This window comes from Gordonia jacobaea (assembly GCF_001186365.1).
GTDB lineage: Bacteria > Actinomycetota > Actinomycetes > Mycobacteriales > Mycobacteriaceae > Gordonia > Gordonia jacobaea.
Map to the genome: position 1 here is coordinate 1 of NZ_LDTZ01000013.1, position 57,671 is coordinate 57,671.

Annotated in this window: 54 protein-coding genes and 3 tRNA genes (1 of these 57 running past the window's edge); 39 read left to right on the forward strand and 18 right to left on the reverse strand. The window is 63.9% G+C overall.

All coding sequences use genetic code 11. The annotated features are described in order from the left end of the window. Positions 1–645 precede the first annotated feature (645 nt). On the forward strand, positions 646–1,581 hold the full coding sequence (locus ABW18_RS00065; protein ID WP_152929959.1) for a hypothetical protein: 936 nt from the start codon (positions 646–648) through the stop codon (positions 1,579–1,581). Here ABW18_RS00065 and ABW18_RS00070 read toward each other — a convergent pair. Further along, complete coding sequence (locus ABW18_RS00070; protein WP_053117307.1) at positions 1,569–1,835, reverse strand: hypothetical protein; 267 nt, start codon at positions 1,833–1,835, stop codon at positions 1,569–1,571. The genes ABW18_RS00065 and ABW18_RS00070 overlap by 13 nt on opposite strands. Positions 1,836–2,537: 702 nt before the next feature. Here ABW18_RS00070 and ABW18_RS23445 point away from each other — a divergent pair. The 7 genes from ABW18_RS23445 to ABW18_RS22645 all read left to right on the forward strand — a co-directional run bounded on the left by ABW18_RS23445 (position 2,538) and on the right by ABW18_RS22645 (position 6,952). After that, complete coding sequence (locus tag ABW18_RS23445; protein ID WP_387316181.1) at positions 2,538–2,684, forward strand: helix-turn-helix domain-containing protein; 147 nt, start codon at positions 2,538–2,540, stop codon at positions 2,682–2,684. Positions 2,685–3,584: 900 nt separating this feature from the next. Next, on the forward strand, positions 3,585–3,869 hold the full coding sequence (locus ABW18_RS00080; protein WP_152929960.1) for a hypothetical protein: 285 nt from the start codon (positions 3,585–3,587) through the stop codon (positions 3,867–3,869). Further along, positions 3,866–4,378, forward strand: coding sequence for a hypothetical protein (locus tag ABW18_RS22640; RefSeq protein ID WP_152929961.1), 513 nt, complete (start codon positions 3,866–3,868; stop codon positions 4,376–4,378). Before ABW18_RS00080 ends, ABW18_RS22640 begins: the two co-directional genes overlap by 4 nt. Positions 4,379–4,451: 73 nt before the next feature. Further along, positions 4,452–5,183, forward strand: a complete 732-nt coding sequence (locus ABW18_RS00090) for a hypothetical protein (RefSeq protein WP_152929962.1) — start codon at positions 4,452–4,454, stop codon at positions 5,181–5,183. Beyond that, positions 5,180–5,431, forward strand: coding sequence for a hypothetical protein (locus ABW18_RS00095; protein WP_049697026.1), 252 nt, complete (start codon positions 5,180–5,182; stop codon positions 5,429–5,431). The genes ABW18_RS00090 and ABW18_RS00095 overlap by 4 nt, the downstream gene beginning before the upstream one ends. Next, a complete protein-coding gene (locus ABW18_RS23450; protein ID WP_152929963.1) occupies positions 5,428–5,751 on the forward strand; it encodes an HNH endonuclease in 324 nt (107 codons plus the stop codon). The genes ABW18_RS00095 and ABW18_RS23450 overlap by 4 nt, the downstream gene beginning before the upstream one ends. 754 nt (positions 5,752–6,505) lie before the next feature. Continuing rightward, positions 6,506–6,952: a hypothetical protein gene (locus ABW18_RS22645; protein ID WP_152929964.1), complete on the forward strand. Its 447-nt coding sequence runs from the start codon at positions 6,506–6,508 to the stop codon at positions 6,950–6,952. 92 nt (positions 6,953–7,044) lie between these two features. On the opposite strand, the gene ABW18_RS22650 is transcribed toward ABW18_RS22645, so the two are convergent. The 7 genes from ABW18_RS22650 to ABW18_RS00120 all read right to left on the reverse strand — a co-directional run bounded on the left by ABW18_RS22650 (position 7,045) and on the right by ABW18_RS00120 (position 10,043). After that, positions 7,045–7,821 (reverse strand): hypothetical protein, encoded by a 777-nt coding sequence (locus ABW18_RS22650; protein ID WP_152929965.1) that lies wholly within the window; start codon positions 7,819–7,821, stop codon positions 7,045–7,047. A 7-nt stretch (positions 7,822–7,828) separates the two neighbouring features. Further along, entirely contained in the window at positions 7,829–8,599 is a 771-nt protein-coding gene (locus ABW18_RS00105) for a hypothetical protein (RefSeq protein ID WP_152929966.1), read from the reverse strand. A gap of 595 nt (positions 8,600–9,194) precedes the next feature. Further along, the gene (locus tag ABW18_RS00110) at positions 9,195–9,482 is read right to left on the reverse strand and encodes a hypothetical protein (RefSeq protein WP_049697029.1); all 288 of its coding nucleotides are present in this window, start codon (positions 9,480–9,482) and stop codon (positions 9,195–9,197) included. After that, positions 9,479–9,682 (reverse strand): hypothetical protein, encoded by a 204-nt coding sequence (locus ABW18_RS00115; RefSeq protein ID WP_049697030.1) that lies wholly within the window; start codon positions 9,680–9,682, stop codon positions 9,479–9,481. The genes ABW18_RS00110 and ABW18_RS00115 overlap by 4 nt, the downstream gene beginning before the upstream one ends. Continuing rightward, on the reverse strand, positions 9,679–9,822 hold the full coding sequence (locus ABW18_RS22865) for a hypothetical protein (protein WP_160318034.1): 144 nt from the start codon (positions 9,820–9,822) through the stop codon (positions 9,679–9,681). Before ABW18_RS22865 ends, ABW18_RS00115 begins: the two co-directional genes overlap by 4 nt. Continuing rightward, entirely contained in the window at positions 9,819–9,941 is a 123-nt protein-coding gene (locus tag ABW18_RS23345; protein WP_268760637.1) for a hypothetical protein, read from the reverse strand. Before ABW18_RS23345 ends, ABW18_RS22865 begins: the two co-directional genes overlap by 4 nt. 25 nt (positions 9,942–9,966) lie before the next feature. Then, a tRNA-Arg gene (locus ABW18_RS00120) sits at positions 9,967–10,043 on the reverse strand. Between the two features lie 302 nt (positions 10,044–10,345). Between ABW18_RS00120 and ssb the strand changes: the two genes are divergently transcribed. Continuing rightward, on the forward strand, positions 10,346–10,786 hold the full coding sequence (gene ssb, locus ABW18_RS00125) for a single-stranded DNA-binding protein (protein ID WP_049697031.1): 441 nt from the start codon (positions 10,346–10,348) through the stop codon (positions 10,784–10,786). A gap of 55 nt (positions 10,787–10,841) precedes the next feature. Here the strand turns inward: ssb and ABW18_RS00130 are convergent, their stop codons facing one another. Then, positions 10,842–11,699 carry a formylglycine-generating enzyme family protein gene (locus ABW18_RS00130; protein WP_235434274.1) on the reverse strand — a complete coding sequence of 286 codons (858 nt, stop codon included), beginning with the start codon at positions 11,697–11,699 and terminating at the stop codon, positions 10,842–10,844. 297 nt (positions 11,700–11,996) lie between these two features. On the opposite strand from ABW18_RS00130, the gene ettA reads away from it, so the two are divergent. From ettA to ABW18_RS00150, 4 genes are all read left to right on the forward strand, one after another. After that, positions 11,997–13,673 (forward strand): energy-dependent translational throttle protein EttA, encoded by a 1,677-nt coding sequence (gene ettA / locus ABW18_RS00135; protein WP_268760638.1) that lies wholly within the window; start codon positions 11,997–11,999, stop codon positions 13,671–13,673. Positions 13,674–13,739: 66 nt separating this feature from the next. Next, positions 13,740–18,551, forward strand: coding sequence for an NAD-glutamate dehydrogenase (locus tag ABW18_RS00140; RefSeq protein ID WP_049697442.1), 4,812 nt, complete (start codon positions 13,740–13,742; stop codon positions 18,549–18,551). Between the two features lie 66 nt (positions 18,552–18,617). Beyond that, positions 18,618–19,079, forward strand: coding sequence for an acyl-CoA thioesterase (locus ABW18_RS00145; RefSeq protein ID WP_049697034.1), 462 nt, complete (start codon positions 18,618–18,620; stop codon positions 19,077–19,079). Further along, on the forward strand, positions 19,076–19,777 hold the full coding sequence (locus ABW18_RS00150; protein ID WP_083444260.1) for a DUF8010 domain-containing protein: 702 nt from the start codon (positions 19,076–19,078) through the stop codon (positions 19,775–19,777). The genes ABW18_RS00145 and ABW18_RS00150 overlap by 4 nt, the downstream gene beginning before the upstream one ends. Before the next feature lie 6 nt (positions 19,778–19,783). Here the strand turns inward: ABW18_RS00150 and ABW18_RS23065 are convergent, their stop codons facing one another. Both ABW18_RS23065 and ABW18_RS00160 read right to left on the reverse strand, forming a co-directional pair. After that, positions 19,784–21,790, reverse strand: coding sequence for a glycoside hydrolase family 13 protein (locus tag ABW18_RS23065; RefSeq protein WP_387316185.1), 2,007 nt, complete (start codon positions 21,788–21,790; stop codon positions 19,784–19,786). Between the two features lie 82 nt (positions 21,791–21,872). Beyond that, entirely contained in the window at positions 21,873–22,313 is a 441-nt protein-coding gene (locus ABW18_RS00160) for a globin (RefSeq protein ID WP_049697035.1), read from the reverse strand. Positions 22,314–22,517: 204 nt separating this feature from the next. Between ABW18_RS00160 and ctaJ the strand changes: the two genes are divergently transcribed. Next, on the forward strand, positions 22,518–22,766 hold the full coding sequence (ctaJ, locus tag ABW18_RS00165; RefSeq protein ID WP_049697036.1) for an aa3-type cytochrome oxidase subunit CtaJ: 249 nt from the start codon (positions 22,518–22,520) through the stop codon (positions 22,764–22,766). Beyond that, on the forward strand, positions 22,753–23,253 hold the full coding sequence (locus ABW18_RS00170) for a DUF5130 domain-containing protein (protein WP_049697037.1): 501 nt from the start codon (positions 22,753–22,755) through the stop codon (positions 23,251–23,253). The genes ctaJ and ABW18_RS00170 overlap by 14 nt, the downstream gene beginning before the upstream one ends. Before the next feature lie 113 nt (positions 23,254–23,366). Here ABW18_RS00170 and ABW18_RS00175 read toward each other — a convergent pair whose 3' ends face one another. After that, positions 23,367–24,833: a cation:dicarboxylate symporter family transporter gene (locus ABW18_RS00175; RefSeq protein WP_049697445.1), complete on the reverse strand. Its 1,467-nt coding sequence runs from the start codon at positions 24,831–24,833 to the stop codon at positions 23,367–23,369. A gap of 172 nt (positions 24,834–25,005) precedes the next feature. Here ABW18_RS00175 and ABW18_RS00180 point away from each other — a divergent pair, with 172 nt between their 5' ends. Both ABW18_RS00180 and ABW18_RS00185 read left to right on the forward strand, forming a co-directional pair. Beyond that, positions 25,006–26,562 (forward strand): sensor histidine kinase, encoded by a 1,557-nt coding sequence (locus tag ABW18_RS00180; protein ID WP_387316114.1) that lies wholly within the window; start codon positions 25,006–25,008, stop codon positions 26,560–26,562. A gap of 5 nt (positions 26,563–26,567) precedes the next feature. Then, complete coding sequence (locus ABW18_RS00185; protein ID WP_049697038.1) at positions 26,568–27,260, forward strand: response regulator; 693 nt, start codon at positions 26,568–26,570, stop codon at positions 27,258–27,260. 22 nt (positions 27,261–27,282) lie between these two features. Here ABW18_RS00185 and pepN read toward each other — a convergent pair whose 3' ends face one another. Beyond that, positions 27,283–29,856: an aminopeptidase N gene (gene pepN, locus ABW18_RS00190; protein ID WP_049697039.1), complete on the reverse strand. Its 2,574-nt coding sequence runs from the start codon at positions 29,854–29,856 to the stop codon at positions 27,283–27,285. Positions 29,857–30,010: 154 nt separating this feature from the next. Here pepN and ABW18_RS00195 point away from each other — a divergent pair, with 154 nt between their 5' ends. Next, complete coding sequence (locus ABW18_RS00195; RefSeq protein ID WP_049697040.1) at positions 30,011–30,619, forward strand: mycothiol-dependent nitroreductase Rv2466c family protein; 609 nt, start codon at positions 30,011–30,013, stop codon at positions 30,617–30,619. Positions 30,620–30,659: 40 nt separating this feature from the next. On the opposite strand, the gene ABW18_RS00200 is transcribed toward ABW18_RS00195, so the two are convergent. Continuing rightward, positions 30,660–31,715 (reverse strand): M48 family metallopeptidase, encoded by a 1,056-nt coding sequence (locus ABW18_RS00200; protein ID WP_200903182.1) that lies wholly within the window; start codon positions 31,713–31,715, stop codon positions 30,660–30,662. Between ABW18_RS00200 and ABW18_RS00205 the strand changes: the two genes are divergently transcribed. Beyond that, positions 31,689–32,162: a ribose-5-phosphate isomerase gene (locus ABW18_RS00205; protein WP_049697042.1), complete on the forward strand. Its 474-nt coding sequence runs from the start codon at positions 31,689–31,691 to the stop codon at positions 32,160–32,162. The genes ABW18_RS00200 and ABW18_RS00205 overlap by 27 nt on opposite strands. A gap of 101 nt (positions 32,163–32,263) precedes the next feature. Continuing rightward, the gene (locus ABW18_RS00210; RefSeq protein ID WP_049697043.1) at positions 32,264–33,067 is read left to right on the forward strand and encodes an Fpg/Nei family DNA glycosylase; all 804 of its coding nucleotides are present in this window, start codon (positions 32,264–32,266) and stop codon (positions 33,065–33,067) included. Positions 33,068–33,187: 120 nt separating this feature from the next. On the opposite strand, the gene ABW18_RS22955 is transcribed toward ABW18_RS00210, so the two are convergent. After that, a complete protein-coding gene (locus ABW18_RS22955) occupies positions 33,188–33,331 on the reverse strand; it encodes a hypothetical protein (RefSeq protein ID WP_200903183.1) in 144 nt (47 codons plus the stop codon). A 258-nt stretch (positions 33,332–33,589) separates the two neighbouring features. Here ABW18_RS22955 and ABW18_RS00215 point away from each other — a divergent pair, with 258 nt between their 5' ends. Together ABW18_RS00215 and sthA are read left to right on the forward strand one after the other, a co-directional pair. After that, positions 33,590–34,567: a PE-PPE domain-containing protein gene (locus tag ABW18_RS00215; RefSeq protein ID WP_083444287.1), complete on the forward strand. Its 978-nt coding sequence runs from the start codon at positions 33,590–33,592 to the stop codon at positions 34,565–34,567. 52 nt (positions 34,568–34,619) lie between these two features. Then, positions 34,620–36,080 carry a Si-specific NAD(P)(+) transhydrogenase gene (gene sthA / locus ABW18_RS00220; protein ID WP_049697044.1) on the forward strand — a complete coding sequence of 487 codons (1,461 nt, stop codon included), beginning with the start codon at positions 34,620–34,622 and terminating at the stop codon, positions 36,078–36,080. 78 nt (positions 36,081–36,158) lie between these two features. On the opposite strand, the gene ABW18_RS00225 is transcribed toward sthA, so the two are convergent. The 3 genes from ABW18_RS00225 to ABW18_RS00235 form a co-directional block, all read right to left on the reverse strand. Beyond that, positions 36,159–36,866, reverse strand: coding sequence for a L,D-transpeptidase (locus ABW18_RS00225; RefSeq protein ID WP_049697045.1), 708 nt, complete (start codon positions 36,864–36,866; stop codon positions 36,159–36,161). Between the two features lie 247 nt (positions 36,867–37,113). Beyond that, positions 37,114–37,311, reverse strand: coding sequence for a hypothetical protein (locus tag ABW18_RS00230; protein WP_049697046.1), 198 nt, complete (start codon positions 37,309–37,311; stop codon positions 37,114–37,116). A 144-nt stretch (positions 37,312–37,455) separates the two neighbouring features. Then, positions 37,456–37,526, reverse strand: a tRNA-Gly gene (locus ABW18_RS00235). A 270-nt stretch (positions 37,527–37,796) separates the two neighbouring features. Here ABW18_RS00235 and ABW18_RS00240 point away from each other — a divergent pair. From ABW18_RS00240 to proB, 17 genes are all read left to right on the forward strand, one after another. Beyond that, positions 37,797–37,870 (forward strand) — tRNA-Pro (locus tag ABW18_RS00240). Positions 37,871–37,912: 42 nt separating this feature from the next. Next, positions 37,913–39,307, forward strand: a complete 1,395-nt coding sequence (gene tig, locus ABW18_RS00245) for a trigger factor (protein ID WP_049697047.1) — start codon at positions 37,913–37,915, stop codon at positions 39,305–39,307. 272 nt (positions 39,308–39,579) lie between these two features. Then, positions 39,580–40,185, forward strand: a complete 606-nt coding sequence (locus ABW18_RS00250; protein ID WP_049697448.1) for an ATP-dependent Clp protease proteolytic subunit — start codon at positions 39,580–39,582, stop codon at positions 40,183–40,185. A gap of 60 nt (positions 40,186–40,245) precedes the next feature. Next, positions 40,246–40,935: an ATP-dependent Clp protease proteolytic subunit gene (locus tag ABW18_RS00255; protein ID WP_005207743.1), complete on the forward strand. Its 690-nt coding sequence runs from the start codon at positions 40,246–40,248 to the stop codon at positions 40,933–40,935. A gap of 335 nt (positions 40,936–41,270) precedes the next feature. Beyond that, positions 41,271–42,551, forward strand: a complete 1,281-nt coding sequence (clpX, locus tag ABW18_RS00260; RefSeq protein ID WP_049697048.1) for an ATP-dependent Clp protease ATP-binding subunit ClpX — start codon at positions 41,271–41,273, stop codon at positions 42,549–42,551. A gap of 103 nt (positions 42,552–42,654) precedes the next feature. Then, positions 42,655–43,290: a molybdenum cofactor guanylyltransferase gene (gene mobA / locus ABW18_RS00265; protein WP_049697049.1), complete on the forward strand. Its 636-nt coding sequence runs from the start codon at positions 42,655–42,657 to the stop codon at positions 43,288–43,290. Positions 43,291–43,368: 78 nt separating this feature from the next. Further along, on the forward strand, positions 43,369–46,017 hold the full coding sequence (locus tag ABW18_RS00270) for a valine--tRNA ligase (RefSeq protein WP_049697050.1): 2,649 nt from the start codon (positions 43,369–43,371) through the stop codon (positions 46,015–46,017). 158 nt (positions 46,018–46,175) lie between these two features. Next, on the forward strand, positions 46,176–47,621 hold the full coding sequence (folC, locus tag ABW18_RS00275; protein ID WP_200903197.1) for a bifunctional tetrahydrofolate synthase/dihydrofolate synthase: 1,446 nt from the start codon (positions 46,176–46,178) through the stop codon (positions 47,619–47,621). Then, positions 47,618–48,049, forward strand: a complete 432-nt coding sequence (locus ABW18_RS00280; RefSeq protein WP_049697052.1) for a DUF4233 domain-containing protein — start codon at positions 47,618–47,620, stop codon at positions 48,047–48,049. Before folC ends, ABW18_RS00280 begins: the two co-directional genes overlap by 4 nt. 101 nt (positions 48,050–48,150) lie before the next feature. Continuing rightward, positions 48,151–49,044 carry an undecaprenyl-diphosphate phosphatase gene (locus ABW18_RS00285; protein WP_049697053.1) on the forward strand — a complete coding sequence of 298 codons (894 nt, stop codon included), beginning with the start codon at positions 48,151–48,153 and terminating at the stop codon, positions 49,042–49,044. 242 nt (positions 49,045–49,286) lie between these two features. Further along, entirely contained in the window at positions 49,287–49,838 is a 552-nt protein-coding gene (locus ABW18_RS00290; protein ID WP_053117310.1) for a hypothetical protein, read from the forward strand. A gap of 97 nt (positions 49,839–49,935) precedes the next feature. Continuing rightward, positions 49,936–50,352: a nucleoside-diphosphate kinase gene (ndk, locus tag ABW18_RS00295; RefSeq protein ID WP_049697450.1), complete on the forward strand. Its 417-nt coding sequence runs from the start codon at positions 49,936–49,938 to the stop codon at positions 50,350–50,352. Between the two features lie 451 nt (positions 50,353–50,803). Further along, positions 50,804–54,319 carry a translation initiation factor IF-2 N-terminal domain-containing protein gene (locus ABW18_RS00300; protein ID WP_049697054.1) on the forward strand — a complete coding sequence of 1,172 codons (3,516 nt, stop codon included), beginning with the start codon at positions 50,804–50,806 and terminating at the stop codon, positions 54,317–54,319. A 279-nt stretch (positions 54,320–54,598) separates the two neighbouring features. Then, positions 54,599–54,910, forward strand: coding sequence for a 50S ribosomal protein L21 (gene rplU / locus ABW18_RS00305; RefSeq protein WP_005176586.1), 312 nt, complete (start codon positions 54,599–54,601; stop codon positions 54,908–54,910). Positions 54,911–54,974: 64 nt separating this feature from the next. Then, a complete protein-coding gene (gene rpmA / locus ABW18_RS00310) occupies positions 54,975–55,238 on the forward strand; it encodes a 50S ribosomal protein L27 (protein WP_005205054.1) in 264 nt (87 codons plus the stop codon). A gap of 171 nt (positions 55,239–55,409) precedes the next feature. Further along, on the forward strand, positions 55,410–56,867 hold the full coding sequence (gene obgE, locus ABW18_RS00315; protein WP_049697055.1) for a GTPase ObgE: 1,458 nt from the start codon (positions 55,410–55,412) through the stop codon (positions 56,865–56,867). Then, positions 56,860–57,671, forward strand: partial view of a glutamate 5-kinase gene (gene proB, locus ABW18_RS00320; protein ID WP_049697056.1) — the 5' portion only. The gene runs 304 nt beyond the window's last position; the window shows 812 of its 1,116 coding nt (coding positions 1–812); the start codon lies at positions 56,860–56,862; the stop codon falls past the right edge of the window. Before obgE ends, proB begins: the two co-directional genes overlap by 8 nt.

Sequence of the window (57,671 nt, forward strand, 5' to 3'; positions counted from 1 at the left end):
AAACTTAAGCGTGGTGGCCGAACAACGCGCCGATGGACTTCACGACGTTGTAGCTCGCGTCGTCATTGATAGCGGTTTCGATAGTCAGGCGGTTGCGGAGGACGAAGCCGCCGCATGGCGGATGGAGCTAGATTGTTCCCGCATCACCGTGGAAGGGCTGCTGGTGGAATGAGCAAATTCGCGTGGCACAAACAGATGACTGCCGTCGTTAAACGGGTTCAGGTGCCCGGTAAGGCACGACCAGGACTCGCACTATCCGACCTCGTAGTGCTGTCGTGGATCTTTGACCACACCGACAGCGATGGGGCTGGCGCTATCGCACCGATTGAGCGAGTCGCCGCCGACACGAATCTTAGTCGTAGCACGGTTGAAGACGCCTTGAAGACGCTGCGGGCAACTGGGATGGCATCGCAAACCCGTAAAGGTGGGCGCAGCTGGGATGGTTCAACGTTCGCGTCTGTGTATCGGCTAGGTGATCTTAGCGACGTGGTGCTTGCGGCTCCGTTGGTTGACGACTCGACTAGTTCAAACCCCGGAGATGGGGTGACTCAAACCCCGGAGTCTACTCACTCAAACCCCGGAGATGCGGGGGCAAACATATCCTATATAACAAATCCTACTAAACAAAATACTCTAACTAAATATATGAGCGATGATCATTGTGTGGCAAAAGAACCTTCGCAGGCTCCGGTCCAAACAGATTCTATCCGAGATTACCTATTGGAGAACACGAGTGGCTTGGGCGAATCTGAAGAAACTTCTTCGGGGTCAAATTCGAGTTTTGAGGATGATGCATTGTCTAAGCGCGACGAGGTTGCTTTCGAATCCACTGTGGTCGCGCCGAAGTTGTCTTGTTTAAAAGACAGCGGCAGTGACAAGGAAGGGAAGGGTTTGTCGAATAAGCCCGCTGAATTGTCCCGTGTGAGCTTTGATGCCTGGGCCTTACTGGGAGCCGCAGATGATGTGTTTATCGCGGCAGCGACCGATCTAGGGGTCAATGCGGGCGTCTTGTGTGGAAAGGCTCAAACAGAGTTTGGTGATGGGGAATATCGGACGGTCGTGGACTGGTCGCGTGTCGTGGCACAGTTCCTTACAACTTCCATCGGATCTGACGACGCAGTGCAGGCTGAGTTGCCAACCACCGTCCCGGACATGACCGACGTTCTGCGCAGTGCCGATGACGACACGCTGCTGACGTTGGACGAGTTCTACAAGGGTTGGCGTATCGGCGTCATCGCTGAGTTTCTAGACGCCCGTGACCTTGTAGCCGGTGACGCTACTGAGTATTGGGACTATCAACGAGCAATGCGTGCTGAACTGCTGTACTCGGGAGAGGTGCTGTCTGAGAGGGCGTGGTTCACCCTGTTCGCGTCGCGTGTCTGGGCATCTGACGGTGATCGTGGGGAGTCGGATCGGGCGGAGGGGTTGAGCCGTTTACGGGCCGTCCAATTGGATATGGGCTTGATTCCGAAACATGGGCGTCGACTCCGAGAGTTGCAGACGGCTACGGCGGTGGCGTTGGGCGATGTGCCGGAGGAATCAGACGACTCGTCGGGGCAGAGGGCTGGCTATTCGATGTAGCCGGTGTCGGGGTCGATCATGGCGAGGAAGTCTCGTATCGAGTCCTCGTGCTGTTGGAGCGTCAGAACAAGGGTTGGCGCGTCGGGGTTGCCGACAGTGTGTGTTCGGCTGCTGCTGAACCCGTAGCCCTCGTTTCGTCCTGTGAGCCAGACGTAGTGGTAGCCGCCGTCAGGGCGAGCAGTGATGGTGAATGTTTCGCCGTCAACGGTGAGGGTTGTCGGCAGTGCGGGTGGCTGTTGGTCATCGTTGCCCATGCTTTGAACTGTTGCATCTGTCGGGAGCGGCTGGCAACGGGCTTTAGGTACCTCGTGGTGGTCACGCTGTCACGGGCCGGGGCTGCTGCGCTTGTGTCTGAGCCCTTTTGATGAACATGGATGATCCGGGTGCCCAATTGAGGCGCTAACGTCGCGGATCTGTGAATTCTAGTTTCCCTGCCTTTGGAAGCTAAAGGTTGCTTAGCGTCGATCTGAGCGTCATTAATCGCTAGCGCGTGGGATGCCGACGACGTAAACGAGTCGGGCTTAACGTCGATTGTTAGGCCCGACTCCATAGCTTCACGCCAGATCGTGCGATAGCGAATGATGCTGTTCCGGGATCGGAGACCCACTAGGCCCATCTCCGCGAACTCGCTTACCGTCAAAAGTGTTGACTTCTGAGCACTTTTGCTTGGCCGTCCACCGCCAGTGTCATAGGTAAACGCCCAAATTATTGCGGCCCGCTCCCACTCGCCAGCCGTCACTAACCGACCAATCGACGTCAACTCTGACACGGCCCGCATCAATAGACTTGGGAACAGTTGCTAATCCTTAAGATTTGTGGGGTCGCCCTCTGCTAATCGAGGTCGTCAACAGACGGTTACTAAGATGATAAATGACACCCTAACGAAAGACTTAGAAAGTCTTAGCTGATCCGAAAAAATGTTTGGAGCCAATATCATGCCCGAGAACGACGAATGGATGACCGCCCGCCAAGTCGCCACCGAACTCAATGTCGCCTACAACACGGTGCTGCGTTGGATCAAACGCGGCGACCTCGTAGGCGAAAGGATCGGCCCACGCGTGTATCGAATCCGTCGATCCTCGCTAAACGCATTGGCACGTTAACAGGTCAACGAAACATTCTTAGTCTTCCCGGATCTGCAAATGGGAGTATAAGCGGAATCGGGAGGAAACCCCAGGGTTGAGCGCGCCTAACCACACCGCAGGGCTGCGCTCCTCTGGGGTTTTACACTTCGGTAGGAGGCTTATGAGGGTTTGCAGCGAATCAGGTTGTGAACGGCAAGCCACGAGGCGCTACCTCTGCCAACCGCATTACCGACGCCGTCTGAAATCTAACGACCTCCCGCCCAAGATGCCTAACCGCTTCATCGTTGAGGCTACGCAGCTTTATGACGAGCTAAAGGCGATCCAAGACGCGAAGGTTGAAGAGTTTGCTATCGGGTATGCCAAGGAAAGGCGTCTGTACTTCTCTGAGGTTGAGCCTGCTATTCGACTGGCAGATTGCCTTAAGGCCGTCGCTGACGAGTATCGGCAACGAGCCTTAGCTCTCTAACTGTCTGATTGCCCCGCTAAGCGAGTTTCGCACCTAACCCTATGTAGCTAGACCCTAACGCCCTATTTGGAGCGCACAATGCAAATGAACGACATTAAAGGGAATCCCATTGCAAGCCTACACATCGGTTACATACCTCACCTCCAAGAAGAACGCTTAGCGATTCAGCAAGGCGACTCCGTAATTGGAGTGCCCTTAGATTCCATCTATAAGGTGGCCGACACACTCGTTATGGTTGCCGAACTGTTGGAACGACGCGCAGACCCTACCAGACCACATGCCTAAACTGTTAAGGAACACACCTATGCCCGCAATAGCATTAAGCATAGACTTTGCGGTAAGCGCCAGCAGATCACAAACCCCACCCGTACACGTTAGCGTTCACCAATTCGGCAACGAAACACGCCTCACCCTAAGCCAAGCATCCTCGCTCGTAAGCCTGCCGGTAGAAGATGCCAAACGGCTGGTCGATGCAATCGTTAGGGCCGTTGATCGTGGCTAAATTGCAAGCTAACGCAAAAATTCAAGTTAGGCACAACAGGCTTAATAAGCGATACGTCGCGGAGATCATCGACTATCGCAAATCGTTAACGTTTGGATTTGAACCTTTGGAGGCCATAGAGGTAGCCGAGCAACTTATGGTGATTGCTGCCAACTATGAACAGCGGACTGTCATCGAAGCCGTCGACCGGATCTTTGACCAGATCGACAGTCAAAGCAGCGAGCTTGCCCGGTGACCACCACTACTCCCACGTTGGCTACCGTGGAACGACTTTCCGCCCGACTTGGGGTGTCACTTAATCCTGGAACAACGGATTATGCACGGGCAGAAGAGGCTTTGTGGTCGGCTTCTGCCCGTGCCCGGTCCATTGCGGAACGTGAATCACCTGATGATGCTTGGTCTGATGTAACGAAAGTCCCGGACGCAGTAGTTGACGTGGTGCTCAGTGCAGCATTGCGTATCTACCGCAACCCGGACCGTTACCTCATGAATCAGGCAGGCACCTATCAGGCCGCATTGTCGTCGTCGGACTTCGCGACCGGAAGCATATTCCTAAGCGGAGAAATAGTCGAGCTAAAGAAACATGCACGGCTTAATGTGGCAATCGTTAACACTTACCGCGACGACGACAAGCGTAACCCGCGATTCGATCTGAACGCTTACGTGTCAGACGGGATTGATCACGAGGGCGGCGACCCGTTCTATGTGGGCCTAGAGTTCACAGACCCTTTAACATACGGCTAAGCCCGCTACACAAGCGGCAATTAACGCCCATAAACGAGCATGGCTTGCTCAAACCAACCTAAAGGAAACCCTCATGGCTTTTGACACGACCTACTATCTTGCTGAACGACGAGCTATCGAAGAGATGACACCACACCTAGCGGCACTCGGACTCCTCAGCGACGACGAACAAGCGCAGGTGAAGGAACGGCTTGCGGCAACTCACCTCGCGGAGAAGACCTCCCGCGAACTCGATCACGACGCCCGACGCGTCGCTCAACAGATCGCCGCCGAACTCCCCGACAATCTGACCGCCGAACACATCCGGGACGCTGCGCTACGAGTACCTGACCAGACCGCTGTTGACCGCATCGTCGCGCACGTCTGGGTTAAGGCGCTCGATGAGGCTGCGGCTGTGGCATTCGCTCACAAAGCGGATCTCGCGGCGACGCTGAACCGAGAACTAGAGCAGATCGTGGCGGACTTCGCGAAACTGTCACCCAAGCTAGGTGGAGTTCACACCGCCGACGAGGCGATCAACGCGAACAAGGTTGGAGAGTGGCGTCGCGCTATTGAACTGGACGAACGCTACAGGTGGTTGCGTTCGGTCACCGATTCCGCGCAGATTCGGGGCTTGCTGCCTGAGCCGTCACCCTCCGATTCGGGGCCGTGGTGGCGATTCCGAATCCCCGACACCGACGAGACTGTGGCGTTGGCTGACGGAACGCGGGTCGGCAACCTTGCCGCCGAATTGGCCCGCCAACCCTACGTCCCGGCAACCACGGCAGAGGCACAAGCCACCGCCGACGCCTGGGAGCACGCGTGAGTTACCTGCGCAATGACGATTCGCTAACCGCAGTCATCGAGGCAGTCGATACCGACGCCACCCGTACCGGCGCGTTCATCGACAACGAAGTACACGCGTACGGCGGTGGGAAGCCTGAAATGTTTGGGTTTGGCGCCACCCAAGCCGAACGAGATGCGCAAGCGGCTACGGAGATTGTCGACCGGGTGCTCAGTGGTGGCACGGCACAACGCTGGGAAGGCCACTATCGCGACGGCGCGTGGACATGACCGCGAGCAAACAGCGCCCACGTGGACGCACCCACCAGCTCGCGAAACTGCACGCAATCCTGGAACGCCGACTGCGGGAACAAGGCCACATCATCTGCCACCTGTGCGGGCGACCCGTCAACGTCGCTCTAACAGACAGGGACGAATCATTGGAATGGGACCACCTGGTACCCGTGTCGGTCGACCCAGTACGCGCGGAATCGATCACGAACCTTGCGCCTGCGCACCGTCGCTGCAACCGCGAACGAGGCGATATGCCGCTAAACGAGTGGTGGAAACGCACAGCGACAGGCAGACCTGCGAGCAGGCGATGGCTTTAACGGTCGCGAACGCTGACAGCAAAAGGTGTGTTAACTGCCGTGTCACCAAGCCAGTCACCGAGTTTTCACAGGACCAAAGGCGCCGCGACAACCTCAAAGCTCAGTGCCGGACCTGTGACCGGGCACGCCTCCGCGCCGCATATGAGCAGCAGCACCCACATTGTCGACCCTACAGGCCGCAAAGAGGCGGACTGTGCGACGTGGAAGGCTGCCAAGATCGGCACAAGGCGCGCGGATTCTGCCGCAAACACTATCTACGGGTGCTTAAGCATGGCTCACCCGAGCCAACTACACCCCTTTAACGCAGCACATGCGTTCGAGTTTGGTGGACGTTCAGAGTTTCCGTGACACGACGAGAAACTTTGCGCGAAAAAGTTTACGAAACTGGGGGGGGGGTTAGGCGCTCCTTAAGCCCTTAAGGGGGCTTAGAGAGAGAAATCGCGCTGGGGCGGCAGGTGTCGACCATCTGTTCGAACAGGGGGTACCCCCCACCCTTAGCAACGTTTTAGGCTTGTGACCTGCATGTTTGTCGGGCGAAGTGGTGGTTCGGGTCGGCGGGCTTGGGCTTAGAAGTGTGAGGTGACGGATTTGGGTCGTCTAAACGAATGACAAGGGCTAAGGCTAAGTCGGTTAAGCGGTCGGGTGCAGGTGTTCGGGGGGTGTCCGCTTAGGTGAACGTTAACTAGAGGGGTTGAGTGTGTTAGGTGCTGTGACGCATGTCGGATTAACCGGGCCAGCCGTGAGTGTTCCGAGTATGGGGATGGTGAAGCGTATTCGGCGGGCACGTAAGGCTGCTGGTGGTGCGTATGCTGATGCGCTTGTGCAGGAGTACCTGATTAATCCGTGGCTTAACCGTGTGGGTGTCGGGGTTTCTGCTGTCGATGTGGATGCTTGGGTTCGCGTGTTTGAGGCAGTCGGCTATTCGCACAATGGGGTTGTGGATGAGAAGCAACGTCCTCGCGAAGCGTTAACTTTGTTTCGGGGTGCTCGTGATGAGGATTGTTACGGGTTGTCGTGGACCGATTCGCTTGAGTTTGCTGAATGGTTTGCTGAGCGTGCCGATGATGGTCGGGTGTGGTCGGTCGTGGTTCCGTCAGATCGTTTGTTGGCGTGGATTGGTGGGCAGTTTGGTGACAGTCAGGTTGCGGGTGGCGAGTTTGTTGCTGATGTGCGTGGTTTGTCTGTTGAGGTGGTGCGGTAGGTGTGTGGCGTGTTAGCTGCCCCCTTGGTCTTCGGGCTGAGGGGGCGCTTTCGTCGTATGAGCATGGGTCGGCACAGTTGAAGTGCGCAGTGTCAGTCACTTCCGTCGTTGTGCTGGGAGAACTGCGCTACGTCTTCAGGGAAGGCTGATTTGACATTGTTATCGATGGAGATTGAGACGGTGTCGCGCTGGCCCGGTCGAGATGCCAATGCGGCATGGAACTGCTGAAGCGATGCAGCGTTGAGCGGCGGTGTCGAGATTTGCTCGGGTTCGTAGTTGTTGAATCGACGCCAGCGCCGTCCGTGGCGGTCTGAATACTCGTAGAGCACAGAGACCGGGGGAAGTGAATCAAGGCCTAGGTTCGGCACCGGCACTACCCATCCTGAAGTGACAAAATCCCCAGGTCCGAGAAGCTCGAATCGTGCTTCTGCGGCGTCTTTGAAATAGTCTCGGATCGTTTGCTGGCATCCGTAGGGGCCGTGTGCGACGCCGAGGATTTGAATGTCACTGAAAGCATCGCTAGTGCTTGCGTTCCGGAGGACAATTCGAGTTGTGGCGTAGTTGTCGCCAGGCCCATGCGCGTATGCGCTGCCTCCGCGTCGTGTCACAACCAGTAGACGCGCGGGCGCAATCTCGTCGTCTTCTCTGTTTCGGACAGCCCGCCGATAGGTGAGGACAGCAACGGCAACGCCTCCTACTGCGATAAGGCTGAAGAGTGCGCTTAGCCATGCTGGTGCGCTGCCCATGTCGATGCGGGTGTGGAAGCGGCGGGTGGCGGCGCTTGTGAGGAGCACTACGACGACCAGGAGCACAGCCGCGCTAAGGCTCACTGCGACGGCTTGTGTGCTGGTGGTTGGTCTGTGACGCATGGCGGGATTATGCCTGCTGCGTCTCATCGCGCTCTGGTGGTGGGTACATGCGTGCCCACTTGGCGACCGTCTGGTGTAGCCGGTTCGGGCATTTGGCATTTCGAATGTGGCTGCGCGGGATATTCGCCTGTGCCTCATACAGTGCGATTGCGCACTCGGTCATGTTGACCGCTGCTGCGAGGCAGTCCGCAGTCATTGACATGATGTTGCGTTCGTCGCCCAGATAGTCGCGAATCCACTTCATGCCGTGTCCTGCGCTTGATCCGAGGTTGTAGGCGACCTTCATGCCGTGCGTGAGGTCGCGTTCGCGGATCTCACCGTTGTCGTGTGGTGGCACGTTGGCTCTAATCCAATCGGCTGCGTCGGCAACGATGACTCGATATTGGATTCCTTTTAGCCCCGCAACCCCGTTCAGATATTTCCGCCGTTCCTCGAACTCTTCCTTGTGGCTTATAAAGCCGCTGTAGTCGGCGTTGCTGAGCCGATTGCTGCCTGTGTGGATGGTCGTGTCGAGAAGCCCAACAAAGTAGCTTTGCTGGAGGAGTTCGTACTTTGAGAGTGCGAGGCATCGTGCGCGCCGTTCGTCTCGTTCGGTGGGTGACAGCATCCAGATTGTCTGCGCAGCGGATTCAAGGGCAGAACGGCACAAAGTCAAGGTTGCAACGGTGTGGAGGTTGTGCGAGTCGCGTCGGTTAAGGGTGGTCTCGCTAGCGACTGAGAGCGCATCGGTTGCCGCCATTGCCGGATAGAGCGCGGTGCTGCTGACAAGGTTCTTCATGTTGAGTTCAGGTGCGAATCCGTCGTCATCGGCGTGCAGGCTGCTGCCGACTGCTGCGCGTGACTGCGCTAGGCCCCACGGCTGGAGTTGGAGTCCGCGTTTAGCGCGGGAGTCGATTCGCCTCGATACGTCGGTGATTCCCGCTCGCGATTCTTGCTGGGGTGTGACTGGTGGGCGCTTTGCCTTCATGTGTGCAGATGATGCCGCACGTGACTGACACAACCGTCTTGTTTACTGCGCGGGCCACCCTGCGGGCGGACTGGTGCCGGTGTCGATCCCTCACACCGTCGACCCACGAATCCATAGCCGCATATCGCATCTGCGCAACGCCGAATCGCCACCTGACCCTGAGGGTAGGCGGGACCGCTATTGCACCTGCTCGCGATTCGCGACGTCGTGGGAGGTGGCCCTAGAGCACGGCTAGGGACAGGGCTACGTGCTGACCGCTGGTTTACGTCGGGCTGGTCGATGACGACGGGCACACTCGGTGAATGGTCGATGTGCTCGTGCCCTTAGCGGAGTCGAACCGCTATCAAGACCGTCAGGGCTGCCCTGTTCGGGGCTGAGAACGATGCAGGCGCAGTGGAATTGCGCGCTACCGGGTGACTGTGGGTGTCGGCTCTAGATCGGTCCACACGTCTCGTGCGTTGATCAACGCGACGATCAGGGCATCCAACTGTGAGCGGTCCCGAATCTCGTCAATGTTCGACGGGTTGCTGATGATGACGACGGGGCCGTCGACATGATCGGTGACCGGGTGGACAGCGGTTGACACGGTCACGGTGAGGTCGTAGTCGGGGCCGTTGGCGATGTGCTCGGACCACTCGTGGATCTGGTAGCCGTCGCGTTCAGGTTCGTGCACGTGTAGCGGGGTGAGGGTCATGCGCTGCGCCTCATGTGTGCGAGAGCATCGGCAAGTGCTGTCCGGTAGCCGCCGTCGTAAGCGGGATCGTCATCGGGATCTGGGGTCGATCTGAGCATCCTTGGCACGAGGATTGACAGCATGGGACCGGGGAGGCTGGCGAGGTCGTTGGAGGCTTTTGTGTAGCCGCGAAGCCATAGGTCGGCGCGTGCTGTGGTCATTGCTCGCACCCGTCAGTTCCGGGGGTGTCGGCGTGTCGGCGGGTGCCTACATAGTCGTTGGCATCCCATCCGTCGTAGACGGTTTCGAGGGTGTCGGAGATGTGGCGGTTGAGGTAGCCGTGTTCGGTGCTGTGTTTCACGAGGCGTACCAGCCGATGGCGAGGCAGATGCGCATTGCGGTGAGCGGGACGAGGTAGACGAGGGCTGCACAGACAATCACAGCGGCGTAATAGCGGGGCAACGGAAGACTCCTGTTCACGAAAACTGTTGTCGTGAACGGTCTTTGGTCCCCCCGGCAGGACTCGAACCTGCGACCTCGGAATTAGAAGTTCCTTGCTCTATCCATCTGAGCTACGGAGGGTGGTGCTACACAAAATGCAACACATTTGTGTGTCTTCGCAGTTCAGGCCGGATACTCAAGGGATTAGAAGGCCCTTGCTCTATCCACCTGAGCTACGGAGGCGAAACCGACACGGAGAGTGTACGGCAGGGGGCCGGGTGTCTTGACGGCGCCCGTATCCACAGGCGGAGTCCTGTCCACAGCTTGGTCTCGCGCCCGCTGTCGGGGGCGTGTTCTGCGGAATGCTCACGGGCAGCCATCTCAGCCCGAGTTGCGAACTCGGTGTCTGCACTCCGATGGCACCTCACGGCAGGAGCGGAGCAATGTACGAAACCTATTCGACGATCGTGGGGCGAGTGATCTCCGACCCCCGGCGCAACCGCATGGCAAACGGCGATGAGGTGATCTCGTTCCGCATGGCCAGCAACACGCGTCGACGGGATCGCGCAACGGGGGAGTGGGTCGACGGGAACAGTCTGTTCCTGACCGTCTCATGCTGGCGGCGGCTGGTGGCGGGCGTCGCGTCTGCGATCGAGAAGGGTCGGCCCGTGATCGTGCACGGGGCGATACACACGAACACCTACACGACGAGCGACGGCGAATCCCGCACGGAGTTGGAGATGATCGCCGACTCCGTCGGCCTCGATCTCGCACGCTGCGTCGTCGAGTATCGCGGTCGTGCCGATTCCCCGGCGCCCCGGCCCGCGGATGCACAAGCGGCAGGCGTCGACTCCACAGGCGACGCCACAGGCGCTGCGGCGTGACCGACCTCCCGCCACGGTGAACGCCGGAGGGGTGCGTTCACCGTGGCGGGACCCGTCATGCGGCGATAACGTCTGCGGCGCAACGGAATCCGAGGTGCGACGTGGCCGAGTCGTCGGATTGCGGAGAGCGGGCGGCGGGTCGGTAGCGTCGGCAGTACTGCGGTGAGCACAGGTGCGAACCGCCCTTCGTGACACGCGTGACCTGTGGAGATGTGGTGGGCGCCAAGAGGTCCGGCCGACCGTCGGGGGAGACGGTCGCAAGATCGGGCGGGACGTGGCGCGGAGCGAAGACGTCCGACGTGCGTTCCCACACGTTGCCGATCATGTCGAGAAGTCCGAAACCGTTGGGCGGATAACTCCCGATCCTCGACGTTCCGCTCCAGCCGTCGCTCGCGTAGGGGAAGTCGCCGATCCACGTGTTGGCGAGAATCTCACCCTCGGGATGCAACTCGTCGCCCCACGCGTACTCGTGTCCGTCGAGTCCGCCACGCGCGGCGTACTCCCACTCGGCCTCGGTGGGGAGCCGACGTCCGGCCCACGCGGCGTAGGCCACAGCGTCGGCGTAGGCGATCTGGGTGACGGGGTGGTCGCCGTGCCCGACGAGGTCGGTCGCCGGCCCGAGCGGGTGACGCCACGACGCTCCCGGCTGCCATCGCCACCACGCTCGCCAGTCGGTGAGGTCGACCGGACCCGCTGTCGGGGTGAAGACGAGGGCACCCGGAACGAGCATCGTCGGGTCGGCGCCGGGGAAATCGGCAGGGTCGATCTCGCGTTCGGCAACGGTCACATACCCGGTGGCGCTGACGAACGCCGCGAACTGCGCATTGGTCACCGGATGCCGTTCGATCGCGAAAGCGCGGATGCGTCGCTGATGTGCGGGACGTTCCTCGGGGTAGAAGCGATCCGAACCCATACAGAAGACGCCGCCGGTGAGCTCGACGAGCTCGGTCAGCGGCGCGGAGGCGGTCACACTCTCGATGGTGCCAGTGATCGCGTTCGCACGTCTGCAAGGACCGCGGCGCCAGGTCTGCGGGCGGGCGGCGCCGACTCGATCGCGGCCATGTGGGAGAGTGTCGCGCCACGTCGATAGAGTGGTACGCGACGTTGCGCCGAGAGCCTGCCGTGTCGCCGGAGTGCGACACCCCGCATGCACTCTCCGGTATCGGAGCTCGAGCGCAGGTGACCACAAAACCGCAGGTGAGGACATTACGTGGCTGGCGAGTTTATTTACACGATGAAGAAGGTGCGCAAGGCGCACGGTGACAAGGTCATTCTCGACGACGTCACCATGTCCTTCTACCCGGGCGCCAAGATCGGCGTCGTCGGACCCAACGGTGCCGGTAAGTCGTCGATCCTCAAGATCATGGCGGGGATCGACCAGCCGTCCAACGGCGAGGCTTTCCTCGACCCGGAGGCCACCGTCGGCATTCTGCTGCAGGAGCCGCCCCTCAACGAGGAGAAGACGGTCAAGCAGAACGTCGAGGAGGGGATGGGCGAGATCAAGCAGAAGCTCGACCGCTTCAACGAGATCGCCGAGCTGCTCGCCACCGACTACTCCGACGAACTCATGGAGGAGATGGGCAAGCTCCAAGAGGACCTCGACAACGCCGACGCCTGGGATCTCGACTCGCAGATCGACCAGGCCATGGACGCACTGCGCTGCCCTCCCGGCGATTCACCGGTCACCCACCTGTCCGGTGGTGAGCGCCGCCGCGTCGCGTTGTGCAAGCTGCTGCTGTCCAAGCCCGACCTGCTGCTGCTCGACGAGCCGACCAACCACCTCGACGCCGAGAGCGTGCTGTGGCTCGAGCAGTTCCTGGCGTCGTACCCCGGCGCAGTCCTCGCGGTGACACACGACCGCTACTTCCTCGACCACGTGGCCGAATGGATCTGCGAGGTCGACCGCGGCAAGCTGCACCCGTACGAGGGCAACTACTCCACTTACCTGGAGAAGAAGGCCGAGCGCCTCGAGGTCCAGGGCAAGAAGGACCAGAAGCTGCAGAAGCGCCTCAAGGAAGAGCTCGCCTGGGTCCGTTCGGGTGCCAAGGCCCGTCAGACGAAGAACAAGGCACGCCTCTCGCGGTACGAGGAGATGGCGGCGGAGGCCGAGAAGACGCGCAAGCTCGATTTCGAGGAGATCCAGATCCCGACGCCACCGCGTCTGGGTGATGTGGTGGTCGAGGTCGCCAACCTCGACAAGGGCTTCGACGGTCGCGTGCTGATCAAGGATCTGTCATTCACGTTGCCGCGCAACGGAATCGTCGGTGTCATCGGACCCAACGGTGTCGGTAAGACGACGCTGTTCAAGACCATCGTCGGACTCGAGGAGCCCGACTCGGGTTCGGTCAAGGTCGGCGACACGGTCAAGCTCAGCTACGTCGACCAGAATCGCACCAACATCGACCCCAAGAAGAACGTGTGGGAGGTCGTCTCCGACGGCAACGACTACATCGAGGTCGGCCAGAACGAGATGCCCTCGCGTGCCTACGTCAGCGCATTCGGGTTCAAGGGTCCCGACCAGCAGAAGCGGGCCGAGGTGCTCTCCGGTGGTGAGCGTAACCGTCTCAACCTGGCGCTGACCCTCAAAGAGGGCGGCAACCTGATCCTGCTCGACGAGCCGACCAACGACCTCGACGTCGAAACCCTCGGCTCGCTCGAGAACGCTCTGGAGTCGTTCCCCGGCTGTGCCGTGGTGATCAGCCACGACCGGTGGTTCCTCGACCGGACCTGTACCCACATTCTGGCGTGGGAGGGCAATGTCGAAGAGGGACAATGGTTCTGGTTCGAAGGCAACTTCGAGGCGTATGAGGCGAACAAGGTCGACCGGCTCGGACCCGACGCCGCGCGTCCGCACCGGGTTACTCACCGGAAACTCACTCGCGACTGAATCGCGTCACTACCATCGCGGTAGGGCTCGAATCGGAGATCATCTCCCAATCTCCTTGAAGTGAAGGTGAGTGCGTTGTCTCAAGAGAGTGCTCTGTTGCCTGCGGCGGTCAGCTGCTATCTCAACGCGAGCAACCCTCCGGGCGACGCGCACCACCCGACGACGGGTTCGGGAGGTGGTCTCACCGACGCGACCGACCTCGACGCGATCGACGACGCCGATCTGAACCGCGTTCGTCGACACGTCGGGTTGGCGTCGACGCGATCAGCCGGGCAGTGCCTGGTCGACGTGAGCTCGGGACCGTCGGGAACCGAGATCGTCGTCGTCAACGACGACATGCCACTGCTGGTCGAAGCGGTGCTGACGGTTGTCGAGGCGCACGGACTGACCGTGAGCCGCATCGACCACCCGGTGATGGCGGTGGCGCGCGACGAGGCAGGCACGCTCAGCGACATCGGCGCCGGACCAGACCGCACAACCGAGTCGTGGATCTACGTGGTCGCGATGTCGGCGAAGGGTGAAGTCGACACCGAGGCCTTGCGTACCGAACTCGTCGACGTCATCGCCCGTGTGGCCGACGTCGACCGCGACGCGGTGGATATGCGCGGCCGCCTGTCGACATGCGGTGCCGATTGCGCCGTCGCCCCGACCACCGCGGAGTCGGGTATCGCCGCGGTCGACCGCTACGAGTATTCGCGCCTACTCGACTGGTTCGCGGGTAACCACTTCGTGCCACTCGGTTACCGCAGGGTGGGCGTCGACGGCGCGGTCTCCGACGGGCGGGGTCTGTGGCGAGGCGACTCACTCCTCGACCTCACCGGGGCGCGCGACTTCGGAGTGCTCACGCAGCGGCCGCTGCTGCCGCGGGTCTCGCGGGTTTATCTCGAAACGGGCGTGCAGCGTTCGAACTATCCGATCCTGATCCAGATTCCCGAATTCGACGCCGCCGGAACGCATGTGGGCGAACATCGCTTCCTCGGCACCTTCACGTCCTCGGGCCTGCACCAGACGATCCTCGACGTGCCCGTACTGCGTGGCAAAGTGCACGAGGTGATCCGCCGGGCAGGCGTCGACGAGGATTCGTTCGCCGGTCAGTCGATGATCGAACTGCTGCAGAACTATCCGCTCGTGGAGATGTTCGCGTCGTCGGATGCCGAGTTGAGCCGACGGATCGCCGAGATGCTCGACGCCGTCGCCACGCGAACCCTGCGCGCGTTCGTCCGCGTGAATCCGCAGGGCAGTACCGCGACCGCGCTCATCTATCTACCTCGCGACAGATACAACACGCAGAACCGGTTGGCGCTGCAGAACGTCGTCTCAGAGCAACTGCAAGGCACGGCGCTCGAGTACTCGGCTCGGGTCAGCGAGATGCCCCTCGCGCAACTACAGGTGATGGTCCGCGTCGACGAATCGGATGCTGCACGACGCGGGTCCTTCGACATCGGAACTCCCGAACAGAGCGCCATCCAGCACGAACTCGCACGGGCCATTCGGACGTGGGACGAGCGGTTTCGGGAGGCGGCAGGCGGACTCGACGCGTCGTCGGCCCGACTTCCCATCGGCGGCGTGGACGCCGTGCTGCGACTACTTCCTGCGCTGCCCGACGACTACAAGGACCAGCGCGAACCGTCGGACGCCGTCGCCGACCTCATCCGAGTCGCCGATCTCGACGTCGGGGGAATCGCCGTCACGCTGGGGCAGACCGCCACCGAGCCCGGGGCACCGTGGAAGTTCACGTTGTATCTGTGCGGCGTCGCAGCCACATTGACCGACGTGCTGCCGGTGCTTCACAGCCTCGGCCTCGATGTCGTCGACGAGCATCCGTACCGTCTGGTGCGGCCGGACGGGCAGGTCTGCCACGTCTACGAATTCAGTGTCGCGTTGGCCGATGGGATGTCGTTGGATCTCGACTCGGCCGACGACCTCGACGACCGGTTCACCGACGCGTTCGTCCAGATCTGGCGGCAGCGTGCGGAGGTCGACGCCTACAACGAACTCATCATCAGGTGTGGTCTCGAGTGGCGCTCCGCGGCGATGCTCCGCGCGTATGGCCGGTACCTACGCCAGTGTGGCTTCTCCTACAGCAACACTCTGGTTGCGCACACGCTCGGCGAGTATCGCGATGTCACGCGGGGACTGGTGGCGTTGTTCGAGGCGTCGTTCGACCCCGATCACGCCGACGAACAGCGCCGTGACCGCGCGGCAGCCGCGCTCAGCGACGACATCGGCAAGGTTCTCGGACTCGAAGCCGACCGCATCGTTTCGGCGTTCTCGGCCGTCATCGGAGCGACGTCGCGCACGAATTTCTACGTCCGCGACGACGACGGCGACCGACCGGTGATGTCGTTCAAGTTGCGACCCAGAGAGATTCCGCAAACTCCCGAACCGCGGCCACTGCACGAGATCTTCGTGTACTCGCCGCGTGTCGAAGGGGTCCACCTGCGTTTCGGTGCCGTTGCCCGCGGCGGGCTGCGGTGGTCGGATCGACGCGAGGACTTCCGCACCGAGATCCTGGGTCTGGTCAAGGCTCAGGCCGTCAAGAACGCGGTGATCGTTCCCGTCGGCGCCAAGGGCGGTTTCGTGGTGAAGCGGCCGCCGGCGCCGACAGGCGACACCGCAGCAGACCGAGATGCCACGCGCGCGGAAGGCATTGCGCGGTACCGCGACTTCATCTCCGGCCTGCTCGACGTCACAGACAATCTCGACCGACACACCGGTGCTGTCATCCCCGCGAAGTCGGTGGTCCGCAGAGACGGCGACGACACCTACCTCGTCGTCGCTGCCGACAAGGGCACGGCCACCTTCTCCGATATCGCCAATGATGTTGCAGCCCAGTACGATTTCTGGCTCGGGGATGCGTTCGCCTCGGGTGGCTCGGCCGGCTACGACCACAAGGCGATGGGCATCACCGCGCGAGGCGCGTGGGAATCGGTCAAGCGTCATTTCCGGGAGATGGGCGTCGACACACAGTCGCAGGACTTCACCGTCGCGGGTATCGGCGACATGAGCGGCGACGTGTTCGGCAACGGCATGCTGTTGTCGCAGCACATTCGTCTCGTCGCGGCGTTCGATCACCGGCACGTGTTCGTCGATCCGAATCCGGACGCCGCGTCGTCGTATACCGAACGCGCACGGCTCTTCTCGTTGCCGCGCTCGTCTTGGGCCGACTACGACACCGCGCTGATCAGTGAGGGTGGCGGCGTCTGGTCGAGGGAGACCAAGTCGATCCCGATCAGCGAACAGATGCGCACGGCACTCGGACTCGAGGTGGGCGTCGATGCGTTGTCGCCACCGGAACTGATACACGCGATCCTGCTCGCACCGGTCGACCTGCTGTGGAACGGCGGCATCGGCACGTACATCAAGTCGTCCTCCGAATCCGACGCGCAGGTGGGGGACAAGGCAAACGACGCGATCCGCGTCGACGGAGATCAGTTGCGCGCCAAGGTCGTCGGCGAAGGCGGCAACCTCGGCGTGACCGAACGCGGTCGGATCGAGTTCGACCTCGCAGGTGGACGCATCAACACCGACGCGATGGACAACTCGGCGGGCGTCGATTGTTCCGACCACGAGGTCAACATCAAGATCCTGCTCGACTCTGCGGTCTCGACCGGGCAACTCGTGGCTGCCGACCGTGATCCACTGCTCGAGTCGATGACCGACGAGGTCGGCGATCTGGTGCTGGCCGACAACGTGTCACAGAACTCCGAGCTCGGTTTCTGTCGCGCCTACTCGCTCGATCGCGTCGATGTGCACGCACGCCTGCTCCACGAGATCGCCTCGCACGGAGTCGATTTGACTCTGGAGGCATTGCCGACACCGCAGCAGTTGATCAAACGCCTGCATTCGGACGTACACCGCGGGCTCACCTCGCCGGAACTCGCGACGCTGATGTCGCACGTGAAGCTGATCGCCAAGGACGACCTCCTGGGAGGTGACCTGCCCGAGAACGATGTGTTCGAGGGTCTGCTCGCCGAGTACTTCCCGCTTCCGCTGCGCGAACGATTCGCGGACGGGATACGCGCGCACCGACTGCATCGCGAGATCGTCACCACCGTCCTCGTCAACGAGGTCGTCGACCGGGCGGGCATCACGCACCTGTTCCGGCTAGGAGAATCGACGGGCTCGACAACCGAGGAGGCCGTGCGGGCCTACGTGGTGGCCGACAGGGTCTTCGGTCTGTCGGACCTCTTCGCGCGCATCCTGCATGCCGACGCTCCGGTGGAGGCCATCGACGAGATGATGCTCTACGAGCGGCGGCTGCTGTTCCGGGCGTCGAGATGGCTGCTGGCGTTTCGTCCGCAGCCGCTCGCCATGGCGGCGGAGATCACCCGTTACACCGAGCAGGTGGCTGAGCTCACCGCACTGATCGACAGTTGGTTCGGTGCGCAGTCGGCCGCCGACGTCGAGCGGCGCGTCGAGCACTACCGCGCGCTCGGTGTGGAGACCGACCTCGCCCACGACGTCGCGATCAGCCTCCACCGGTTCTGCCTGCTCGACATCGTCGACGCCGCGGAGATCGCCGACCGCGATCCCGTCGAGGTCGGCGAACTGTACTTCGCGATCATGGAGCACTTCGGACTCGAGGAACTGCTCACCGCGGTCTCCACCCTCGAATACGGTGACCGCTGGCATGCGTTGGCGCGCTTGGCTCTTCGCGACGACATGCACGGCGCGCTGCGCGCCCTCACGCTGACGATCCTGCAGAGCAGCGAACCCGACGAGAGCGCGGCGGAGAAGATCTCCGAGTGGGAGTCGTCGCATTCGTCGCGGCTGTCGCGGGTCCGCACGATGCTCGCCGACATCGAGCAGGGTCCCGAACTCGACCTCGCGACGCTGTCGGTTGCCGCGCGGCAGTTGCGCAGCCTCATCAGGTGACGAACCTCTTCAGTTGACGACCATCGGCCCTCTTCACGGGGAGGTGTCGCGAACGAAAGGACAGTCGTGCTCTACGAGGACGAGGGAGTCAGGACCGACGCCGGTTACGTGGTCAAGGTTCCCGTCCGCTGGTCGGACATGGATGTGTTCGCGCACATCAACCACGCGCGCATGGTGACACTCATCGAAGAGGCTCGGATTCCCTGGCTCTTCTACGACGGGCGACCCACCGCAGACCTGCGTCGGGGTTGTGTCGTCGCGGACCTGCACGTCAAATACCGCCAACAGGTTCGGCACGACGAGGGGCCGATCGTCGTGACCATGTTCGTGGAGAAGGTACGTGCCGTCGACTTCGTCGTCGGATACGAGGTGCGTCCAGACGCCGCGTCGCCCACCGACAAACCCGCTGTCACCGCGACCACCCAACTCGTCGCCTTCGACGTCGACGCTCAGCGGCTGCGACGACTCACCCCGGACGAGCGCGAGTACCTGGAGAGTTTTCGCCGCACGTCGGGCACCGGCGCGTGACGGAGCTGCCCGAGCGGTTCGTCGTCGCGGGAAGTCCCGACGACCGCGGGGACGCATTGGCCTTCCTGTCGCGCGCCATACGCCTCGACGAGGCCGCGGTGATCAGAGTGGTGCAACGGTCCGATGGGCTACTCGCGCTGTGGGCCCATACCGGTTTCGACGTACTGGTCACGAGGTCGATCTTCGGCAGCGTGGCACCGTCGGACATCGTCGTCGACGCCGACACACTCCGCAGTCGGCTGAGCGACGGTACGGCGGGTGTGCCGGTCGAGCCGGGAATGTCACTCGACTCCGCGTGGCGTGGTGCGCTGCCGCTGCGCAGCGGCTACCGGCACCTCGACGATGTCCCCGCGCGGACGGTCGTCGAGTTGACGCGCGAGGGAGCGCGCCTTGCCCGCGAGGAGGGCAGCAACTTCGGGCCCGCTACCGGCCTCCTCGACCAAGGCGTACTCGACGTCTCGTCCGCCGACGGGGCACTGAACGCCACGGTCTCACTGCGATCGTTGTTCGCGCTCACCGCAATGGGTTTCGTGCGCGATGCCGACGGCCACGAGGTGACCGAGACGTCGCCGATCGACGCCATAGGCGCCACCGAGCCTGTACGCGTGCGTATTTCGGCAGCGTGGATTCGGATCGACGCGCGCTACGGTTCGGTGTACCAGCGCAGGCACCGCGACCTCGACGTCACGGTTATCTAGCGGCCCTCAGACGAGCCATGCGGCGGCGTTGGGTGCCAACATGCCGTCGACGAGTGGTGCGCTCGTCAGGATCAGGTCTCCCGGGGGTAGCCCGACCGGTTCGCTCGTCGTGTTCAGCGCGCACACCAGGTGTCCCTCGGAGCGTCGGAATGCCAGGCATCCCGTGGGTGCGCCGTACCATTCGATGCCATCGCCTGCGAATTCGTCACGCTCATAACGCAATTCGATGGCCGTGCGGTACAGCGACAGCGTCGAGTTCATGTCTTCGAGCTCGGCCTCGACGGTGTACTCCGCCCACGATTCCGGAATCGGAAGCCACGTTTGCGGGTTCGTCGAGAAACCGAACGGCGGCTCGGAGCCTTCCCACGGCAGGGGTACCCGGGATGCGTCCCGCCCGCGTTCGGTGTGCCCGGAGCGTTCCCACACCGGATCCTGCAGAGCGTCGTCGGGAAGGTCGGCATTGGGGACGCCGAGTTCTGCGCCGTTGTAGATGAATATCGAACCGGGGAGCGCGAACTCGACGAGCGCCATCGCCCGCGCCCGTGCAGTCCCCAGCTCGACGTCGACGTGGGGCGTCTGCTCGGCTCGTTCTGTCTCGACGTCTTCTGTCCCGCTGTCTTGAGTCTCGGTGTCCGGAGTCTCGGCGTCGAGTGTCTCGCCGGCCGAAGTCTCGGCGTCGGGAGTCTCGTCGTCGAGTGTCTCGCCGGCCGAAGTCTCGGTGTCTTGAGCCTCGGTGTCGGGAGTCTCGCTATCGGGGGTGTCGCTGTCGACGGTGTCGGTGTCGGGAGTCTCGCTGTCGGACGTCACGACGGCGGAACCGTAGCGCGTCACTTCGCGGTCGACGTCGTGATTCGACAACGTCCAGGTGGGTGTTCCGCCAACGCTCTGCACCGCGTCGAGCGAGTTCTCGATGGCGTCGCGGATGGAGTCGGCGTCGAACGGCGCTTTGGCGAGTCTGAAGTTGAAACCCAGATGCAGTTCGTCCGGGCGCAGGTACTCCGCGAATCGCTCGTTGTCGTCGACCCAGATCTCACCGACGTTCGCGGCGCCGGGGTAGTCGTCGATGACAGCGCGGATCTTTCGGTGGATGTCGTGCACCGCGTAGTTGTTGAACCTGGGGTCGTCGTCGCGGTTGACCAGGAGTCCTGCGGCCTCGACGTCCATGTCGGGAAGGTCGGCGGGTTTGGCCATACCGTGTGCGACGTCGATGCGGAAGCCGTCGACGCCGCGGTCGAGCCAGAAGCGCAACGTCTGCTCGAGGTCGTCGAACACCTCGGGGTTCTCCCAGTTCAGATCCGGTTGTTCGCGCGCGAAGATGTGCAGGTACCACTGGCCGGGTGTGCCGTCGGCTTCGGTGACGCGGTCCCACGCGGGGCCGCCGAAGATGCTGACCCAGTTGTTCGGCGGTTCGTCGCCGTTCTCTCCTCGCCCGTCACGGAAGATGTACCGCGCACGTTCGGGACTGCCCGGGCCGGCCGCCAGCGCGTCGATGAACCATTGGTGCTGGTCGCTGGTGTGGTTGGGGACGAGATCCATCGTCACTCGGATCTCGCGGTCGTGCGCCTCGGCGATCAGCTCGTCGAAGGTCGCGAGATCACCGAAGAGCGGATCGATGTCGCGTGGATCCGAGACGTCGTACCCGTGATCTGCCATGGGGGAGCGCATGATCGGGCTCAACCACAACGCGTCGACGCCGAGGAGTTCGAGGTAGCCGAGCTTGTCGATGACGCCTGCGAGGTCGCCGATGCCGTCGCCGTCGAGGTCGGAGAACGACCGGGGATAGATCTGATAGAAGATCGCCGAACGCCACCAGGTGTCGTCGGCTGGGTCGAGCTGGGTTGCAACTGCGGCGAACCCGTCTGCTTCGTCGACCCCTTCTGCTTCGATAACGCCGTCTGCTTCGATGACCCCGTCTGCCTCATGGACGCCGTCCGCCTCGGTGGCGTGCTGGTCGTCGACGCCCGACGCGTCGTCGTTGAGGTCGTCCGGTGTCTCGTCGCTCACCGCGACAATTCTGCCCTACCTGTGTTTTCCGGTAGAAGACCAGGTGGCATCGGCGCGTCGTGTCCGATCTGTCGGATTGGTGCCGGGCAGATCAGAAGGGTGAATTGACCATCGACTGGGCGGCCATCTCCATGTAGTCGACGAGCGCCTGGCGGTGTGGTGGGTCGAGGGTGTCGTCGTCGATCGACGCGATCGCGGTGTGCATGCAGCGCAGCCAGGCGTCGCGCTCGATCGGACCGATGGTGAACGGCTGATGGCGCATGCGCAGGCGGGGGTGGCCCCGTTCTTCGGAGTAGGTTCGCGGGCCTCCCCAGTACTGCTCGAGGAACATGCGGAGTCGACGCTCGGCCGGCCCGAGGTCTTCCTCGGGGTACATCGGCCGAAGGATCTCGTCGGCGGCGACCTCTCGATAGAAGACGCTGGTCAGCTTCTCGAAGGTCTCATGGCCACCGACCTCGTCGTAGAACGAACGATGAACCTGGGTGTTCGCCGGCTGGCCGCCGGCAGGGATGTTGCCGCTCACCCGACCCATTGTCCCCACCGTGCGCTGTGGTCTCAACATTGCTGTGAGAAGGCGGCTACGACAGCACTCTGCACGCGTCTACGACAGACCGTAGGGGTCGGTGCCCGAACGGCTGTGGTGTGGGCTAAATTGATCACACGACCTGTGCGGCGTGAGCGTGCATCGCGCGCTCACCGGCCGTGCGCAAGAGGGTTTATCGATCGGAAGGGTCTCATGGACAACTGGATCGCCTACATCGGAGTGCCGGTCACGGTCCTGGTGGTTATCTTCGCCCTGGCGTGCGTGGTCTCGATGGCATTCTCGAGTGGCGTCAAGTATCCCGAGCAGCAGGAATACACGCTCGACCAGAAGTGGGACCGCGGACCGCTGCTCTTCTCCGCAACGGAGATCGAATCTATTGCGTTGCCGCGTCACGCGGAACCGAACGATGTGGATGGAGGCTCGGCCAGTGCCAAGTGGTGAGATTTCGCAGACGACAAGCTCCGAAGGAACGTCAGAGGTCATCGCGGCCCCCGCGCTGCCCGTCGGCACGGTCATCACCAACAGCGGGCGCGTTTCGTCCACCCGCTTTCCCGGTCAGACCGCGACGACCCCTCCGTTCTCGCGCGACGAACTGATCGCACTCGACGACGCGATCCACGCCGCAACCGAGAAGGCGCTTGTGCGCTTCTCCGTGTACATCGGAGAGCTCGGAACCGACCCGGTGGCCGATGCGCGCAACGTGCTGCTCAAGGCAGCCCCCGAGCCCGCGTACGGCGCGCTGCTCGCGGTCTCGCCCAACACGCACGACGTCGTGGTGGTGTCGGGCAGTGAGGTCGCCGACCGCGTCAACGATCGCGTCGCCGACCTGGGCGTGACCGCCGCGATCGGCAGCTTCCGGCAGAACGAGCTCATCGACGGACTCATCTCCGCGCTGCACGTGATGGCGACCGCAGCAGCACCCATCTGAGCTGCAGCACCGAAGAACTTCAGCGGCCCGAAGAACTTCAGCCGCACCGAATAACCAACGAGAATGGCCCGGGAGCAATCCCGGGCCATTCTCGTATGTTGTTGCTGCGGTTCCTACTGTGCGACCAGATCTCTGGTGGCCGGTGCCTTCTCCGTGGAGACCTTCTCAGCCGGTACGGCGGTGGTCGCGTCCTCATTCGTCGCATCGGGTCGCGTGGGGGAGCTTCCCAGATGGTCGTCGACCATGTCGTTCTCGTCGAACGGATCGCGGCCGGACAGCACGTCGTCGACCCGATTCTTGTCGATGGTCCCTGTCCACGATCCGACGAGAATTGTCGCGACCGCGTTGCCCGAGAAGTTGGTGACCGCGCGAGCCTCGGACATGAAGCGGTCGATGCCCACGATCAGTCCGACTCCGTCCAGCATGGCCGGTTGGTGGGCCTGCAGGCCGCCGGCGAGAGTTGCCAGTCCGGCACCGCTGACGCCTGCGGCACCCTTCGAGGCGATGATCATGAAGACCAGCAGGCTGATCTGTGCTCCGATCGAGAGCGGTGCACCCATGGCATCTGCGATGAAGATCGACGCCATCGTCAGGTAGATGGCTGTTCCGTCGAGATTGAAGGAGTAGCCGGTCGGAACCACGACACCGACGGTGGACTTGTCGACACCGAGGTGCTCCATCTTGGCGATCAGTCGAGGCAGCGCCGATTCGGAGGACGAGGTGGCAAAGATCAACAGATACTCGCGGGCAAGGTAGCGGACGAGTCGGAAGATCGAGACGCCTGCGACCGACCGCAGGATCACTCCGAGGACGCCGAAGACGAACACGACGCATGTCACGTAGAACGCGATCATCAGGATCATCAGCTGTCCGACCGCGGCCCAGCCGGTCTGGCCCACAACGTTGGCGATCGCGCCGAATGCACCGATCGGGGCGAGCCACAGGATCATGCTGAGGATCTTGAACACGAGCTTCTGGATGTAGGCGACAGCCGCGAGGATCGGTTCACCGCTGGGCCCCATGGCCTGCAGTGCGAAGCCGACGAGAAGCGCGACGAACAGTGCCTGCAAGACGTTGCCCGAGGTGAGCGCCGACAGGAGTGACTCCGGGATGATCCCCTGGATGAATGCCATGAGTCCGCCGGATTCGTGGGCCTTGTCGGCCAATGCCGAACCCTTGTCCGCGGTCGCCGTGATGTTGAGGCCGTCGCCGGGCTTGATCAGGTTTCCGACGACGAGCCCGATCGCGAGTGCGATGGTCGACATCACCAGGAAGTAGACGAAGGCGAGTCCGCCGACCTTGCCGACCGTCGCGGCCTTTCTGACCGAGCCGATGCCGAGCACGATGGTGCAGAAGATGACCGGCGCGATCATCATCTTGATGAGGCTGACGAACATGGTGCCGAGTACCCCGAGGTCTTTGCCGACACCGGGAGCGATGATGCCTACCGCCACGCCTCCGACGACAGCGACGATGACCGCCACGTACAGCCAATGCGTCTTGTCGCGCTTCTTGGGGGGCGTTGCCGGCATCTCGTCGGTCGCCACCGCGCCGTCTGGGTGTCGTCGTCTCAGATTCATCGTGCTGTCCTTCCTGTGATGCAGGTCGACGTCTTCGAAGCGCACCCGCTGTGGAAGATTGTTGGGCAACACCGTGATGTGGGTCACCATTGAGTTCATTTCGTTCAGGCGATCACCGTGGTGAACTCGATGGCGATTGCCGTATGGGCGGTCGCGGAAGGATGGTGCGGACATGCTGCAGTGGCGTCCCCGGACACTCGCCGGTCAGGCTGTGGCGCTGCAGTTGGCTGTCGTCGTCGTGATCGTGGTGGCGGCGGCGGCCCTCGCCCTGCTCGATGCCCGGCTCGACGGGGTGCGCGCCGCGCGTGAACAGGTCACTTCTGTGGCGGTGAGCATTGCCGACGCACCGTCGACGGCCCGCGCGCTGGCGTCTCCCGACCCGACCGCGAGCCTGCAGCCGGTGACGGAGGAGATCCGCTCGGTCACCGGGCTGTCGTTCATCACGATCATGAACACAGAGGGTGTGCGCTATACGCACACCAGGCCCGCGCTCATCGGGCAGCGCTACCTGGGTTCCACCAGCCAGGCGCTTCGTGGGGAGGTCTACACCGAGACCTATACCGGGACGCTAGGCCCATCGATCCGTTCGATCGCACCGGTACGCAACGACGAGGGCGTGATCGTCGGGATGGTTGCTGTCGGGATCACGCAGGCCACGCTCACCGACGAGTGGCTGGACCAACTGCCGTTGATCGCGTCGATCGGTCTGGTGGCGATCGTCGCCGCCCTCGGCGGGCTCTGGCTCATCCGACGGCGGCTGTTGCGGCTCACAGGTGGTCTGGCGCCGGGAGAACTACGCGTCATGTACGACCATCACGACGCGGTGCTCCATTCGGTCAAGGAGGGGCTCGTGGTGATCGACGACGGCACGATCGCTTTGTGCAACGACGAGGCGCGTCGGTTGCTCGCAGGCGATCGTGGCGGTGATGTCGCTGAACTCGACGAGATGCCCGAATTCCTGCTCGGCACAGAGCCTCTCACCGACGTGCTGTACGTCGATCAGGGCCGGGTGCTCGTGGTCAATCGGGCCCCCGTGTCGACGCGACCTGGTTCGACCGTCGTCACGATCCGGGACAGGACCGAATTGTCGGCTGCCATAGGCGAATTGGATTCACTCTCGCGCTTCGCCGAAGCGCTCCGGTCGCAGGCGCACGAGTCGGCCAACCGGTTGCACACGATGGTCGCGCTGATCGAGACCGGCCACTCGGAGCGCGCCGCCGATCTCGCCACCGCCGATCTCGCCCTCTCGCAGCGACTGGTCGATCGCGTCTCGGACACGATCAGCGATCCCACCCTCAGCGCGTTGTTGCTCGGCAAGTCGGCCCAGGCAGCAGAACGCGGGATCTCGATGACGTTGACGGAGGAGTCCGCTCTGGACTCGGTCGAGACCTCTCCGTTGACCACCGACGAGATGATCACCATCGTCGGAAACCTGATCGACAACGCGTTGGACGCCTGCGATCCGGATGACCCGTGGGTGGAGGTCACAGTGGCATCGGCGGACGGATTCCTACGGATCGTCGTCGCCGACAGTGGTCCGGGTATGACCGATGATGAATTTGAAAGAGCGTGCAGCAGAGGATATTCGACGAAGTCCGGTGGCGATGCGCAGGGCAGGGGACTCGGCCTTGCCCTGGTGAGTCACGTGGTCAACCGACACGGCGGCACCCTGCGATCCGAGCACACATACGGCTCGGTCGTCACTGTCGAGATCCCGAGCGGAGAATAGCCATCGTGATACGCGTGATGATCGTCGACGACGAGCCGCTACTCGTGCAAGCGCACCGCGACTACCTCGCCCGCATCGGCGGGTTCGAGGTGGTGGCGACGGCGGGCACCGCGCAGGATGCGCACCGCGCGGCGAACGCGGCCGTGGCGGCGGGGGCACCTGTCGAACTCGTGCTGCTCGATCTGGGCCTGCCGGACGCGAGCGGTATCGACCTCGCGTCCGCGCTGTCGGGACTTCGGCCCGATCCCGACATCATCGCCATCACGGCTGCACGCGATCTGCCGACAGTTCGCCGAGCGGTGGCGCACGGCGCGCTGCTTTATCTGCTCAAACCGTTCTCGTACGCGGCTTTCGCCGAAAAGATCGAGCACTACCTGCGCTACCGCGAAACCGTCGCGGGCGACGGCGACGCCGTCAGCCAGCGAGACGTCGACCGTGCGCTTGCCGCGCTGCGCACCGCCGACCCCCGACGCGGCGCGCCCAAGGGCATGGCACCGGACACCACCGACGCCGTCGGAAGGGCGGTCCGCGATGCGCCCGACGGGCTGACCGCATCGGAAGTCGCTGCGCAGGTGGGCAGTTCGCGAGTCACCGCGTGGCGATACCTGGAGCGGCTCGCCGACGCCGGCACGGTGCGCAGGGTCACCGAGTACGGCGGGGCGGGCCGACCCCAGATTCGCTACACCTGGACGAGGTGACCTGTCACTCGGTTGTGAACTGTCACTCGGCGTCGAAACCTCGCGCGCGAAGCGAGCGCTCGACACCGGCGCGACCCTCGATGATCAACCGCTTGAGTGCTGTCGGGTGATCGTTGGAGAGGAACTCGTCGGCCTTCGCCAGCGCCTCGGGAGTGATCTCCCACGACGGATACAGACCGTTGACGACGGTCTGCGCCACCTCGCTCGATCGACGGCTCCAGATCTCCGGAACCGCGGCGAAGTACTTGTCGACGTACGGCGACAACAACTCCGCCTGGCCCGGACGGTCGAAACCTGCCACGACGGCTCGCGTGTAGATGTTGGAGAGCGTGTCGTCGTCGATCGCCTGCGACCACGCGTCGGCCTTCGCCTCCGCAAGCGGACGTGCGGCTCGCGCGGTGGCAGCCTGACGCGTACCCGCAGAGGTGTTGTCGCGCTTGGCCTCCGCGTCGATGACAGGTGTATTCGACGGGTCGCTGTCGATGGCGCCCGCAGTAGCCAGCGCGAGCACCAGCTTCCAGCGCAGATCGGTGTCGATGGTCAGGCCGGCGAGACCGTGGTCGGCGGGATCGTCGCCGTCGAGGAGCGCTCGGACCACCGCGATCTGTTCGTCGAACAGCTTTCCGGAGAGCAGGGTGTTGACGAACGCGAGCTGATGGTCGGAGCCCGACTCGGCCGCGCGGGCGAGTTCGAGGAGTCGGGAGCTGAAACGCGGCCAGCCGACGGTTGTGGCCCACTCCGGGTCGGCGTACGACTCGATCGCGGTTGTCGCCTGCAGCAGAACACGCTGCACCACACCGATTTCGGTCTCGGCGGCGATGCCGTGCTCGACGAGCGCGACAAAGTCGCGCGCCTTCATCTCCGCCTGGCGGGTCATCTCCCACGCGGCCGACCACACCAGCGTGCGCGGCATCGAGTCGGTGATGTCGCCGATGCGTGCGGTGGCGGTCTCGAGCGATTCGGGGTCGAGGCGCACCGATGCGTAGGTGAGGTCGTCGTCGTTGAGCAGGATCAGTTTTCCGCGCGGGACGCCGACGAGGTCGGCGACCTCGGTGACCGAGCCCTCGACGTCGAGTTCGACACTCTGGACGCGCTCGAGAGCTCCGGATGCGTTGTCGTCGTAGATGCCGACGCGCATGCGGTGCACGCGTGTCTCGCCTGCGCCGGGAGCAGCGCCGTCCTGGACGATGGCGAAGCGGGTGAACGCGCCCGAGTCGTCGACCTCGAAGTCGGGGCGGATGACGTTGATGCCGGTGGTCTTGAGCCACTGGCTACCCCAGTCGGACAGATCGCGACCCGACGACTTCTCCAGCGCGGCAAGCAGATCCGAGAACGTCGCATTGCCGAACTTATGTGAGGTGAAGTAGTCGCGTAGACCCGCGAGGAAGTCGTCGACTCCGACATAGGCGACCAACTGCTTGAGCACGGATGCGCCCTTGGCATAGGTGATGCCGTCGAAGTTGACCTCGACGGCGGCGATGTCGGGGATGTCGGCGGCAACCGGATGCGTCGAGGGCAACTGATCCTGGCGATAGGCCCACGACTTCTCGACGTTGGCGAACGTCGTCCATGCGCTGGTGTACTCGGTTGCCTCCGACTGGCACAGCACCGATGCGAATGTGGCGAAGGATTCGTTGAGCCACAGGTCGTCCCACCACTTCATGGTGACCAGGTCGCCGAACCACATATGTGCCATCTCGTGCAGGACGGTCTCGGCTCGCCGCTCGTAGTTGTAGTTCGTCACGCGCGACCGGAAGACGTAATCCTCGAGGAAGGTGACGGCACCCGCGTTCTCCATTGCGCCCGCGTTGAACTCGGGCACGAAGAGCTGGTCGTACTTGCCGAAGGCGTAGGGGATGCCAAAGTTCTTGTGGTAGAAGGAGAATCCCTGCTTGGTCTCGGTGAACAGTCGCTCCTCGTCCATGAACTCGGCGAGGGACGCCCTGCAGTAGATTCCCAGTGGGATCGAACCGTGGTCGTCGGTGTAAGTGTCTGTCCACTCCGCGTACGGCCCTGCGATCAACGCGACCAGGTAGGTGCTCATCACAGGGGTTTGCGCGAATCGGTGCACTCCGCCGTCGATCGACTCGGTCAGCGCGTTCGAGATGACTTTCCAGTCCTCGGGAGCGGTCACGGTGATCGTGTAGGTCGCCTTGAGATCGGGTTGATCGAAGCAGGCGAACATCCGCTTGGCGTCTGCGGTCTCGAACTGCGAGTAGAGGTAGACGGAATCGTCGGTGGGATCGACGAAACGGTGCAGTCCCTCACCGGTGTGCGAGTAGGCGCAGTCGGCGACGACGACGAGCTCATTGTCGGCGGCGAGATCGGGGAGTGTCAGTCCCACCGATTCGTCGAATCCGCTGACGTCGAGTTCTTTTCCGTTGAGCGTCGCCGAGATGAGCGTCGGTGCAACCAGATCGATGAAGGTCTGTGAGCCGGGTGTTGCGGTGAAGGTGACGGTGCTCGTCGAGCGGAACGTCTTCTCTCCGGGCTTGCCGCTGCCGTCGGTGAGGTCGAGTTCTACGTCGTAGTGGGATACGTCGATGGTGGTGGCGCGTTCTCGCGCCTGGTCTCGGGTCAGATTCGGGGCAGTCACAATCGCCAGCTTAGCCGCGTAACGTCGGCGTGGAATCGTTGCGGATGGTCGTTGGTTGAAAGTGCTGCTGGTTCAAAGACCTGATGGTTATTCAATGACCTGTCGGGTGTGAACGACCGATACGCGTCGGCCATGTCGAAGGGAATGTTTGCAGATGTCGCAAAAGGATCGTATTGATTTCTGGTTCGACCCACTGTGCCCGTGGTGCTGGATCACCTCGCGGTGGATTCTCGAGGTGGAGAAGGTGCGCGACGTCGACGTGAACTTCCACCTGATGAGCCTCGCCGTCCTCAACGAGGGCCGCGACATCCCCGACGACTACCGCGAAGCGCTCAAGAACGCCTGGCGGCCGGTCCGCGTGATAGCCGCGGCAGTTGCGGCGAAGGGCGACGACATCCTTGCGCCGATCTACACGGCCATGGGCACCCGAATCCACAACCAGGGCAACAAGGATTTCGACGTCGTGATCGCCGAGACGCTCGATGAACTGGGCCTCGATCCCGAGCTCGCGAAGGCCGCGGACTCCACCGAGTACGACGAGTGGATTCGCACCAGCCATCACGAGGGCATGGACAAGGTGGGCGACGATGTCGGGACGCCGACCATCCACGTCAACGGGGTCGCGTTCTTCGGTCCTGTCCTGTCCCGGATACCGCGCGGTGAGACGGCGGGAACCGTCTGGGACGGCGCTGTCGCCCTCGCGTCGTACCCGCACTTCTTCGAGCTCAAGCGCAGCCGCAATGAGGATCCGCAGTTCGACTGAGCTGGCTCTCGTGGCCTGTCGCTAGAGCTCGGGCTTGTCGCTAGAACTTGGGTGGGGCCTCGAGTCCGTTGGGCAGCGACCCCTCGGCCACGGCGGCGGGGTGCGGCGGCGGCGTGACTGGTACTGCGTTGCCGCTGCCGACGCCGCGAACGATGGTCCTCGGGCGGAACAGAATGGCGCCCGGGCGTGTCCGATCGCGCAGTGCGGCTGCGCGCCACGTCAGAACAGGGTGTGACGCGAGCAGATTCACGAGGAAGATGAAAAAGCCCTTCTCGTGTGTTGCCCTGTCGGCCAGTTGGTCGAAGTCGACGGCGCGCAGCATGTACTTGCCCGCCGAGAGCACGCCCATTGCCCGCGGCGCGCCGTCGGGTTGCGTGTAGTAGCCGAAGTTGTCGGCCGAGTACTCCTGGGCCCGAGACAGCAGCGAGCCGAGTATGGGGATCTGCATGCCGATGCTCGTCGCGAGTTGTCGCCAGTAGGACGTGTGCCCTGCGGCGATGTGACCGACCTCGTGGCCGATGATGAATCGCAGCGCCTCCGGATCACGGGCTCTGCCGCCGATCTCGAAGAGGTCGGAGTAGACGACCACATAGCGCCGGAAACCGTGGCCCGACGCGAACGCGTTGATCTGCCCGTTGCCCAGCACGACGTAGGCGTCGGGGACGTACTCGAGTCCGTAGCGGGCGGCCGCCTCGACGACCATCCGGTATCCCTCGACGAATTGCGTCGGCGTCATCTGAACGCCGTTGGCGCGGGGAGTGGCGTAGGTGATGCCTCGGATGAGGAACAACAGCAACGGCAGCGCGAGTGCCAGCAGCGCGAGCTGATTGAACACACCGAACATCACCAACACCACGGTGATCGCGTAGCCGACCACCGACAGCAGGATCAGCACGACAAGCGTCGGGATCTCCCAAGGATGCAGTCGCGGCTGCGCCGCGTACTTGGCAGGCGTCAGCCACCGTCGGTTGGGGTCGTAGTGGGCCGTCGTCGGCGCAGGATCGGCAAGTCCTGGCACATTGGGAATAGGCGATGAGTCGTCCACGGCCTTCAATCTATAGTGGTCGCTATGCGCGTATACGTCGGTGGCGACCATGCCGGATTCGAACTCAAAGCCAAGATCTCCGAACACCTCAAGGCGAACGGGCACGAAGTGATCGATTCCGGCGCGCACGAGTACGACGCGCAGGACGACTACCCCGCATTCTGCATCGCCACCGCACAGAAGACCGTCGACGATCCGGGCAGCCTCGGCATCGTGCTCGGCGGTAGCGGCAACGGTGAGCAGATCGCGGCGAACAAGGTCAAGGGTGCGCGGTGCGCACTCGCCTGGAATGTCGAGATCGCCCAACTTGCCCGTCAGCACAACAACGCACAGCTCATCGGTATCGGTGGCCGTATGCACACCACCGAGGAGGCGCTCGCGATTGTCGACGCCTTCGTCGACACCCCGTTCTCCGAGGAGCCGCGTCATCAGCGTCGAATCGACATCCTCAGCGAGTACGAGGAGACCGGCATCGCACCGGCTCTGCCCGAGTCCTGATCGTCGGGACTCCTCGCTGGCAGCGATGACCGGTCGACGGGGGATGGCCGGTCGACGGGGGATGACCGGTCGGCGAAGGACTATCTGTCCACGAGGGCGCCGTGCCTGAGGGCCATACCCTGCACCGCATCGCGCGGCGCCAACGAAAGCTGTTCGACGGCCAGCGCGTTGCGGTCAGTTCGCCACAGGGGCGGTTCGCCGAAGGTGCCACCGTCGTCGACGGCATGGTTTTCGACGACGCTCAGGCGTGGGGCAAACACCTCGTGCAGCGCTATCGCGACGGTCGACGTGAGCAACTGCTGCACGTACACCTCGGGCTCTACGGCGCGTTCACCGAGTTGCCGGTCCCGATGGGTGAGCCCGTCGGACAGGTGCGGATGCGGATCGTCGGGCAGTCGACCGGCGTCGACCTCCGGGGCCCCACCGCGTGCGAGCTGTACACGCCGGCCGACCTCGACGCGCTCGTCGCACGGCTCGGCCCAGACCCATTACGTTCCGACGCCGATCCGTCCCGGGCGTACGCGGCCATCGCCCGATCGCGTCGACCGATCGGCGCGCTCCTGATGGACCAGAAGGTCATCGCGGGAGTGGGCAACGTGTACCGCGCAGAAGTGTTGTTCCGCAACGGAATCGACCCGATGAGGCCGGGGACGTCGATCACCGCGGACGAGTTCGATGCCGTATGGACCGATCTCGTCGGGTTGATGAAGGTCGGCGTTCGTCGTGGCCGTATTCACGTGGTGCGCGCTGAGGACGATCACGGTGCCCCGGCATATGCAAAGAATCGCCCGCGCACCTACGTGTACCGGCGCGCGGGAGAAGAGTGCAGGATCTGCGGGACGCCGATCGCACACAGCGAATTGGAAGGTCGAAACCTGTTCTGGTGCCCGGTCTGTCAGTCGTGATCGGCTTCCGGACAACTCGGCTCGGCAGTGTGGAGCAGGACTCATCCGCGGCCCGCAAGAAGAGCGGGTATCAACACGAAAGCGCCCGCAGTCAGTGACTACGGGCGCAGAATTTGTGGCTCAGTGGGAGCGCTGCTCGGCGCGCTGCGCCATGATCAGCAGTTCGTCGCGCTGAGAATCGGCGGCGACCCGGTTGATCCGGTCGTAGAGCCTGCGACGGTCGGACGAATTGTGGAGCTGTGCACGGAATCGTGCGAAAGACATTGGAAACGCTGCTTTCTTTGGTATCGGGCGTCTTGTTCGGTGGTGCAGTGCGCTCGTTCGACCACCGAGATGGTCGCCTGACGAACCGCACCATCCAGTGTTCGCGTTAATTCTGTGTAAATCAACCTGATCCGACGTGATTTGCGCGACTCTGACCTGCGGTCTCACCGAAACGCGCGGGCTCACAGCGAAAGCCTCACAGAGAAAGTTCAGTGTCGTTGGGCACTACTCTCATCGGCTGCGCCGACCATGGGCTACATGGAGTGCACAGATTCCTTGCGGCCGGCAGACGCGCATCAGGTAGCCGGCGGTGACCTCAGGGCTCGGGCGTCGACGGCGGATCGCATCACGGTGCTCGCGGTCGGGGGAACGGGTGAGTCGTACCAGGGGGATTCGCGAACAGCGGTCACCGGGTTGCTGGCTGCGGTCGTCGACGATCTCGACGCTCGTTTCGTGTCGCGGTGGGTGGGATATCCGGCAAGCTACGGGCCGGCGAACGGCAGGGACGGCATGAGCTACGCGGACAGTGTGGCGCAGGGCGTCCGGTCGCTGCGGCGACAGCTCGCGCAGACCGGCGGACCGGTGATGATCGTCGGCTACTCGCAGGGCGCCGTCGTCGTCCGACGCTGTATGCATGAACTGCACCGCGACGGTGATCCGGTGATGAATCGTGTTCTGGGTCTCGGATTCGTCGCCGATCCGCACCAACCGCCCGGCGCCGTCACCGGGTGTTCCGGATGGGGAGTCGCGGGGGAGGGCCCGCAGCTGCCCGATCAGATTCCCGCGTGGTGGGTCGGGGCGCCCACCGACATGATCTGTAACGCCGAACCGGATTCGTTGATCCGCGACATCGCCGATCTGACTTCGACCCTTGAACTACGGCGGCCGTTCCGATGGATTCTCGACATGCTTGCGATCTTGCGGGACAACGCTTTTCAGAACGCCGCACGCACCTCACTTCGACCTACCCAGTGGAGTCGCGACGTACGCCGCGTCCGCTCCGCGTGGCGCGCGGTGCGGCGGTACCTTCCGGCTCTCATCGTGTGGCACAGCCTGGTGATCACCAACCGTGACGGTGGCAGGCACACCGCGTACAGCCGTGAGCCGTACCGACGACTCGTCACGGACCCGGACACGACGGGCTGCCAGGAGTTGGCCCGGTGGTTACAGGTGGGTGCAACCTTTGGCCCGGTCGGCGCCTCGAGTCGTGCGAACCCGATCGCTGAGCCACACTGATCACAGACCCCGCGACGGGTCGTCAGGTGTCAGACGAGCGAAAGACGAACCCGTGGATCATTTCGACATCGTTGTCATCGGTTCTGGACCGGCCGGTCAGAAGGCGGCCATAGCCGCCGCAAAGCTCGGCAAGCGGGCAGCAATTGTGGAGCGGCGCAACATGGTTGGCGGTGTGTGCATCAACACCGGCACGATTCCATCCAAGACGTTGCGCGAGGCGGTGTTGTATTTGACCGGCCTCAACCAACGTGAAATGTACGGCGAATCATATCGGTTGAAATCGGATATAACGGTCACGGATCTTTCGGCCCGCACCATGCACGTCGTCGGGAAAGAAATCGATGTCATTCAGAGCCAGCTCGCTCGCAATGGTGTGACCATGCTGCTCGGCAGTGCGTACTTCACGAGTCCTCACGAAATAGCGGTCGAGGACGCCACCGGCGATCTCAAACACGTGAGCGCCGACAAGTTCGTCATCGCCGTCGGTACGCGGCCCGCGCGCCCTCCCTCGGTGGACTTCGACGGCACCACCGTCGTCGACTCCGACCAGATCCTGGCACTCGATCGGGTTCCGCGATCGATGGTCGTCGTCGGAGCGGGTGTCATCGGCATCGAGTACGCGTCGATGTTCGCGGCCCTGGGCACCAAGGTCACCGTGATCGAGCAACGGCCCACCATGCTCGACTTCTGCGACCGTGAGATCGTCGAAGCGCTGCAGTACCAACTGCGCGAGCGAGGCGTGACCTTCCGGTTCGGTGAGCAGGTACAAACCGTCGAGACACATCCATCCGGAACGCTGACGATCCTGGCGTCGGGCAAGAAGATCCCCGCGGACACCGTGCTCTACTCCGCGGGCCGTCAGGGTGTTTCCGACGAATTGAGGGTGGAGGCAGCGGGCCTGACGGCAGACAAGCGCGGCAGGCTCACCGTCGACTCCGACTTTCGGACCGCGGTCGACCACATCTACGCGGTTGGCGACATCATCGGGTTCCCCGCGTTGGCAGCGACGTCGATGGAGCAGGGCAGACGCGCGACGTATCACGCGTTCGACGAGCCGGTCGGTGCCACGGACGACAACCTGCAGCCGATCGGGATCTACGCCATCCCGGAGATCAGCTTTGTCGGTCAGACCGAAGACCAGCTGACGGCAGCGAATGTGCCGTTCGAAGTGGGTGTCGCGCGATATCGCGAACTCGCACGAGGGGCCATCATGGGCGACTCCTACGGCCTGCTCAAGTTGCTCGTGCACGCCGAGGAGCGAACGCTTCTCGGGGTACACGCATTCGGTAGCAACGCCGCCGAACTCGTCCATATCGGCCAGACGGTGATGGGTCTGGGCGGCAAGATCGACTACCTCGTCGATGCCGTCTTCAATTACCCGACCCTGGCCGAGGGCTACAAGGTTGCCGCGCTCGATGCGTCGAACAAGATGCGCGCGATTGCGCAGGTGCGGGCCGAGGGTAATCGGATGGACCTCGACGTCGGGACGGTCGACGCGGGAACCCTCGTCTGAGTTCGAAGCAACACGAAAGAGGCTCCCGGTCGTCGACCGGGAGCCTCTTTCGTGTCTTGAATGATTCAGATAGGCAGATCAGTTGCCGTCGTACTGGCCGCCGACGGTTCCGCGGACCACGATCGGGGTGCCCTGCGGGATGGTGTCGTAGACCCACTTGCCGTTCTCGGTGCTGATGTTGATGCAACCGTGGCTGACGTTGCTGTTGCCCTGCTGTGCGACCGACCAGGGTGCGGCGTGGATGAAGATGCCGTCGCCCGACATGCGGGTCGCCCAGTTGACGTCGGTGCGGTAGCCCTCGGGTGAGTCGACCGGAACGCCGTAGGTCGAGGAGTCCATCACGATGTGCTGGTACTTCTCACGGGTGTGGTAGACGCCGTTCGGGGTCGGATGCGCGTTGGATCCCATGGAGATCGGCATCTTCTTGACGAACTTGCCGTCCTTCCACCAGTAGATGGTGTGGTCACCATCGGTTGCCAGCGCGATCCAACCGGTCGAGGTCTTCACGTTGGGGATCGCGGGGACGTTCGGGGTCTCCTGCGTGGTCGTAGGAGGAGGCGTGGTGGTCTTGGGAGCCGGCGCAGGAGTCGACGGCTTGGGCGGAGTCGGCAGTCCCGGAATGTTGTCGGGGATCTCGACAGGCGGAAGGCCCGGCACGACGGTGACTGGCGTGGCCTGGGCGAGGCCCGGTGCGGCCAGTGCAACGGCGATGACGCCGATGACCGCTGCAAGGAGTCCACGGACGACGCTCTTCCGGCGACGATGGGACGACGTTGTGTTCAACACGGGAGTTCGCAAACCTTCGCTCTCGGGACAGTACGGGCGCACCCCCCCGAGGCGCCGCGACCATCGTTACACAACCGTTGTCTTTCCTTCAAAGGCAAACGCGTGGGACGCCCCATTGAGGTGTCGGATTGGTGCTTCGCGAACGTAAAAGGGGAGGTCGGTGGATAGGCTGCCGCACTGTGTGACACCCATCACATTTTTCCGAATCGTCAACTCGCAGGTCTCGAAAAGGCTGCGGCGCCGCGCATTACGCCGGCTGGCTCTGGGTATCCGGGTGCTCGGTCTTGAGATGCAGCGCGGGTTCTGAGCATCCCTCGTTGCGGCAGACGAGCATGGCGTCGACGCGTGGCGTGCCACTCTCGGACGTCGTCACGTCGCGGCGGAAGAACAGCGGTGCGCCGCAGGTAGAGCACTTGCGCGGGGTCTTGGAGTAACTGGAGGACATGCTGCAAGGTTACACCCGAATGTGGCGTGGATCACACTCGTCATCGTGGTGGTGTGTCGCAGGTGCTACTCGAAGAAGGTGACGAAAGTCGAGGCCGATGCCCAAAAGAAAGAGGCCAGAGGGAAAACCCTCTGACCTCGTCTGAGCGGGTGACGGGAATCGAACCCGCGTAGCTAGTTTGGAAGACTAGGGCTCTACCATTGAGCTACACCCGCGTGCTGTCGCCGAGCGGCAGCGCATGTGACTGTACCCAATGAGTGCGTCGGATTCGAAATCGCCTGGACGTCCACGTGTCACGCGGGAGTTGCCGGGGGCCGAGTGGCTCCGTGTTCACAAGTCCGCGGCTCGTCACACGCACGTCGTCGAGGACCGGATTCGGTTACTCAACTGGGGCCACGTACTATCTTCTGTTGGCCCTGCTCGTCAGGGAATCGATGGGTCCGCGGAGGGGCCATCGGGGCCGCGGTGAGGTGTATCGAGGCCACCGGGATGTGGCGCAGCTTGGTAGCGCATCCGCTTTGGGAGCGGAGGGTCGCAGGTTCGAATCCTGTCATCCCGACAGATCAGGACGTACGCACGTACACATAAGGAGCATTGAGGCGTGAAGAGCACCGTCGAGCAACTGAGCCCGACCCGAGTGAAGCTCAATGTCGAAGTACCGTTCGAGGAACTCTCGGGCGACTTCGACCGGGCATACCGCTCGCTGGCACAGCAGATCCGTATCCCGGGCTTCCGTCCGGGAAAGGCGCCGGCCAAGCTGATCGAAGCTCGAGTCGGTCGCGACTCGATCCTCGCTCAGGTCGTCAACGACGCGCTGCCGGGCAAGTACTCGGAGGCCGTGGCGGAGACCGAGACCAAGGCCATCGGCCAGCCCGAGATCGATCTGTCCGAGCTGAAGTACGGCGAGAGCATCAGCTTCACCGCTGAGGTCGACGTTCGCCCGGAGATCGAGCTTCCCGACTACTCGACGCTGTCCGTCGAGGTCGACGCCGTCGCCGACGACGAGGACGCGGTCAACGAGCAGCTCGAAGGGCTGCGCGGCCGGTTCGGCACGCTCAAGGGAGTCGACCGCGCCGTCGAGAATGGCGACCACGTCTCCATCGACCTGTCGGCGACCGTCGACGGCGAGAACGTCGAAGACGCGTCGACCGAGGGGCTCTCACACGAGGTCGGTTCGGGTCAGTTGATCGACGGACTCGACGAGGCGCTCGTCGGTCTGAAGTCCGGCGAGTCGAAGACCTTCACCACCAAGCTCGTCGCGGGAGATCATGCAGGCGCCGACGCCGAGGTCACCGTCACGGTGAACTCGGTCAAGGAGCGCGAACTGCCCGAACTCGACGACGAGTTCGCCCAGATGGCGTCCGAGTTCGACACCGTCGACGAGCTGCGCGAGTCGATCGTCGAGCGCGTTGAGCAGTCGAAGCGGTTCGACCAGGCCAACGCTGTTCGTGACGCCGTGCTCGACAAGCTCCTCGAGACCGTCGAGATCCCGCTGCCGGAGAACGTCGTGCAGGCCGAGGTCGACGGACAGCTCGAGCAGGTGCTGCACAGCATCGGCCATGATGACGCGATCTTCGAGCAGTTGCTCGAGGCGCAGGGCACCACGCGTGAGGAGTTCGAGAAGAACGCTCGCGAGTCGGCCGAGAAGTCGGTCCGCACGCAGCTCCTCCTCGACGCCATCGCCGAGCAGCAGGAGACCGAGGTCAGCCAGGACGAGCTGACCCAGCAGATCCTGTTCCAGGCGCAGCGTTACGGGATGGCTCCGCAGGAGTTCATCCAGCAGCTCACCCAGGCAAACCAGGTCGGCGCCGTCTACGCCGACGTTCGCCGCGGCAAGGCGCTCGCCGGCATCGTCGACGAGGTCACCGTGACCGACTCCGACGGCAACACCGTCGACACCGCAGAGTTCTTCGGCGGCGGCACCGATGCCGACGACGCTGCTGACGAATCGGCCGCTGACGAGTCGGATACGGACAAGAAGGATTCCGACGCCTGACTTTTCCACAGCAGGACGTGACAGCCGGATACTGGGCCATGCCCGTGTCCGGCTGTTCTGCTCTCAGCGAATAGGGGCGTCATGGGCGGTGTCGGGCACCGTCGATTGACTACTGTCGGTGAGGACGATCCCGAATAAGCGAGATCGACAGGGCATGCCATCGACAGGCCGCGCCCCGTCATCAATGCACTCGAGATCAACAAGCACACGGGCCCCGGGTCAGCCGGGGCGCGGATCGAGACAGACCACAAACGACAGACAAGGTGGGAACCGTGAGCAAGCCGACCATTTACACACCCTCGATGAGTTCAGGGGTCGCCGGGCTGAACCTGAGCGACTCGGTGTTCGAGCGGCTGCTGCGTGAGCGAATCATCTTCCTGGGTACTCAGGTCGACGATGACATCGCCAACAGGCTGTGCGCGCAGATTCTGCTGCTCGCCGCCGAGGACCCCACGCGAGACATCCACATGTACATCAACTCGCCCGGTGGCTCGGTGACCGCGGGCATGGCGATCTTCGACACGATGGAACTCGCCGAGTGCGACATCGCCACCTACGCGATGGGCCTCGCGGCCTCGATGGGTCAGTTCCTGCTCACCGCCGGCGCCAAGGGAAAGCGCTACGCCCTTCCGCACGCCCGCATCATGATGCACCAGCCGTCGGCAGGTATCGGTGGTACGGCGGCCGACATCGCGATTCAGGCCGAGCAGTTCGCCACGACCAAGAAGCAGATGAACGAGCTGAACGCCGAGCACACCGGTCAGACGGTGGAGCAGATCGAGGCAGACGCCGATCGCGACAAGTGGTTCACCGCAGGGGCGGCCAAGGACTACGGCCTCGTCGACCACGTGATTTCGCGCGCCAGCCAGGCGTCGTAGATCTCAAGCGATCAACCACAGTCGAGTTCACCCGTCACCTCACACTTCACGGAGCAGACCATGACCAACATGTACGACTCGCTGCCGGCCGACGTCGCCGCAGGGATTCCCGCTTCGGCCCTCGCGCTGAAGAACATCGAAATGCGCTACATCCTCCCGCAGTTCATCGAGCACACCCCCAACGGGCAGCGCCAGTACGACCCGTACGCGAAGCTGTTCGAAGAGCGCATCGTGTTCGTCGGAACGCCGATCGATCAGACCGTCGCGAACGACGTCATGGCGCAGTTGCTGGTTCTCGAATCGCAGGACCCCGACCGCGACATCACCATGTACATCAACTCGCCGGGCGGCAGCGTGCCGGACATGCTCGCGATCTACGACACGATGCAGTACGTCCACTGCGACATCGTGACCGTCTGCCTCGGAGAGGCTGCGTCGGCTGCGGCGATTCTGCTCGCGGGCGGTAGCCCAGGCAAGCGTGCGGCGTTGCCGAACGCGACGATCCTGATCCACCAGCCTCGTACGGGTGGAGCATTCCAGGGCCAGGTGTCAGACCTCGAGATCCAGGCCGCCGAGATCGAGCGCATCCGCAACCGTCTCGACGAGATTCTCGCCGGCCACACCGGTCAGTCCAAGGAGAAGATCCGCAAGGACACCGACCGCGACAACATCCTCACCGCCGACCAGGCGAAGGAATACGGCATCGTGGACGAGGTGTTCGAGTACCGCAAGAAGTCGATGAAGAAGTAGCGACACACCCCTCGGGGTTCCCCGATAACGGTGCGGCACAGGGTGCATGCTTGAGTGCCGCACCGTTGGGGGCGACGAGTCGGCGGATTTCGATCGCGACATTTGCTCTTATCGGTCGAAGTTATGTCGACACGCGGGTACCGTCGTGATATCGGGCGATCCTGACTAGCGATGGTCCGCATCCGACTGCCCCGAGTACGAGGTCTGCGACGACAGTCAAAGTTCCACCCCGCAACGATCCAGACGACAGCGATCCAGACCACAACGATCAGGCCGACACGATTCATACGACGACACGGCAGCACGGCAAGCAAGGGAAGTAGGTACGGCGCGAGATGGCACGAATCGGAGACGGTGGCGATCTGCTGAAGTGCTCGTTCTGTGGGAAGAGCCAGAAGCAGGTCAAGAAGCTCATTGCCGGCCCCGGCGTGTACATCTGCGACGAGTGCATCGACCTGTGCAACGAGATCATCGAGGAAGAGCTCGCCGAGAACGGCGACGTGAAGCTCGACGAGCTGCCCAAGCCCGCAGAGATCCGCGACTTCCTCGAGAACTACGTCATCGGCCAGGACACTGCCAAGCGCACGCTCGCGGTGGCTGTGTACAACCACTACAAGCGCATTCAGGCCGGGGAGAAGAAGGACTCGCGGACCGGCGAGGTCGTCGAACTCGCGAAGTCCAACATCCTGATGCTCGGGCCAACCGGGTGCGGCAAGACCTACCTCGCCCAGACGCTCGCCAAGATGCTCAACGTGCCGTTCGCCATCGCCGATGCCACCGCGCTCACCGAGGCCGGTTACGTCGGTGAAGACGTCGAGAACATTCTTCTCAAGCTGATCCAGGCCGCCGACTACGACGTCAAGCGCGCCGAGACCGGCATCATCTACATCGACGAGGTCGACAAGATCGCCCGTAAGAGCGAGAACCCGTCGATCACCCGTGACGTCTCCGGCGAAGGTGTGCAGCAGGCGCTTCTCAAGATTCTCGAGGGCACGCAGGCATCGGTGCCGCCGCAGGGTGGACGCAAGCACCCACACCAAGAGTTCATCCAGATCGACACGACCAACGTGTTGTTCATCGTCGCGGGTGCGTTCGCCGGACTCGAGAAGATCATTTCCGAGCGAATCGGCAAGCGCGGCATCGGTTTTGGCAACGAGGTTGCGAGCAGGGCCGAGGTCGACACGAGCGATCATTTCGCCGAGGTCATGCCGGAGGACCTGATCAAGTTCGGTCTGATCCCGGAGTTCATCGGACGTCTGCCGATGATCGCGTCGGTGACCAACCTCGACAAGGAATCTCTCGTCTCGATCCTGTCGGAGCCGAAGAACGCGCTGGTGAAGCAGTACACCAAACTTTTCGACATGGACGACGTCGAGCTGGAGTTCACGCAGGATGCGTTGGAGGCCGTCGCCGACCAGGCAATCCACCGCGGCACCGGTGCCCGCGGGCTCCGCGCCATCATGGAAGAAGTCCTGCTTCCGGTCATGTACGACATCCCGAGTCGCGACGACGTCGAGAAGGTTGTCGTGACCGCTGAGACGGTCAACGACAACGTCCTGCCGACGATCGTGCCGCGGTCCGACACGTCGGCCGAGCGTCGCGACAAGAGCGCCTGACACCGCACCGAACTCTCTGACACGCGGGCTCCGTCTCACAAGACGGGGCCCGCGTTTTGTCGTCTTGGGGACGGTGACGCCGGGGGTGGTACAGACTGGTCAGATGACACTCACCGAAGACCAGATCGCGGGAATCGTATTGGCGGGTGGCCGTTCACGCCGCATGGGCAGCGACAAGGCGGCCCTCGACTGGAACGGCGAACCCATGCTCGCAGGTGTCGTGCGGGTGATCTCGCAACGGTGCGAACCGGTGTTCGTGGTGGCCCCTGAGGACTCGGCGGCCTACCGGCTTCTGCACGGGACCGGCGGTCCGGAAGCGGTGTGGGTGACCGACGAGCAGCCCGGTGCCGGTCCGTTGGCAGGCCTCGCCGTCGGGCTTGCGGCAGCGCGCGACGCCGGTCGCTCGTACGCGTTCGTGTCCGCGACCGACATGCCGCTCATCGAGCCGGGCCTCATCGACGAACTGAGTCGGGCGGTGACCGACACCGCGGGCGTTGTCGTCGCGCACGACGCCGAGCGCGACCATCCCATGGCGGCGATCTACCGCACCGATGCTGCCGACGTGATCGGCCAGCTCGTCGCGACGGGGGAACGTCGAATGACAGCGGCTCTCGACGCCCTTGCCACCTATCGGGTCACCGTCTCGGACCCGCTGTGGCTGACCAACGTGAACTCTCCGGAGGATGTCCACCGCGTGCGGGTTTCGGCCGACGCCGCGCGTGCCGAAGCGATCGGCTGAGCAGCCGCTCGAGACGGTAGAAGCGGCCCGTGTGGAGACGGTGTGAATAGCGCTGACGGCGTTCCCTAAGATTGAAGGGTGACCGACTCGACGCCTGCACTGCCGAAATCCTGGGACCCCGCCGACCACGAGTCGAAGCTCTACCAGGGCTGGGTTGATGCCGGGTATTTCACGCCGGATGCTTCCAGTGACAAGCCCGCGTACTCCATCGTCATCCCGCCGCCCAACGTCAACGGGTCGCTGCACATGGGGCACGCCTACGAGCACGTCCTGATGGACGCCTTGACCCGCCGCGCACGCATGCAGGGTTTCGAGACGCTGTGGCTGCCCGGTATGGACCACGCCGCCATTGCGATGCAGACCATGGTCGAGCGCAAACTCGCTGCCGAGGGACTCACCCGCGACGATCTCGGTCGCGATGCCTTCATCGAACGCGTCTGGCAGGAAAAGGCCGAGATCAGCGGCAACATCGGTGAGCAGATGCGCCGACTCGGCGATGGCGTCGACTGGACCCGCGAACGCTTCACCATGGACGAGGGCCTGTCCCGGGCGGTCCAGACCGTATTCAAGAAGATGTACGACGACGGCCTGATCTATCAGGCAGAGCGTCTCGTCAACTGGTCGCCGGTGCTCAAGACCGCGGTCAGCGACATCGAGGTCAGCTACGCCGACGTCGAGGGCGAGCTCGTCAGCTTCCGCTACGGATCGCTCGACGATGCCGAGCCGCACATCGTCGTCGCGACGACTCGAATGGAGACGATGCTCGGCGATACCGCGATCGCTGTGCATCCCGACGACGAACGGTATGCCGCGCTCGTCGGGACCGAACTCGAGCATCCCTTCCTCGACCGCAAGATCCCGGTCATCGCCGACGACTATGTCGACCCCGAATTCGGCACCGGAGCCGTCAAGATCACCCCCGCGCACGACCCGAACGACTTCGCGGTCGGCGCCCGACATGATCTGCCGATGCCGACGATCATGGACGAAGAAGCCCGCATCGCCGACACCGGAACGCAATTCGACGGCATGGACCGCTTCGAGGCGCGGGTCAAGATCCGCGAGGCCCTGGCTGCGCAGGGCCGCATCGTGAAAGAGGTTCGGCCGTACCTGCACAGCGTCGGACACTCCGAACGGACCGGTGAGCCGATCGAGCCGCGGCTGTCGATGCAGTGGTGGGTCGCCGTCGAGTCGCTGGCAAAGGCCGCAGGCGACGCCGTGCGTGACGGATCAACGGTCATCCATCCGAAGTCGATGGAGCCGCGCTGGTTCGCGTGGGTCGACGACATGCACGACTGGTGCATCTCGCGTCAGCTCTGGTGGGGTCACCGCATCCCGATCTGGTACGGACCCGACGGCGAGGTGGTCTGCGTCGGCCCCGACGAGCAGGCCCCCGAGGGCTACGTCCAGGAGACCGACGTGCTCGACACGTGGTTCTCGTCGGGATTGTGGCCGTTCTCGACGCTCGGCTGGCCGGACGATACCCCCGACTTCGAGAAGTTCTATCCCAACTCGGTGCTCGTCACGGGCTACGACATCCTGTTCTTCTGGGTCGCCCGGATGATGATGTTCGGTACCTACGTCGGCAAGGATTTCGACGCCGACAAGAAGGTGCCGTTCCACAACCTGTTCCTGCACGGACTCGTGCGCGACGAGCACGGCCGCAAGATGTCGAAGTCACGCGGCAACGGCATCGATCCCCTCGACTGGGTCGACCGTTTCGGCGCCGACGCGCTGCGGTTCACACTTGCCCGTGGCGCGAATCCCGGATCGGACATCTCTGTCGGCGAGGATCACGCCCAGTCATCGCGCAACTTCGCGACCAAGCTGTACAACGCCACCAAGTTCGCCCTGATGAACGGTGCGCAGGTGCCTGCGGACGGCGAGTTGCCCGATGCCGCCGACCTGACCGTCGCCGACCGCTGGATTCTCGGGCGCCTCGACGAGGTTCTCGCCGAGGTCGACGCCGGATTCGACTCGTACGAGTTCTCCAAGGCATGCGAGGCGCTGTATCACTTCGCGTGGGACGAGGTCTGCGACTGGTACCTCGAGCTCGCGAAAGTGCAGTTCGCACAAGATGATCCGCAACGCTCGCGGTCGACAGCGCTGGTGCTCGGCGCTGTCCTCGACCCGCTGCTGCGCGCGTTGTCGCCGGTCATGCCGTTCGTCACCGAGGTGTTGTGGAAGACGCTGACCGGTGGCGAGTCCGTGGTGATCGCGTCGTGGCCGACGCGTTCGGGGCGTCCGGTCGACGCCGCCGCGGCAACCGAAGTCGACGACCTCCAGCGACTGATCACCGAGGTTCGACGCTTCCGCAGCGACCAGGGACTCCGTCCCGGGCAACGGGTCGCGGCCGAGATCGACGGCCTCGACGCCGCCGGGCTCTCCGACGTGCGGCCCTATCTCGACTCGCTCGCCCGTCTCGACGGTGCCGGCGACGACTTCTCCGCGACCGCCACGGTCGACGTCCGGCTGTCGGCGGCGACCGTCACCGTCCGGATCGACACGTCCGGGACCGTCGACATCGAAGCCGAACGCAAACGTGCGGCCAAAGACCTGGCCGCCGCTGAGAAGGAACTCGCACAGACGACGGCCAAGCTCGGAAACGAGCAGTTCCTCGCGAAGGCTCCCGACAACGTCGTCGCCAAGATCCGGGAACGACAGCAGGTCGCGACCGAAGAAGTCGAGCGGCTCGGGGCGAAACTGGCATCGCTGGGCGGATCATGAGTTCGCGCGACGGTCGGTCAGGTCGGGGAGACGATTACTCGCCCGACCCGTCGGACTTGGACTCCTCAGACGGGGACTACGTGGAAGATGACGGGGAGCCGATCTTCACGTCGGCAGATTTCGCCGGTTACGAGGACGGCGACGTCGAGCCCGATCCGATGAATCTCGGTTCGCTCCTCGGCGACGACCTCGACGACACACCGATCATCGTCGTCGACAGTCCGTCCGATCTTGCCGAGCTCGCCGAGTTGGAGAACGAACTCGACACGCGGTGGCCGGAAACGCGGATCGAGCCGTCGCTGACCCGTATCGCGGCGTTGATGGATCTGCTTGGTTCACCTCAGCACGCCTATCCGGCGATCCACGTCGCCGGCACCAACGGGAAGACGTCGGTCACTCGGATGATCGACTCGCTGATGGTCGCGCTGCATCGTCGATCCGGTCGGTACACCAGCCCGCACCTACAGCGCGTCACAGAACGAATCGCTGTCGACGGCCGCCCGATTCCGGCGCGCGACTTCATCGACACCTACCGCGACATCGAGCCGTACGTCACGATGGTCGACGATTCGTCGACCGCGGCCGACGGTCCGCGCATGAGCAAGTTCGAGGTGCTCACGGCCATCGCGTTCGCATACTTTGCCGAGGCGCCGGTCGACGTCGCCGTCGTCGAGACCGGGATGGGCGGGCGCTGGGACGCGACCAACGTCGTCGACGCGACGGTCGCTGTCATCACCCCGATCGCGATGGATCACGCCGACTACCTCGGCGATTCGCTCGCGGCGATCGCGGGGGAGAAGGCCGGGATCATCAAGCCCGCCAAGGACGATCTGGTCGTGACCGATCCGGTGACCGTGATCTCGCCGCAGCAGCCGGAGGTGATGGACGTGCTGTTGCGCGAGGCCGTCGCACAAGACACCGTCGTCGCGCGGCAGAATTCCGAGTTCGCAGTCCTCGAGTCCGTCACGGCGGTCGGTGGGCAACTGCTGCGCCTGCAAGGTCTCGGCGGCGTCTACGACGAGGTGTTCCTGCCGCTGCACGGCGAGCATCAGGCAGCCAACGCGTCGATTGCGCTCGCCGCTGTCGAGGCGTTCTTCGGTGCGGGACCGGGCCGCCAACTCGACATCGACGCCGTGCGTGCGGGGTTCGCTGCGGTCAGCAGTCCCGGCAGGCTCGAACGTGTCCGCAGTGCGCCGACCGTCTTCGTCGACGCCGCGCACAATCCCCACGGGGCACACGCACTCGCGCACGCACTCACCGAGGAGTTCGACTTCCGACGGCTCGTCGGAGTGATCGGCATGCTCGGCGACAAGGATGCCGCGGGCTTTCTCACCGAACTCGAACCGGTACTCGACGCGGTGGTCATCACCAATAACGGCTCGCCGAGAGCGGTCGACGCCGAGACGCTCGCCGAGACCGCGCGCGAGGTCTTCGGAGAGGAGCGGGTGCACGTCGAACCCTTCCTGCCCGACGCCGTCGAAGCAGCGATCGGACTCGCGGAGGAATCCGACGGCGAACCGGTCTCGGGTGCCGGGGTGGTCATCACCGGTTCGGTAGTGACGGCAGGCGCCGGACGAACGCTGTTCGGGAAGGAGCCCGCATGAGCGAATCATCCGGCAACACACCGGAATCCGCGGCCACGCCCAAGTTCACGCCACCGACGAACGACCCGTGGAAGGGTCTGCGTGGCGTGATGGCGGGCACCATGGTGCTCGAGGTCATCGTCATGATCCTGACGTTCCCGATCGTTGCGCGGGTGGGCAACGGCCTGACCTGGGTGTCGGGGACGTATCTGGGTGTGGTGACCCTTCTGATGGTGCTCGCTGCCGGAATGCAGAAGCGACCACAAGCGCTCAACATGAACCTGGCGCTGCAGGTCCTCGTCATCATCGGCGGTGTCTTTCACTGGTCGATCGCGGTGATCGGCGTGATCTTCGGTTGCGTCTGGCTCTATATCCGCTACATCAAGGGCGACGTGCAGCGTCGAATCGACCGCGGTTTGCTCTATGGCCAGGAGCCGATCGAGAGCTGAAGCGCCCCGCCGCAATTGTCCGATTAGCGCGCGGCACAACGGATTTCGCTACTGTGGCGTCCCGGAAGACAAGAACTTGTCGACGCTGAGGGGGCGCTGCCGTGACTGACCTGACCTATCCGCAAGCGGCGATACTCGGCCTTCTGCAGGGCGTCACCGAACTGTTTCCGGTGTCGAGTCTCGGGCATTCGATCCTCGTGCCCGCCTGGCTCGGTGGCGATTGGGCGAAACTGGTCACGGAGTCCAAGAGTTCGGGGCACACCCCGTTTCTGGCCTTCGTCGTCGCACTGCACGTCGCGACCGCACTGGCCCTGATCCTGTTCTACTGGCGCGACTGGGTGCGCATCGTCGCGGGCTTCATCCGATCGCTTCGTCACCGAAGCGTCGACGACGACAGCGACGCCCGCCTGGCGTGGCTGCTCATCGCGGGCACGATTCCGGTCGGTGTCGTGGGATTGATCGCAGAGAAGCCGCTACGCGTGCTGTTCGCGACCCCGCTGGCGGCGGCGATCCTGCTCTTCCTCAACGGACTGGTGCTGCTTACCACCGAGCTTTTGCGCAGGCGCCGTGGTCGAATCGGGCGACACTCCGTGGCCCGGCAGGCGCCGGCCCGGTCGGTCACGTCGCTGTCGATGAAAGAAGGTACGGCGATCGGGTCGGCTCAGATACTCGCGCTGTTCCCGGGGATCTCGCGCTCGGGATCGACGATTTCAGCGGGCCTCCTGCGAGGCCTCGATCACGAGGACGCCGCCCACTTCGCATTCCTGCTCGCCACGCCCGTCATCCTTGCCGCTGGGGTGCTCAAGATCCCCGAACTCTTCGGGCCGGACGGTCAGGGCATCGGGGGCCAGGTACTCGTCGGGTCGGTGTGCGCGTTTGTCGCGGCGTTCGCGGCTGTCGCATTTCTGGCAAAGTACTTCCACACGAGAACGCTGTATCCGTTCGTGGTCTATTGCCTCGCGGCGGGCGCGATCAGCATCGTGCACTTCGCCTGAGCGGCGTCGACGTTCCTTTGGCACCGCTGTAGGCCAGAAATGTGATGTATGCATCTTTGCATTCTGTGTGTGCTCTGTGACAATGACGGGGCGCAAGCGCCTGGGGACAATGGCAAGGCGCCCGCTCAGGGGGCGTGGTCGACGATCCTCAAGCCCCACGAAGAACCGATGACGCCTGGTAGCCGCCGGCAACGAGGTGTCCCATACGACGTCGAACACGTCATCACACCGAGAGGAGTCGCGTGACCTTTAGCGCACCGACCACCCGTATCAACCACACCGCAGCGAAGACATCGCGAAACCTTCGTCTCGCCGCGGCGACAGCAGCCTCGATGGCGCTGGTACCACTGGGTGTGATCAGCGCGCCGGAGGCAGTGGCCGCTCCCGAAAAGCCGACGCCCCAGTCCGTCGCTCCCCAGTCCGCCAATCCACAGTCGGCGACACCTCAATCGGTGGCGCCCTCCGCGCGGGGCGGTGCGTCGGACTCCGACATTCCGCTTCCGACGCCCGGACCGCCGATGCCTGTTCCGGGTGAGGCGTTCGGCTACCTCGCGACGCACGACCTCACCAAGCGCATGGACTCGATGAACCTGCCGCAGGCCGTCGCAGCACTGCCGGTGCCGGATTCCTATCGGCCAGCGAACCTGGCCTTCGCAGGCCAGTTCGACAGGGCGGTGACCGCGGCACTCGCCTCGCCGGGCGGATGCGTCCAGGTGATCATCAACTCGCACACCGCAGCGGGCAATCTCTTCGACTACGGATTCTTCCCGATCGAGCCCAAATACTGCCCCTGACGGACAAGTACTGCCCCTGACCGATTAGTAGTACCCGCCCGGCTGCGAATCACGAGGTCGGGGTGGCGTGCGGGCGTCGGGTCGCTACAGTGTGCTCGTGACTGAACGGACTCTGGTACTCATCAAGCCCGACGGCGTTTCGCGTTCGCTCGTCGGCGACATCCTCGCCCGCATCGAGCGCAAAGGCCTGACCTTCGCGGCACTCGAGCTCAAAAACGTCAGCGACGACCTCGCGGCCAAGCACTACGCGGAGCACGAGGGCAAGCCCTTCTATCCGTCGCTGGTCGAGTTCATCACGTCGGGTCCGCTGGTCGCGGCCGTGCTCGAGGGGCCGCGTGCTGTTGCCGCGTTCCGTCAGATCGCGGGCGGAACCGACCCCGTGGAGAAGGCCGTACCGGGCACGATCCGCGGCGATTACGCGCTCAGCACCCAGTACAACCTCGTCCACGGATCGGACTCGCCGGAATCGGCGGAGCGTGAGATCGCGCTCTGGTTTCCCGCACTGAACGACTGAGCAAGAACCCGCGTAGCCCAGCGCGCGTCGGCGGTTGTCAAGCCGCTGACGCGCGCTTTATCGCATAGTTTGCGGGATATGTCGCACCGTGTGGGATACTTGCTTGGTTATCGCGAACACACTCTGCTCGTGATGACGACGATGGCGTTCGGCGTCGGACACAGCAGTGGAGATTGTTGCCCATGGCGGCAATCCGCACAGCGCCCGTTCGGCAGATCGCTTTCCCCATCGACGTCGAGAACAGACTCGACGGGCGGCCCAGGCCGTCACGCATGGCGTGGAAGGCATGACGGATCTCATCACCCAGCAAGAGCGCAACCTGCGGAGTCCGGACAACGGAACACCAGGAGCGCGGAGACCATATAACACCGGTCCGCACAGGACCGGGACACACGAGAGACCCCCGCGTGGCCGCCGACAATGTCGCGCCCGGGGGTTCAAGGAGACATCAGTGACCGACAACGGGTCGCCGATCGACGCGAACGCTGCGTCAGGCTCGGCGGAGGATTTTCCCAGCAAGCTTCGGGTGCACGCGCTGGCGCGCACGCTCGGCCTCACGAGTAGGCAGGTGCTTGCGCACCTCACCGAGCTGGGCTGGCCCAGCCGGAGTGCTCAGTCGAGCGTCGAACGCAGCATGGCGCAAGCCGTCGCCGACCGTGTACGCAACGACGTCGAGGTCGACGACGCCGCGGTACCCGCCGAGGCGGCCGATTCCGCATCGGAGCAGGCACCCTCGACGGCAGAACCAACAGGGCCCGCCGAAGCTTCTGACCAGGGCGAACCTGCGAGCACGCCGGAGGCCGGCGGCGCGGAAAGTGCCGACGCCGCAGGTAACGCTGCGGCCGTAGACGAGGCGCCCGTCGACGCCGCACCGGACAGCGACGCAGCAGACGTCACGGTGTCCGAGGTGTCTGCACCCGCCGACGCAGCGGCCGAGGCGGCCGACGTCGAGCCGAGCGCACAGGCGCATGCTCCGCACACTCTCTCGCTCTTCTCGGCGATCGAGACCGAGAAGCCGCAGGTCGCGGCGCCTGCCGAGGAGATCGCCGCCAGCCCGCTCTTCCTTCCCCCGCAGCCCGCCGCCGCGTCTGACGCACCCAGCGGCCGCCACCGTAAGAGCAGTGACGACTCTGCGTCGGATGGTTCGCAGCGTGGCGCCAAGAGTGGTCGGCCGACGTCTGAGCGTTCCGCGCCGAACGCGACCGACGAGAGTGCCGAGGACTCCTCGGACTCCGGCAACAACGCCGGCTCCGATGACAGCGAAGGCTCCGACAACGGGAGCTCCGGCGACGACAGTGGCCGTAATCGTCGACGTCGTCGTGGCAGGCGTGGTCGTGGCCGCGGTCGCGGCGATCAGAACGAGCGTGACCAGAACGAGGACACCGACTCGTCGGACGATTCCGACCAGTCTGATTCTGATCGGTCCGATTCCGATCTTTCCGACTCCGATCATTCGGATTCTCAGTCGGACAACGATCGACCCGCGGGCAAGAAGCGGAAGAAGTCCGGCAAGGGCAAGCCAGCAGAGGGCAAGAACTCAGCGGGCAACAGCGGTCAGGGCGAGAGTCAGGATGACGGGCGCGGGCAGGGCCCGGGTTCGGCAGACGATTCCAACGCCGCGGACGATTCCGCCGACAAGGGCGACAATCAGGCCGACGGCAACGCCGACGACTCGGATGATGCCGAATCCGGAGACGGATCGTCGACCAAGCGCCGCAGGCGCCGTCGTCGCCGTAAGGGTGGAGCAGAATCCGACGACTCATCGTCGCCCGACGATCCGCCGAACACCGTCGTCCACGAGCGGGAGCCGCGCAGCAAGCGTGCCCGCGACGAGGTGCAGGGGATTTCGGGGTCGACGCGCCTCGAGGCCAAGCGCCAGCGACGTCGCGACGGTCGGGACGCGGGGCGTCGTCGACCACCGATTCTGAGTGAGTCGGAGTTCCTCGCGCGCCGCGAGGCCGTCGACCGGGTGATGGTCGTGCGTGAGCGCAGCGCCAACGTTCGACTCTCGCAGTCCGACGAGCATGATCACGTCACTCCCGTCGAGGACTACACGCAGGTCGCCGTGCTCGAAGATGGTGTGCTCGTCGAGCACTTCGTCACCACGGAGACGTCGTCGTCGATGGTCGGCAACATCTACATCGGGCGCGTGCAGAACGTGCTGCCCGGCATGGAGGCCGCGTTCGTCGACATCGGTCGCGGTCGCAACGGCGTTCTCTACGCGGGTGAGGTCAACTGGGACGCTGCCGGACTCGACGGCGGGTCGCGCAAGATCGAACAGGCCCTCAAACCGGGTGATCCGGTGCTCGTGCAGGTCAGCAAGGACCCTGTCGGTCACAAGGGTGCTCGCTTGACCACGCAGATCTCGCTGGCTGGTCGCTACCTGGTCTACGTGCCGGGTGGAACGTCGACCGGCATCAGCCGCAAGCTTCCCGACGTCGAGCGCAAGCGGCTCAAGCAGATCCTCGCCAAGCTCGTCCCCGACGATGCCGGCGTCATCATCCGCACCGCGTCGGAGGGTGTCAGCGCCGACGACCTCGCTGCCGACATCGAGCGACTCGAGAAGCAGTGGAAGTCGATCGACGAGGCGTTCGGCAAGGCCAACAAGGGATCGGTGTCGCCGCGCGCGCTCTACGAGGAGCCGGACCTGCTGGTCCGCGTGGTCCGCGACCTGTTCAACGAGGACTTCAAGAAGCTCGTCGTCGAAGGCGACAAGGCGTGGAACCTCGTCGAGGGATACGTCAGTTCGGTCGCGCCCGACCTCATGGATCGGGTGGAGCGCTTCGAGCGTCCGCGCGCCGACGCACCCGACTCCTTCGTCGTGCACCGCATCGACGAGCAACTCGCCAAGGCACTCGACCGCAAGGTGTGGCTGCCGTCGGGCGGCACGCTGATCATCGAGCACACCGAGGCGATGACCGTCGTCGACGTCAATACGGGCAAGTTCACCGGCTCCGGGGGCAACCTCGAGGAGACGGTGACCCGCAACAACCTCGAGGCAGCGGAAGAGATCGTGCGGCAGATGCGTCTGCGCGATATCGGCGGCATGATCATCGTCGACTTCATCGACATGGTGCTCGAATCCAACCGCGACCTGGTGCTGCGTCGACTCACGGAGGCCTTGTCGCGCGATCGCACGCGCCACCAGGTGTCCGAGGTGACGTCGCTGGGCCTCGTGCAGATGACGCGTAAGCGACTCGGTACTGGACTTCTCGAAGCGTTCTCCACAACCTGCACGACGTGCGGCGGCCGCGGGATCATCGTGCATTCGAGTCCTGTCGAGGTGACGTCCGACGACGGCGGAAAGTCGGAGAACACCGGCTCGAAGCGCTCGCGGCGCAGCAAGAAGAAGGCGGAGCCGGTCGAGCAGAAGCCTGCTCACAACCCGGCCGAGCATCCGATGTTCCGCGCGATGGCGGCCCACACGCACGACGAGGACGGCGAGGTCATCGACGTCGAGGCAGTCGTCGTGGAGGACGAGGCGTCGTCGGATACCTCGGCAGACGCGCAGTCGGCGGGAGAGAGCGCCCAGTCGACGGGACAGGACGCCCAGTCGACGGGACAGGACGCCCAGTCGGCGGGAGAGAGCGCCCAGTCGGCGGGACAGGACGCCCAGTCGGCGGGAGAGAGCGCCCAGTCGGCGGGAGAGAGCGCCCAGTCGGCGGGACAGGACGCCCAGTCGGCGGGACAGGACGCCCAGTCGGCGGGAGAGAGCGCCCAGTCGGCGGGAGAGAGCGCCCAGTCGACGAACGGAGTCGAGGCGCCGAAGCGTCGTCGCCGTGCGGTTCGTCGGGCGGCGTCGCCGACCGGAGCGGCCGAGCCGGTGGTTCTCGCAGACGACGCGCCCACGAGTGCGCCGTTGACCACGTTCGGCCCGGTCTCGTCGGCGCCGACGACCGTCGCGGTGCGGCGTCGACCACGTAGGCGCACGGCCGGACGTCCGGCTGGACCGCCTGTGGAGGACTGACCACCACGTCGGCAGGTCCGGCATGGTATGGCGAGTTTGACCCAGCGGTGACCGGTCCCGTAATCTTGATTGGTCGCCTTCCGCGGAGGGTTCGAGCTGTGCCGGTCATGCGATAAGCACTGCTGACGAGACCCGCGGACAGGCCCTCTGGTGTGATCCGTGAGCATCCTGGGCAGCAATGCCTGATGCCGTGCGGCCCGCACCGGGACGCACACACCCACAACGCTCGTGCGCGACGGACGCGCACCGAGCCCGATGATGAGTAAGAGGACAGCTTCGATGGCAACGTACGCGATCGTCAAGACCGGCGGTAAGCAGTACAAGGTCGCTGAGGGCGACATTGTGAAGGTCGAGAAGATCGACAGCGAGCCCGGCAGCAGCGTGAGCCTGCCCGTGGCGCTTGTCGTCGACGGCTCGACCCTGACCACCGACGCGGACAAGCTCGCGAAGATCTCGGTCACCGGCGAGGTGGTCGAGCACGTCAAGGGCCCCAAGATCCGCATCCACAAGTTCAAGAACAAGACCGGCTACCACAAGCGCCAGGGCCACCGTCAGAAGCTGACGGTCCTCAAGGTCACCGGTATCAAGTAATTTCCGGGGCCCAGCCCCTGATCCCTAAACTGCAACACACTCAGGTAGCCAGGAGGACGAGAAAATGGCACACAAGAAGGGCGCGTCCAGTTCGCGCAACGGTCGCGATTCCAACGCGCAGCGCCTCGGCGTGAAGCGCTTCGGTGGCCAGCAGGTCAGCGCCGGCGAGATCCTGATCCGCCAGCGCGGCACCAAGTTCCACCCGGGCGTCAACGTCGGTCGCGGTGGCGACGACACCCTGTTCGCTCTCGAGTCGGGCGCGGTGCAGTTCGGCACCAAGCGCGGCCGCAAGACCGTGAACATCGTTCCGGAGACCGCACAGGCCTGACCTAGCGGTTTTCGAGCACAGCTCTCAACGACAGGGCGGGCCAGGGGCATATGCACCCGGCCCGCCCTGTTGTATTTCTACAACGGGGTTGTATTTCTACAACGAGAAGATCAGGTTCGACGGCCCGACAGCGCGACCCGCGCTTTCGGCCCACGAACGAGAAAGGACGTCATGTCGCGGTTTGTCGACCGGGTGACGATTCACGTCGCTGCGGGCAATGGTGGCCACGGCTGTTCGTCGGTGCATCGGGAGAAGTTCAAGCCGCTCGGCGGCCCAGACGGTGGCAACGGGGGCAACGGTGGTTCCGTGACGCTCGTCGTCGACCCGCAGGTGCACACGCTGCTCGATTTCCATTTCCGGCCGCACGCCAAGGCGGGTAACGGGACGCCCGGCATGGGCGATCACCGTAGCGGTGCCAATGGCGATGATCTGATCCTCCACGTGCCGGATGGCACCGTCGTGCTCGATGAGAACGGGACGATCCTTGCCGACCTGGTCGGGGAAGGGACGACGTTCGACGCCGCTTCGGGCGGACGAGGCGGACTCGGCAACGCGGCGCTGGCATCCAAGGCGCGCAAGGCGCCGGGCTTCGCGCTCCTCGGTGAGGAGGGGCAGCACCGTGATCTCGTTCTCGAACTGAAGTCCGTCGCCGACGTCGGACTCGTGGGCTTCCCGTCGGCGGGCAAGTCGTCGCTGGTGTCGGTGCTCTCGGCGGCCAAGCCGAAGATCGCCGACTACCCGTTCACCACACTGCAACCCAATCTCGGCGTCGTGCAGACCGCCGGTGGTGTGTTCACCATCGCCGACGTCCCGGGGCTGATTCCCGGCGCATCGAGTGGCCGAGGGCTCGGGCTGGAATTCCTACGGCATCTCGAACGCTGCGCGGTGCTCGCGCACGTCGTCGACCTCGCCACGCTGGAACCGGGCCGTGATCCGATCTCCGATATCGACGCGCTCGAAGCCGAGCTCGCGGCGTACGAACCCGCTCTGCACACCGATCACGGCCTCGGCGACCTCGCCGAGCGCCCGCGTGTGGTGATCCTGAACAAGACCGACGTGCCCGAGGCCAACGAACTGGCCGATCTCGTCGAACCCGAACTCGCAGAACGCGGTTGGCCCGTCTTCCGGATCTCCGCGGTCGCGCATCAGGGGCTCAAGGAACTGACCGACGCGCTCGCCGCGATGGTCGACGAGTACCGCGAGGCGCATCCGAAGCCTGTTGCACGCCGCGCCGTGATCCGTCCGAAGGCCGTCGACGACAGTGGCTTCACGGTCGTCGCCGATCCCGCGACGCCCGGTGGTTTCATCGTGCGGGGTACGCGGCCGGAGCGGTGGATCGCGCAGACACAGTTCGACAACGACGAGGCCGTCGGCTACCTCGCCGACCGTCTCAACCGTCTCGGCGTCGAGGACGAACTCGTCCGTCTCGGTGCGGAGCCGGGCGCGCCGGTCACCATCGGCGACGTCAGCTTCGATTGGGAGCCGACGACCCCGATGGGCGACGATGTGCCGATCACGGGGCGCGGCACCGACATTCGGCTTGATCGGTCGGAGCGTGTCGGCGCTGCCGAGCGTAAGGAAGCGCGACGTCTGCGTCGTGGGCTGCAAGATGAGACCGACGGTGAGTGACGTCCGCGAATCGATCGCTGCGGCTCGCAGCATCGTCGTGAAGATCGGATCGTCAGCGATCACCGACCTCGACAGCGGTCTCGACCGTGACCGGCTCGACAAACTCACCGATGCGCTCGAAGCGCGCATGCGAGCGGGCTCGGACGTCATCGTGGTGTCGTCGGGCGCCATCGGCGCGGGCATTGCGCCGCTCGGCCTGAAGAAGCGACCGACCGACCTCGCCACCAAACAGGCCGCGGCAAGCGTCGGCCAGTTGGCGTTGGCGCACGCGTGGGGCACGTCGTTTCACCGGTATGGCCGGACCGTCGGTCAGGTGCTGCTGACTGCCGACGACATCTCCAACCGCGCCCATCACGCGAATGCGCAACGGACGCTCAACCGCCTGCGCACGCTGCACGCCGTGGCCGTCGTCAATGAGAACGACACGGTGGCCACCAACGAGATTCGCTTCGGAGACAACGACCGTCTGGCCGCGCTCGTAGCGCACCTCGCGGGCGCCGATGCCCTCATGTTGCTCTCCGACGTCGACGGGCTCTACGACGGCGATCCGCGCAAGGTCGGACCCGACGGTGAGCGTGCGCGCTTCATCGACGAGGTCAACGGGCCCGAGGATCTCGACGGTGTGATCGCGGGCTCCGGTGGCACGCTGGGCACCGGCGGCATGGCGTCGAAGCTGGCCGCGGCGCGACTGTCGGCCGACGCGGGCGTTCCGGTCCTGCTGGCCGCCGCCGCTGACGCCGACCGCGCGCTCGGCGACGGATCGGTCGGCACAGTGTTCGCGGCGAGGCCGGAACGCTTGTCCGC

What these genes read in the sequence shown, in the direction of transcription:
- ABW18_RS00065 (WP_152929959.1), top strand. Translation starts at nt 646, where the DNA reads ATGAGCGATGATCATTGTGTGGCAAAAGAACCTTCGCAGGCTCCGGTC.
- ABW18_RS00070 (WP_053117307.1), bottom strand. Translation starts at nt 1,835, where the DNA reads ATGGGCAACGATGACCAACAGCCACCCGCACTGCCGACAACCCTCACC.
- ABW18_RS23445 (WP_387316181.1), top strand. Translation starts at nt 2,538, where the DNA reads ATGACCGCCCGCCAAGTCGCCACCGAACTCAATGTCGCCTACAACACG.
- ABW18_RS00080 (WP_152929960.1), top strand. Translation starts at nt 3,585, where the DNA reads ATGCCAAACGGCTGGTCGATGCAATCGTTAGGGCCGTTGATCGTGGCT.
- ABW18_RS00090 (WP_152929962.1), top strand. Translation starts at nt 4,452, where the DNA reads ATGGCTTTTGACACGACCTACTATCTTGCTGAACGACGAGCTATCGAA.
- ABW18_RS23450 (WP_152929963.1), top strand. Translation starts at nt 5,428, where the DNA reads ATGACCGCGAGCAAACAGCGCCCACGTGGACGCACCCACCAGCTCGCG.
- ABW18_RS22645 (WP_152929964.1), top strand. Translation starts at nt 6,506, where the DNA reads ATGGGGATGGTGAAGCGTATTCGGCGGGCACGTAAGGCTGCTGGTGGT.
- ABW18_RS22650 (WP_152929965.1), bottom strand. Translation starts at nt 7,821, where the DNA reads ATGCGTCACAGACCAACCACCAGCACACAAGCCGTCGCAGTGAGCCTT.
- ABW18_RS00105 (WP_152929966.1), bottom strand. Translation starts at nt 8,599, where the DNA reads ATGAAGAACCTTGTCAGCAGCACCGCGCTCTATCCGGCAATGGCGGCA.
- ABW18_RS00110 (WP_049697029.1), bottom strand. Translation starts at nt 9,482, where the DNA reads ATGACCCTCACCCCGCTACACGTGCACGAACCTGAACGCGACGGCTAC.
- ABW18_RS00115 (WP_049697030.1), bottom strand. Translation starts at nt 9,682, where the DNA reads ATGACCACAGCACGCGCCGACCTATGGCTTCGCGGCTACACAAAAGCC.
- ssb (WP_049697031.1), top strand. Translation starts at nt 10,346, where the DNA reads ATGTACGAAACCTATTCGACGATCGTGGGGCGAGTGATCTCCGACCCC.
- ABW18_RS00130 (WP_235434274.1), bottom strand. Translation starts at nt 11,699, where the DNA reads ATGGGTTCGGATCGCTTCTACCCCGAGGAACGTCCCGCACATCAGCGA.
- ABW18_RS00160 (WP_049697035.1), bottom strand. Translation starts at nt 22,313, where the DNA reads ATGGGTCGGGTGAGCGGCAACATCCCTGCCGGCGGCCAGCCGGCGAAC.
- ctaJ (WP_049697036.1), top strand. Translation starts at nt 22,518, where the DNA reads ATGGACAACTGGATCGCCTACATCGGAGTGCCGGTCACGGTCCTGGTG.
- ABW18_RS00175 (WP_049697445.1), bottom strand. Translation starts at nt 24,833, where the DNA reads ATGAATCTGAGACGACGACACCCAGACGGCGCGGTGGCGACCGACGAG.
- ABW18_RS00180 (WP_387316114.1), top strand. Translation starts at nt 25,006, where the DNA reads ATGCTGCAGTGGCGTCCCCGGACACTCGCCGGTCAGGCTGTGGCGCTG.
- ABW18_RS00195 (WP_049697040.1), top strand. Translation starts at nt 30,011, where the DNA reads ATGTCGCAAAAGGATCGTATTGATTTCTGGTTCGACCCACTGTGCCCG.
- ABW18_RS00205 (WP_049697042.1), top strand. Translation starts at nt 31,689, where the DNA reads ATGCGCGTATACGTCGGTGGCGACCATGCCGGATTCGAACTCAAAGCC.
- ABW18_RS00200 (WP_200903182.1), bottom strand. Translation starts at nt 31,715, where the DNA reads ATGGTCGCCACCGACGTATACGCGCATAGCGACCACTATAGATTGAAG.
- ABW18_RS22955 (WP_200903183.1), bottom strand. Translation starts at nt 33,331, where the DNA reads ATGTCTTTCGCACGATTCCGTGCACAGCTCCACAATTCGTCCGACCGT.
- ABW18_RS00215 (WP_083444287.1), top strand. Translation starts at nt 33,590, where the DNA reads ATGGAGTGCACAGATTCCTTGCGGCCGGCAGACGCGCATCAGGTAGCC.
- ABW18_RS00230 (WP_049697046.1), bottom strand. Translation starts at nt 37,311, where the DNA reads ATGTCCTCCAGTTACTCCAAGACCCCGCGCAAGTGCTCTACCTGCGGC.
- ABW18_RS00255 (WP_005207743.1), top strand. Translation starts at nt 40,246, where the DNA reads ATGACCAACATGTACGACTCGCTGCCGGCCGACGTCGCCGCAGGGATT.
- clpX (WP_049697048.1), top strand. Translation starts at nt 41,271, where the DNA reads ATGGCACGAATCGGAGACGGTGGCGATCTGCTGAAGTGCTCGTTCTGT.
- mobA (WP_049697049.1), top strand. Translation starts at nt 42,655, where the DNA reads ATGACACTCACCGAAGACCAGATCGCGGGAATCGTATTGGCGGGTGGC.
- folC (WP_200903197.1), top strand. Translation starts at nt 46,176, where the DNA reads ATGAATCTCGGTTCGCTCCTCGGCGACGACCTCGACGACACACCGATC.
- ABW18_RS00280 (WP_049697052.1), top strand. Translation starts at nt 47,618, where the DNA reads ATGAGCGAATCATCCGGCAACACACCGGAATCCGCGGCCACGCCCAAG.
- rplU (WP_005176586.1), top strand. Translation starts at nt 54,599, where the DNA reads ATGGCAACGTACGCGATCGTCAAGACCGGCGGTAAGCAGTACAAGGTC.
- rpmA (WP_005205054.1), top strand. Translation starts at nt 54,975, where the DNA reads ATGGCACACAAGAAGGGCGCGTCCAGTTCGCGCAACGGTCGCGATTCC.
- obgE (WP_049697055.1), top strand. Translation starts at nt 55,410, where the DNA reads ATGTCGCGGTTTGTCGACCGGGTGACGATTCACGTCGCTGCGGGCAAT.